The sequence below is a fragment of the Ruegeria sp. BHSB064 genome, assembly GCF_059613205.1.
In genome coordinates this window covers 1-43,166 of sequence record NZ_JBXWSB010000033.1, presented here as the reverse complement: position 1 = coordinate 43,166, position 43,166 = coordinate 1, and the positions used below count along the sequence as shown (strand labels likewise).

The 43,166-nt window shown below is 56.2% G+C and carries 32 protein-coding genes; 12 read left to right on the top strand and 20 right to left on the bottom strand.

All coding sequences use genetic code 11. The features are described from left to right. Positions 1-152: 152 nt before the first annotated feature. Together AC2FNU_RS10390 and AC2FNU_RS10385 are read right to left on the bottom strand one after the other, a co-directional pair. Positions 153-1,664: an HAL/PAL/TAL family ammonia-lyase gene (locus AC2FNU_RS10390; protein WP_496787974.1), complete on the bottom strand. Its 1,512-nt coding sequence runs from the start codon at positions 1,662-1,664 to the stop codon at positions 153-155. Beyond that, entirely contained in the window at positions 1,664-2,671 is a 1,008-nt protein-coding gene (locus AC2FNU_RS10385) for an ornithine cyclodeaminase family protein (RefSeq protein WP_496787973.1), read from the bottom strand. The genes AC2FNU_RS10390 and AC2FNU_RS10385 overlap by 1 nt, the downstream gene beginning before the upstream one ends. A gap of 106 nt (positions 2,672-2,777) precedes the next feature. On the opposite strand from AC2FNU_RS10385, the gene AC2FNU_RS10380 reads away from it, so the two are divergent. Then, the gene (locus tag AC2FNU_RS10380; protein ID WP_496787970.1) at positions 2,778-3,683 is read left to right on the top strand and encodes a LysR substrate-binding domain-containing protein; all 906 of its coding nucleotides are present in this window, start codon (positions 2,778-2,780) and stop codon (positions 3,681-3,683) included. Positions 3,684-3,766: 83 nt separating this feature from the next. Here the strand turns inward: AC2FNU_RS10380 and AC2FNU_RS10375 are convergent, their stop codons facing one another. After that, positions 3,767-4,720: a LysR family transcriptional regulator gene (locus AC2FNU_RS10375; RefSeq protein WP_496787968.1), complete on the bottom strand. Its 954-nt coding sequence runs from the start codon at positions 4,718-4,720 to the stop codon at positions 3,767-3,769. A gap of 103 nt (positions 4,721-4,823) precedes the next feature. Between AC2FNU_RS10375 and AC2FNU_RS10370 the strand changes: the two genes are divergently transcribed. From AC2FNU_RS10370 to AC2FNU_RS10355, 4 genes are all read left to right on the top strand, one after another. Further along, positions 4,824-6,050, top strand: a complete 1,227-nt coding sequence (locus AC2FNU_RS10370; RefSeq protein WP_496787967.1) for a M24 family metallopeptidase — start codon at positions 4,824-4,826, stop codon at positions 6,048-6,050. A gap of 31 nt (positions 6,051-6,081) precedes the next feature. Continuing rightward, a complete protein-coding gene (locus AC2FNU_RS10365) occupies positions 6,082-7,701 on the top strand; it encodes an ABC transporter substrate-binding protein (protein WP_496787961.1) in 1,620 nt (539 codons plus the stop codon). A gap of 65 nt (positions 7,702-7,766) precedes the next feature. Next, positions 7,767-8,948 carry a mandelate racemase/muconate lactonizing enzyme family protein gene (locus tag AC2FNU_RS10360; RefSeq protein WP_496787959.1) on the top strand — a complete coding sequence of 394 codons (1,182 nt, stop codon included), beginning with the start codon at positions 7,767-7,769 and terminating at the stop codon, positions 8,946-8,948. A gap of 23 nt (positions 8,949-8,971) precedes the next feature. Continuing rightward, positions 8,972-9,979 (top strand): Ldh family oxidoreductase, encoded by a 1,008-nt coding sequence (locus AC2FNU_RS10355; protein WP_496787957.1) that lies wholly within the window; start codon positions 8,972-8,974, stop codon positions 9,977-9,979. Positions 9,980-10,154: 175 nt separating this feature from the next. Here the strand turns inward: AC2FNU_RS10355 and AC2FNU_RS10350 are convergent, their stop codons facing one another. From AC2FNU_RS10350 to AC2FNU_RS10330, 5 genes are all read right to left on the bottom strand, one after another. Further along, positions 10,155-11,492, bottom strand: a complete 1,338-nt coding sequence (locus AC2FNU_RS10350) for an adenylate/guanylate cyclase domain-containing protein (protein ID WP_496787955.1) — start codon at positions 11,490-11,492, stop codon at positions 10,155-10,157. A 407-nt stretch (positions 11,493-11,899) separates the two neighbouring features. Continuing rightward, complete coding sequence (locus tag AC2FNU_RS10345) at positions 11,900-12,748, bottom strand: ABC transporter six-transmembrane domain-containing protein (RefSeq protein ID WP_496787952.1); 849 nt, start codon at positions 12,746-12,748, stop codon at positions 11,900-11,902. A gap of 6 nt (positions 12,749-12,754) precedes the next feature. Beyond that, entirely contained in the window at positions 12,755-13,174 is a 420-nt protein-coding gene (locus AC2FNU_RS10340; RefSeq protein ID WP_496787951.1) for a DUF2141 domain-containing protein, read from the bottom strand. Beyond that, a complete protein-coding gene (locus AC2FNU_RS10335) occupies positions 13,171-16,293 on the bottom strand; it encodes an efflux RND transporter permease subunit (protein WP_496787949.1) in 3,123 nt (1,040 codons plus the stop codon). Before AC2FNU_RS10335 ends, AC2FNU_RS10340 begins: the two co-directional genes overlap by 4 nt. 3 nt (positions 16,294-16,296) lie before the next feature. Further along, entirely contained in the window at positions 16,297-17,496 is a 1,200-nt protein-coding gene (locus AC2FNU_RS10330) for an efflux RND transporter periplasmic adaptor subunit (protein WP_496787947.1), read from the bottom strand. Positions 17,497-17,545: 49 nt separating this feature from the next. Here AC2FNU_RS10330 and AC2FNU_RS10325 point away from each other — a divergent pair, with 49 nt between their 5' ends. Together AC2FNU_RS10325 and AC2FNU_RS10320 are read left to right on the top strand one after the other, a co-directional pair. After that, positions 17,546-18,163, top strand: coding sequence for a TetR/AcrR family transcriptional regulator (locus tag AC2FNU_RS10325; RefSeq protein ID WP_496787945.1), 618 nt, complete (start codon positions 17,546-17,548; stop codon positions 18,161-18,163). A 318-nt stretch (positions 18,164-18,481) separates the two neighbouring features. After that, positions 18,482-18,763: an HlyU family transcriptional regulator gene (locus AC2FNU_RS10320; RefSeq protein ID WP_496787943.1), complete on the top strand. Its 282-nt coding sequence runs from the start codon at positions 18,482-18,484 to the stop codon at positions 18,761-18,763. A 102-nt stretch (positions 18,764-18,865) separates the two neighbouring features. Here AC2FNU_RS10320 and AC2FNU_RS10315 read toward each other — a convergent pair whose 3' ends face one another. The 9 genes from AC2FNU_RS10315 to AC2FNU_RS10275 all read right to left on the bottom strand — a co-directional run bounded on the left by AC2FNU_RS10315 (position 18,866) and on the right by AC2FNU_RS10275 (position 31,865). Continuing rightward, complete coding sequence (locus tag AC2FNU_RS10315) at positions 18,866-21,526, bottom strand: molybdopterin-dependent oxidoreductase (protein ID WP_496787941.1); 2,661 nt, start codon at positions 21,524-21,526, stop codon at positions 18,866-18,868. Further along, positions 21,526-21,858: a nitrite reductase small subunit NirD gene (gene nirD / locus AC2FNU_RS10310; protein WP_496787939.1), complete on the bottom strand. Its 333-nt coding sequence runs from the start codon at positions 21,856-21,858 to the stop codon at positions 21,526-21,528. The genes AC2FNU_RS10315 and nirD overlap by 1 nt, the downstream gene beginning before the upstream one ends. Further along, positions 21,855-24,290 (bottom strand): nitrite reductase large subunit NirB, encoded by a 2,436-nt coding sequence (gene nirB / locus AC2FNU_RS10305; RefSeq protein ID WP_496787937.1) that lies wholly within the window; start codon positions 24,288-24,290, stop codon positions 21,855-21,857. Before nirB ends, nirD begins: the two co-directional genes overlap by 4 nt. Before the next feature lie 4 nt (positions 24,291-24,294). Beyond that, entirely contained in the window at positions 24,295-25,974 is a 1,680-nt protein-coding gene (locus AC2FNU_RS10300; RefSeq protein ID WP_496787935.1) for an ABC transporter ATP-binding protein, read from the bottom strand. A gap of 5 nt (positions 25,975-25,979) precedes the next feature. Further along, positions 25,980-27,062 carry an ABC transporter permease gene (locus tag AC2FNU_RS10295; RefSeq protein ID WP_480800516.1) on the bottom strand — a complete coding sequence of 361 codons (1,083 nt, stop codon included), beginning with the start codon at positions 27,060-27,062 and terminating at the stop codon, positions 25,980-25,982. A 72-nt stretch (positions 27,063-27,134) separates the two neighbouring features. Further along, positions 27,135-28,499: a CmpA/NrtA family ABC transporter substrate-binding protein gene (locus AC2FNU_RS10290; protein ID WP_496787933.1), complete on the bottom strand. Its 1,365-nt coding sequence runs from the start codon at positions 28,497-28,499 to the stop codon at positions 27,135-27,137. A 270-nt stretch (positions 28,500-28,769) separates the two neighbouring features. Next, positions 28,770-29,939 carry an ABC transporter substrate-binding protein gene (locus AC2FNU_RS10285; protein ID WP_496787930.1) on the bottom strand — a complete coding sequence of 390 codons (1,170 nt, stop codon included), beginning with the start codon at positions 29,937-29,939 and terminating at the stop codon, positions 28,770-28,772. Continuing rightward, positions 29,936-30,520, bottom strand: a complete 585-nt coding sequence (locus tag AC2FNU_RS10280) for an ANTAR domain-containing response regulator (RefSeq protein ID WP_496787928.1) — start codon at positions 30,518-30,520, stop codon at positions 29,936-29,938. Before AC2FNU_RS10280 ends, AC2FNU_RS10285 begins: the two co-directional genes overlap by 4 nt. A gap of 244 nt (positions 30,521-30,764) precedes the next feature. Further along, positions 30,765-31,865 carry a class I SAM-dependent methyltransferase gene (locus AC2FNU_RS10275; protein ID WP_496787926.1) on the bottom strand — a complete coding sequence of 367 codons (1,101 nt, stop codon included), beginning with the start codon at positions 31,863-31,865 and terminating at the stop codon, positions 30,765-30,767. Positions 31,866-32,064: 199 nt separating this feature from the next. On the opposite strand from AC2FNU_RS10275, the gene AC2FNU_RS10270 reads away from it, so the two are divergent. Beyond that, positions 32,065-32,787, top strand: coding sequence for a response regulator (locus tag AC2FNU_RS10270; RefSeq protein WP_496787925.1), 723 nt, complete (start codon positions 32,065-32,067; stop codon positions 32,785-32,787). Here AC2FNU_RS10270 and AC2FNU_RS10265 read toward each other — a convergent pair. Next, positions 32,784-34,178, bottom strand: coding sequence for a sensor histidine kinase (locus tag AC2FNU_RS10265; RefSeq protein ID WP_496787923.1), 1,395 nt, complete (start codon positions 34,176-34,178; stop codon positions 32,784-32,786). The two genes, AC2FNU_RS10270 and AC2FNU_RS10265, sit on opposite strands and share 4 nt — an antisense overlap. 263 nt (positions 34,179-34,441) lie before the next feature. Between AC2FNU_RS10265 and AC2FNU_RS10260 the strand changes: the two genes are divergently transcribed. From AC2FNU_RS10260 to AC2FNU_RS10245, 4 genes are all read left to right on the top strand, one after another. Further along, positions 34,442-36,244: a type I secretion system permease/ATPase gene (locus AC2FNU_RS10260; RefSeq protein WP_496787922.1), complete on the top strand. Its 1,803-nt coding sequence runs from the start codon at positions 34,442-34,444 to the stop codon at positions 36,242-36,244. A 38-nt stretch (positions 36,245-36,282) separates the two neighbouring features. Next, on the top strand, positions 36,283-37,614 hold the full coding sequence (locus AC2FNU_RS10255; protein ID WP_496787920.1) for an HlyD family type I secretion periplasmic adaptor subunit: 1,332 nt from the start codon (positions 36,283-36,285) through the stop codon (positions 37,612-37,614). A gap of 325 nt (positions 37,615-37,939) precedes the next feature. Further along, on the top strand, positions 37,940-38,551 hold the full coding sequence (locus AC2FNU_RS10250) for a hypothetical protein (protein ID WP_496787919.1): 612 nt from the start codon (positions 37,940-37,942) through the stop codon (positions 38,549-38,551). A 311-nt stretch (positions 38,552-38,862) separates the two neighbouring features. Further along, positions 38,863-41,634 carry a calcium-binding protein gene (locus AC2FNU_RS10245; RefSeq protein WP_496787917.1) on the top strand — a complete coding sequence of 924 codons (2,772 nt, stop codon included), beginning with the start codon at positions 38,863-38,865 and terminating at the stop codon, positions 41,632-41,634. 278 nt (positions 41,635-41,912) lie between these two features. Here the strand turns inward: AC2FNU_RS10245 and AC2FNU_RS10240 are convergent, their stop codons facing one another. Together AC2FNU_RS10240 and AC2FNU_RS10235 are read right to left on the bottom strand one after the other, a co-directional pair. After that, on the bottom strand, positions 41,913-42,665 hold the full coding sequence (locus tag AC2FNU_RS10240; RefSeq protein ID WP_496787915.1) for an amino acid ABC transporter ATP-binding protein: 753 nt from the start codon (positions 42,663-42,665) through the stop codon (positions 41,913-41,915). Positions 42,666-42,674: 9 nt separating this feature from the next. Further along, positions 42,675-43,166, bottom strand: a 492-nt coding sequence (locus AC2FNU_RS10235) for an ABC transporter permease subunit (RefSeq protein WP_496787913.1), incomplete at its 5' end; no start/stop codon positions are given.

Sequence of the window (43,166 nt, the reverse complement as noted above, 5' to 3'; positions counted from 1 at the left end):
GTATGAGCGGTCACGAAAATCCTGCGCAAATGGAACAGGTGTCAGGATTTTGACACGGGCAAACATGTATCCATCGGCAAACGAACAGCGATTGAAGAAACAACACCCCAGACCATCGCTTATTTGCGTGCACACGGCTGACGATGGGGCGTCTAAGACCCTAAAATCGCTGGGTTTTCACCTAAAGCGATTTTCCTGGAAATTTCAGCTATGTCTGCACTGAGTGAACGATCTTCGATCAGTGGTGCGGCTATGTCGCCGAGCTCTGTCAGAACCGCCTGCAGCTTAGGGGGCATGCTCTGCTGACATTCACGCAGCGTAATAGCCTGTGCAGCAACCAGAAGTTCAATTGCCGTCAAATGGCGACTGCAATCCACAACAGTTTCCAATCCGCGAATGGCGATCGGAGTGTTAGGCAAACAGTCCTCTACCCCATTGGCATTGATGCTGGGCCAGATCGGTGCAGGTTGCGCGGCTTGTACCAACTGTGCGACCCATGCTTCGGCTGTTTTCATGACGGGCGCGAAGCCATTCGAGGCACTACCCTCTTGGGCAAGAAAGGTGGGAAGATCGCTGAAAACCGGGTTCAGAAACTTCGAAAACCGCGCCAACTGTGCCATCGCAGTCGGAACAAACGCGCGACTAATCCCTTCGAGTACGTGACACAATTCAGCCGTGAAATAGTTCCCGCCTGACAGGATTTCCCCCTGATCGAACAGAGCCACTGGATTGTCACTGACACCGTTCAGTTCCACAGCAATTACAGATTCCGCCATCGACAGAGCCCCCGCCAATGCGCCATGAATCTGTGCAATATTGCGAAAGGAAAGAGGGTCCTGCAGACGGCGCGCGTTGCCGGGGTCAAACAGCGAACTGCCCTGCATACGCTGATGCAATCCCCGTGCAGCAATGTCCTGACCTGGCAGCGGTTTCCTGGCCAGGATCCTTGGATCCAAAGGGGAAAGATTGGCACGGAAACCTTCCAGTGAAAGGGCCGCAGCGGTTTGTAGCGCCTCAAATGCGCGACCGGCGGCATGGAACGCCAGCGCGGCAGACCCGGCCACAAAACTGCTGTGATTGGCCAAAGCCAACCCATCCCTGGGACCAAGCGCAAGCGGAGCAATGCCATGTGCACCCATCAGCTGAGCGCTGTCTCCGACCCGTCCGAGTTTATCCTGCATCTGACCTTCTCCGACCAGCGCGAGGCCAAGCGTGGCATTCTGAACCAGATCCGCCGCTCCGATTGAACCGATCTGACCCACCACCGGAGTCAATCTGGCATTCAGACACGCAATGATGTGTTCCGCCACCTGAGGTTGCGCACCGCTCATCCCTGTCATCAGTGTATTGGCGCGCACTATCATCGCAGCCCGGACCACTTCGGGCGTCTCCGCCCGCCCCATCGCCTGTGCCCGACCGCGCAACGTTTGAAGCGAGAACGCCTGCAAAGTCTCGGCATCCAGCGCCTCGGTCGCCCGCGCACCCAAGCCGGTTGTGATACCATAGACCGGCGTCCCATCGGCAATCACCCGGTCGACGGTTTCGCGAGACTGCGCCATCCGCGCCATACCTTTGGGGCAGAGCGTTACCCGGTTTTCGCCAGATACAGCCGCTACCAGTTCGCCTAGGCTGAGATCATCGCCTTTCAGAGTAACTTCTTGCATCAGCTTTCCCGATAAAGCAGCTGTTGCACATTGCCCTTAGCGCGGGCCTTTTCCAAAATCGCAGCCCCCAGCGCGATGTCGCCTGTGGACATGCCGCGATGCCAAAACAGGATCGTTTCATCATCGTGTTCACGGCCCGGTTTATGTCCGGCAGCGATTTCTCCGATTTCAGCATAAAAGCTCTTTTCATCTATCAATCCGGCGTTGATGTGCGGTCGCAACGCACCCAAATGCCCGGCGCGCATCTGCCCCAGATCGTCCATGACAAACTTGTCGATCCCATCGACAAAATCCAGCGGCAGGGTGCTCATGGTACCATAGGGAATGACCAACGCCCCCTTTTTCACCCACGACCGGTCAAACAACGGGGTCGGTTCAGTCAGACGCGTCGCTTCGATCAGGATGTCGGCCCCGTTTAGGCAGCTTTCCCAATCTTCTGTCACCACGATGTCCTTACCCAGATCACGGCGCAGTTTTTCACCAAACGCATTGCGGCTTTCAGGTCGGCGGGAATGTAACCGAATTTCATCGAAATCGAATAAATGGTCCAGCAGACGGACGTTCCAATACGACGTTCCACGAGCACCGAGATGCCCTAAAATCTTAGGCTTTCTCGGCCCCAGCCACTTGGCACCCAATGCGGTCAATGCACCGGTGCGCATATCGGTGATTCCAGCAGCATCGATCACCGCCTTGGGTGCTCCGGTCCGGGGACAGAACAGGTTGAGCAGAGCAAGCTCGCTGGGCAAACCTTGTTTGTAGTTATCGACAAAATCTCCGACCACCTTGACACCTGCGTAATTCAGTGGCGCGACGTAGCCTCGTAACACGTTGAAATGGCCATTAAAGCTTGGGTCCGGGGTCAAGTGCATTCGCGGTTCAATGACCGTTTCGCCGTTACCAGCGGCGACAAGCCCTTGTTCGATCGCGTTCAGTATCTCGTCATTGGTCAGTGCCAACGCGTCGATTTCCGGTTTGCCCAAATATTCAATTTCCATCCGTGCCATCACACGCTCCTTGCTTGTTGTCGCCAGCATAAAGCCTGAATCTACGTCTCCTGATTCCAAAAATTGTGACTTCTGCTCAAGTTTTTCTTATGGTAACTCACCAGCGATGCGACTGCCCCCTCTCAACGCAATAAAAGCTTTCGAAGCAACTGCGCGCTGTGGTGGATTCACCGCGGCGGCCGCTGAGCTTGGCGTGTCCTCTGCCGCTGTCAGTCTGCAAGTCGCAAAGGCTGAGACATTTCTTGGCAAGAAGCTGTTTTTACGAGGCAACAACTCTCTCACGCTGACAGACGCCGGACAGATGCTCTATCCGCAGGTGGCGCAGGCATTAACGCAGTTGTCTGAGGTAACGGGGCGGTTTCTCGAACAGGACATGCGGTCGCGGATCGTGATCAGCACAATCCAGTCTTTGGCCGATCGATGGGTTGCGCCCGCTGTGGTTCAACTGCGCAAAGACCATCCAGAGATCAGCGTCTCGATCCAAATAGACCCCGATCCTTTCGATCCCAGGCGTCACGCGGTGGATCTGAGACTGTCTTTCCACAGTGTTCAGGGTGACGGGCTGATCAGCCGGATGATCTTGCAGGACTATGTGGCCCCGGTCTGCGCACCTGGACTGTTTAAAGAGTTGGCGCAGGTTGATGATCCGCAACTGATCCATGTGGACTGGGGGGAGGCGTATTCCTCTTATCCGACTTGGACCGCGTGGTTTCGGCATATTGGCAGCACACGCTTGCCAGACAGCTCCAAAGGGCTGCGTGCAGCAGGCACAGGGCTTGGAATACAACTGGCGATCCAGGGCGCTGGCGTCCTTCTGGCACCCTTGCATCTGGCCCGGCAGGATTTGACCGAAGGCCGTCTGGTTCGGCTGGGACAAGATAAAATGAGGTTGCCCTATGGCTACCACGCGATACAGCCCCAACCCGGCAGCCAGTCTGCAAAACAAGTGCACATCAAAACGCTATTGCAGCATCTGGGGCGCGTATCCCTTTTGTCTTCCAATGCTTACTGAACCTGGCTGCCTGTCTTTTCGCTGAGTATTTTGCCCGTCAAATTGCCACGAAACACAACTCCCGGTGTCATGCATCGAAGCGCTCATGGTTTTGTAGTGTTTTCAAGTTGGGAGGAATACTTTTGAAGCGTTTTGGCCGTGTTCTTTTTCAACCAGTGCTCGAATGTCTTCAAGACGGAGTCGGCAGCGGTCATCCCGGTCGTAGAACGTACCCAATACTTCTTTCCCGAATAAACCGCAGTCCCGTTTATGAAGCGCAACGATCCTGTGCTCAGGAAGCGGTCGGCATTGATGAGGCTGACCAATGCGATGCCTTCGCTTGCCTGAACGGCATCAATTGCGACATGTTCAGCGGTGACATGCAAGCCTGACGCGTTGGCAATCGGCGATCCAAATAACGTTTGTCCCCACTCGGTCCAAGAGAACTCTCCTCTGCGGCTGCCCTGCTCGTGGCTGATATGAACGAGCGGGAACGCGGCCAAGGCTTTCGGTAGATTCTGATGAGTTACGTCTAACAACGGATGGCCGGGTGAGCATACAATCGCACAGATGTCCGGGAACAATTCTTGCCAGCCGTCTCCTTCTGGTCGAGTGTCGGCATGAACGATGATCAGGCTGGTGCTGGGACGTGTTTGTCGTACGGGTGTGTGGCTGGGTTCGATCGTGATTTTGCACTCTGGAAATCCCGATTGGAAGTCGGGTAAGTTTGGGATCACCCATGACACCGCAAAAGAATAAGACGCGACGATCTCAAGCGGCGGGGAAATGGCGCTGTCCTCGATAACCCGATTGGCATTGCGGATCCGGTCGAACGCATCGCCCAGCTGTTGCAGTACAACATGCCCCTGTGGAGTTGGGTGAAACCTCCCCGCCTCGCGATAGAGCAGCTTGGTTCCGGCCCTGGCCTCCAGTTCTTTCAATCGGTGGCTGATAGCTGCAGGAGTGACACATAATTCATGTGCCGCTCTGGTCAAAGAACCGCGACGCGCAACGGCTTCGAAAGCACGTAAACCGGTGAGAGAGGGAGCGTTGACCAAGAAAACCTCTTTTTACTTTTCGTAAAAACTAGCGTTGGATTCATCATTTTGTAAAGCCGAGCGATGCTGGCACTCTTCGGATACTCAGCATGGAAATTCATGTATGTCCGACACACGTACTCAGACGACCAAGGAGCTGATGGATAACAGGCACGCCCTGTATCTGGCGCGGTTGGAGCATACTCGTGCAGGGATGCGGCAGCACGATGTCCCGGTGATGTTGGTTGTCGATCCCAATCAGATTTTCTACATCACCGGCGCGAAGAACATGCAGCTTTTTTCTGCGCGAACCCCAGCGCGTTACCTGCTTGTTTTTCTGGAGGGACCTGTAATCCTCTATGAGTTTGTAGGATGTGAACATCTGGCCGAAGGCTTGCCGACAATCGATGAAATCCGGGTTGCCGAAGGTCTGGATTTCGTAAGCTCGGGTGGTGACGTTCGGATGGCGGCCCGACGATTTGCTGCCGAGATTTTCCGGACCTTGCACGCCACAGATCCTGCAATTGACCGGATAGCGGTGGATAGGTTCCCGTTTCAGGCCGTGGACGCGCTGCGTGCACAAGGGCTGCAGGTTGAGGATGCCGGCGAAGCATTATCATTGACCCGGATGATCAAGCTGCCAGTCGAATTACCCTACATTCGTCATGCCATGTGCGAAGTTGAGATCGGTGTCGAACGACTGGAAACCTGTGCCGAACCAGACAAAAGTGAAAATGAAACCTGGGCCGAGTTTCACTATGCCTTGATGGCCAAGCATGGCCAGTACATTGCGACACGCCTGTTTCAAAGCGGACCGAACACGTTTCCATATTTTCAGGAATCAGGCGGTCGTTTGCTGGAGAAAGGCGATCTTCTATGCCTCGACACTGACGCCATTGCGTTTGAAAACTACGCCGTCGACTTCTCGCGCACATTTCTGTGCGGAGACCAACGGGCGACCGCGGATCAAAAATTGCTTTATGGCCGGGCACGCGAGCAGCTGGAATGGAATGCCAGCCTGCTTGCGCCCGGTGTCGAATACCGGGAGCTTGCAGAGAAGGCCTGGAAGATTCCACCCGAACATCAGGCCAGCCGGTATTACTGTATCGGTCACGGGCTGGGTATGGCGGGGGAATTTCCGAATATCCCACATCTGGACAGTGCCGGAGGCGACTACCCTCTCGCGGGAGCGCTCGAACCGGGAATGATAATCTGTTTGGAAAGCTATGTCGGATGGGACCGTTCGAACGAAGGGGTCAAACTGGAGGATCAGTTCTTGATCCTCGAAAACGGTGTTGAACGGATGTCGAATTACCCTTTCGACGACCGTCTCAGCGGCAAGATGATTTGAATAAACCAAGCGAAACAGTTGGGAGGGCAACATGTCGAATAAGGTAGATTCAAGGATTGAAAAGTGGGCCGAAGATGCCCGGCGAGGACGTCTTGATCGTCGTGAATTCATGGCATTGGCCAGCATTTTCGGGGTCAGTGCTCCGGTTGCCGGTGGGTTGCTGGGCATCGCGACCCCGCAACCGGCCAGCGCGCAAGAAGTCAAACGCGGTGGTGTTTTGCGTGTCGGTCAGCAGGTTTTGGATATCAACGATCCGCGCAGCTATGACTGGCCGCAAAAGTCAAATGTTGCACGCCAGTTCTGTGAGCCTCTGGTGCGTTGGGAGGCGGATGGCAGTTTCTCACCTTCGCTTCTTACCAGCTGGGAAGTAAGCGATGATGCGATGACATACACACTCTCCGTCCGCCAGGACGCGGTGTGGAACAACGGGGATCCGTTTACCGCCGACGATGTTATTTTCAATATTCGCCGAATGGCCGATGGCACCGTAGAAGGAAACTCCATGGCCGCGCGATTGACCGCCCTGCGACGCGACGGAGAGGATCAGGCCGCAGATGAAGCCGTTGAAAAAGTAGACGATTTCACCGTTCGCCTGAATCTGTTCAAACCAGATATTTCGCTGATCCCATCATTTGGGGACTATCCCGCACTTTGCGTCCATCCGTCGTTCACGGGGCAGTTGCAAGATGCACCGATTGGGACAGGTGGGTTCGAGCTGGTTTCATTTACGGTCGGTGAAAAAGCGGTCGTGAAACGACGCGAAGACGGTAAATGGTGGGGTGGTGAGGTCTATCTGGACGAGATTGAATTCATTGATCTCGGAAATGAAGACACAGCCTTTGCGGCAGCGTTTGATGCTGGCGAAATCGATATGAACGACGAGACTCAGAGCAATTCCGAAGAGCTGTTCAACAGGCTTGGGCTGAACCGCGCAGTGGCGCTTACTGCGACAACGGCTGTGGCGCGCATGAACGTGAACCAAGCGCCGTTTGACGATCAAGCCGTTCGCAATGCTGTGCAATTGGCCGTCGACAATGCAGTATGTCTGGAGCTGGCCATTGCGGGTCTTGGTAGTGATGCGGACAATCATCATGTGGCCCCGGTTCACCCGGAATATGCAGATGTTCCGCGCCCGCCGCACGATCCAGCCAAAGCCAAAGAGATGCTGGATGCCGCGGGTGCAACCGCTGAGATCGAGTTGATCTCGATTGACGAAGGTGAGCTGCGAGATCTTGCCGACACTGTTGCCGCTCAGATGCGGGATGCAGGCTTTGAAGTTGCGCGCAAGACACTGCCCGGCGCGACGTTCTGGAATGATTGGAACAAGTATCCGTTTTCGACAACCTCATGGGGTGGTCGGCCCTTGGGTGTTCAGGTCTATGCGCTGGCCTACAAATCCGGTGAGGCCTGGAATGAAAGCGGGCATTCCAATCCTGAGTTCGATGCGAAACTGACCGAGGCTTTGGGAATCTTCGACCCGGATCAGCGCCGCCCATTGATGGCTGAGATGGAAAAGATGTTGCAGGACAGCGGAGTCATCGTTCAACCATACTGGCGTGAACTGGCGATGCATCACACGGATGCGGTTCGGGACTACAAGCGTCATCCGTTGCGCGAAATGCATCTCGAAAAGGTTTGGCTGAACAACTGACCTCAACGTCCCCGCCGCGCTGATTTCAACGCGGCGGGGCTTAAACCTCAATAATGTGTTGAACGATGAAGATAAAATCGCTGCGCGCGACACCTATACTGGTGCCGTTAGAGGCCCCTTATATCTGGTCTTACGGAGCCTTGGACGCATTCACAAAATGCGTTGTCGAAGTTGAAACAACCGATGGTGTGATTGGTATTGGCGAGGCTCCGTCACATATCGCGGCCCCGCTTATCAACGGTTGGGCCGAGCTGTTGGTGGGACGCGATCCGCTGGATATCGTTGCTCTGGAACGTCTTGTCCTGCCGTCCCAACCTTTCAACCATTCCGTCACCGATTTTGCGACGCGCGGTGCCTGGGGTGGCGTTGAAATCGCCTTGTGGGACTTACGAGGGAAGTTGTGGGGGCAACCGGTTGCCAATCTTCTGGGCGGTATTCAACGGCGGCAAATTCCGTTCACGGACTACTTTTCCTATCGCTTACCCAATGGCGACGTGAGCGGAGAGGGAAGCATCGCGGAAGTCGTTGAGTACTGCCTTTCCCTGCGTGAACAATTCGGTACGACTTGGTTCGAAGGTAAAGTCTCGGATCCCGACCTGCGAGCCAATATCGAGCTGTTGCAAACCTTGCGGGACGCTCTTGGTCCAGATGCGATGCTACGGATCGACAGCAATCAAGCATTCAGCCTGCCTTCAGCGCTGTACCTTGCGCCCGCATTTGCGGAAATCGGGTTGCGGAACTGGGAAGACCCCACCCCAGAATGGCGCCAAATGCGCAAATTGCGACAGCACTGCACCATACCGTTTTCCGGTCACAATCTGGATCTGGGAAAAGCCGTCGCCTATGGGGTGCCGGATGCACTGGTCTCGGACGTTGCAGGAATGGGCGGTTTTTCCGCGACGATGCGGTTCGTCTCAGCCTGTGAAGGTGCGGGAATAGATTTTTGGTGCTATTCCGGTGACAGTGGGCTGGGCACAGCCGCGTACCTGCATGCCTGCGCTGCCCATCCGCATATCCGCGAGCCCAACCAATCGCTTTTGCGCCAACAGCCTAATGACGTGATCGTTGAAGGGCCTTTCAGCCCAAAAAACAACCATTTGCCCCTGCCTGAAGGGCCGGGTCTGGGTGTCACATTGGATCGGGACAGGCTGACCTACTGTGCTAACCTGTTACGTGAAAAAGGGCTGCCAAACAAATTTCACGACCCGAATGCCCCCGGCACAATGCGGCGGCTCCCGCTCATCTGAACAAACAAACTCAGAGACGACACATGACAAAAACGATTTCCTTGGAACAGGTTGAAAGCATTGCTTTCGCCGCTTTGCAAAACGCCGGGGCCAGTGCCGCACAGGCGGCCCCGGTGGCCCGGTCGATACGCGCGGCCGAGGCCGAAGGTACACGCGGTATCGGCTTGGGGTATTTGCCCTATTACTGTAACCACTTGCGCGTCGGAAAGATCCTGGGTGAGGCCACGCCAATCGTAACGCATACGCTGCCCGGCGCCATCGCAGTAGACGCAGCGGACGGATTTGCACATTCGGCCTTTGAGGCCGCCGAAGATCGACTGGTGGAAACGACCCAGACCCAGGGCATTGCGGTTCTTGGGATATCCAACGCTTATGCGTGTGGTGTGCTTGGTTACTTCACGGACCGTCTGGCCCGTCGAGGGCTGATCAGCCTGATGACGGCAAATGCGTCTTCGACCATGGCCCCATGGGGCGGCAAATCACCTTTTTTTGGCACCAATCCCTGGGCCTTCGGAGCGCCGCGAGACGGTGATCCACTGGTTATAGACAGCTCATCATCGGCCACAGCTTTTGTAAACCTCGCCAAAGCGGCCGCCACAGGAGAACCCATTCCTTCACACTGGGCTTTAGACGCTGAGGGGAATCCGACAACCGACCCGGATGCCGCCATGGCCGGGTCGATTGCGCCGGCGGGTGGACATAAGGGTGGAGTATTGGCGCTTATGGTCGAGGTCCTGTCCGCCGGATTGACCGGTGCGCATTGGTCGTTTCAGGCCTCCTCGCTAGGCAACGATGAAGGCGGGCCGCCTCGTCTGGGCCAAACCATCATTGCGATCCGCCCCGACGGCCTCGGCGCAGCTGGTTTCTCAGAGGCACTGGACGTGATGCTTGCAGCAATGATTCAGGATGAAGGTGTCCGGATTCCGGGAGAAAGGCGACACAACAATCGCACACAGGCTACGACCGATGGTGTCCCGTTGTCTGAAGCCGAAGTAGCGACATTGATGCAATTGTCAGAGTTGGAGATCTGAGTCGCAAAGTTCAGAGTATGCTTTCCGTTCACCCTTTAACTGCCAACCAGACTAGCACACCTGGCACATCCGGGCAGCGATGCTGCGCTTTATCCTAAGTCCGGAATAAGCCCTAAGACAGACAAACCACTAACGTGGCAAACCCAAGCTGCGCGAGACCGGTGTTTCGAGTGGTTCAGTGCGCCGGGCTGACCTCGTGCAAGCGCCATTTATTTGGGACGCCTTTCAACTCGTGTTCACCACAGTCCTGAAATTGGAACGGTGCGCCAAGCATCAATTGCCGAGTGAGATCCGAGGCCAGAACCTGTCCTTCTTTGGCTTGGCCCATCACACGCGCAGCCACGACGACACCCAGCCCACTGATGTCGTCTCCGCGAATTTCGATCTCACCAGTATGAGCGCCGAAGCGCGCGTTCAGGTCGATTGAAGACAAAGCTTCTCGCACAGAACCGGCGCAGGCCAGCGCGTTGGTCGGAGAGGTGAACGTAGCCAACATCCCGTCGCCGGTGAATTTCACAAGACGACCGCCATGTCGGGAGATCTGGTTCGCACAGATGTCGTCGTGTTGGTTCATCAGAACGCGCCAACGGTCGTCTCCGATCCGAGCTTGTTGCGACGTGGATTCGACCAGATCTGAGAATAGAACGGTGACGAGTGCGCGCTTGGGCTGCTTTGACTGTGGAGCCGCGCCAGTAACGAATTCGACAATTGCATTGGCATAGCTTTCGACATCACCTTCCCAGGGCACATGTTCGTGTCCGGATAAGATTTTGTATTCCGTGGAGGGCATCATGCGAAGAAAGTCTTCGGCACACTCAGAGCCGTTAGGTTCTTCGTTTTCTCGATGAATGACCAAGGTTGGGTGGGAAATAGAGGGTAACAATTCCCGGATATCGATCCAGGCAGCCAGTTCGAACAGATTGGCGACCGTAATAGGGGTCGCGCTCATCCTCTGAAAATGTGCCCACGCTTCCTGCGCCTCAACATCGTCCTGACTTGGGCCAAATTCAGAGAACGGATGAGGTTTATTGGGTTTTCCCCAATTCTCGCGAAATTGGGACAAGGCGACTTCAAGGCTTTCAGGTGTCAGGTAGCCGCGCGTCAGACGGCCTTGAGCGTAACCGCCACAAAGGGCCAGATGTTCAACGCGTTCGGGGTGCATCGCGGCATAGACGCAGGCAAGCGAAGCACCCTCGGAGAAAGCAATAATTGTGGCTGATTCCATCTTGGCGGCGTCCATCACCGCCTCGATATCCACCACACGTTCTTCAAGGGTTGGTGTCCCCTGAATGCGGTCAGACATTCCGTTACCGCGCTTGTCGAAAGTTGCCAGTCTGCCCGCCGAGCTAAGAGTTGTCATCCACTGCATATAGCCCGGATTTTCCAGCGACGCTTCGAGATGAGAGATCATGCCGGGAACCAGCACCAGATTGCGCGGTCCAGCGCCCCAAACCTGATAGGCGATGGAGAGGCCGTCGCTTTCGGTGAAAAGGGTTTCCACGCTGGCAGTCATGCACGCCCCATTGTTTTCCGGCCATCCGCCGCCTGCGATTTCAAAATTGATCGCAAAGAGGTTGGCGCCTGTCCATATTGAAGCTCGAATGGCCTATCGGTCAACGTTCTCATTGAATGGCTGCATCTGCGACGACAGCGCATGGATCGATGTTGGAAATTCTCTGCAACTGCGCACGCACCTATTGGGGCAGGGGATACTTGCACAGGTTTTTTGTCGGTTTCGTCCCGCACAGCGCAAGTTCAGTCGGTCTGTGATTTTGCATTATTAGCGAACGGGAGATTCGACGGCCGAGTTCGCGGCATCGGTTGAAGAAAACAATGACCGGTAAAGACCTTGCCCGGTGGTGGTTTTCATTGGATTGCTCAAGTGTGCAGTTTGACTCAATAACTGGTTCCGAATTCTGATCAACTGCTCTGCAATCGGGTCGTGATTTCGGACAGTCTTGACCAGTATTGCAAAGTCACCGGCAGTGTGAGCGCTGCTTCGGCAAATTCCCACGAATAGCTGACAATTGAAAAAATAGTTCCGGGAGTCGCATCCAGGTTTTGTGTCGCGAACCATAGGTTGAACAAGATCAAACCAATTAGCAGAACGAAGATCATGCCATATACGATGGCTTCGGTGTCCGAGAGCTTTACTTCGAAGCGCCGCAGTTTCTTCAGGTGGACCAGAACCGGGCGGTCGCGGCGTTGTTCCAGAACGCTGACCTGGCGCTCCATTTGCTCGTTCAGCGATCGGTTCCATTGCCAAAACACCGAATGAAACAGTCCGTAAACGGATACCATTCCGACAAGAATACCGCAGGCCGACAGAGCCAGCGCTGGTGAGAAGTAAAACAGCACAGTTGCCGATACGACAAACTGCATAACACCTGAGATTGCCGAGGGCAGGATTTCTTCCAGAAAGTCGGCCAGTTCACGTCCCATTCCGATCCGGGCGTTGAGCGATGAGATTGGTAATCTGGAAAACCGCGCGGCCAGAGCCTTGCCCAGTTCAACGCGGATCGTTCCGTACACGCGCGTGTCGTACACGCGCCTGATCACGCTAATGAGTGTAAGGGCAATCATAAGCGCGCCTAAATGCCAAAAGGGCTGAAATGTGCCGTTCAGCAACCCATCAATGGCAAACCCGATGAAAAGCGGGATCAATACCGTGAACGCAGTTTCAGCCAGGATCAGAAACCAGGTAAGCCCGATGCGCCAGCGAAACACGCTTAGAAGCGTACCAATGTTCAGGTTACGGTCCTTCAGCATAGGGCGTCACTGATCATAGTGGATGCGAACGCGAACATGACCCGGCCAGACCGAGGCTGCTTTGAAATCAGGCTCGTCCTCAGGCGTTGGCGCTCCTGTAGACCCGACGCCTTCCAGGAACTGCGTTGCGGTCAAGTTCAGGTCTTCGTCCTTGTTTTCGTCGTGAAACAACAAGACCGCGTAGGGGCCTTCGTTTAGATTTGCAAACGCGTGGGTGACGCTGCCTTTGCGGGAAGGTATCTGGGCGTAGTCAATGGCGCCCCAAACGTCCAAACTGTCAAAGGCGCGCGCGTTGTCGAACACGAGGATGACGATGTTTCCTTTGGAGTTGCGGATGCCATCTACAGTCACGTTGAGACCGTCAGCGTGGAGGGGTGCCGCCAGCGCCAAAAGGGCGAGTGCGGGGACCAGAGGGCTGCGTTTCATGCCTTTGTCCTTTCTTCAGAGGGTTGCAGATTGGATGGCTTGAAAACCGCTAGGACATCTTCGGCAATGGCGATTAGCACCGGTACCAGCAGCAGCATAAGGGCAGTGCCGAAAAGCTCTCCGAAGGCCAAAGAGATTGCTGCGGGGATCAGATATTGCGCCTGTTCCGACGTTTCGGTCAGCAAGGGTGTCAGGCCGATCACTGTTGTTGCGGTGGTCAGAAAGATCGCCTTGAAACGTCCAATGCCTGCGCTTTTCAAGGCCATGTGCACAGAATGACCGTCTTTGCGGGCCTGATTGTAGCGGGTGATCATGACCAGACTGTCATTCACGATCACGCCGGTCAGCGCCAGCATGCCAAAGAACGAAAACAGCGACAGCGAGACGCCCATGATCAGGTGGCCGACGGCGGCTGCGACGAAGCCGAAGGGAACGATGGCCAGAATGACGAAGGGCTGCCAGTAGCTTTTCAGCGGAACGGCCATCAGCACATAGATCAGAACAGCAGACAGCAGCAGGGCGCGTTTCAAGCCGTCGCTTATGTCCGACATCTCTTCCAATTCACCAGCAGGCAGGACAGTCACGCTTGGGTATTTCGCGCGTAGTTCGGGAACCAGTTGTTCGAAAACGGCCTGTCCGACCTCTTCGGGGGCAACAAGATCACGGTCGATCGAGGCCGCCACTATGTTCATGCGTTTACCGTCACGGCGGTCGACCGTGCCGGAGGCGTAGGTGCTTTCAATTTCGGCCACCGTCTCCAGCGGCACCCAAGCTCCTGAGGCGCTGCGCAGCCGGGTTTGCATCAGATCGGCAAGGGTGTCGCGGTTTTCCCGCGCGTTCTGCACGACCACACGGATTTCCGACCCGTCGCGCCTGACCTTGGTTACTTCGGCCCCGCCGAACCCATAGCCGATCTGGCGCGCCAGTGTTTCGGTATTGAACCCAAGGTGCCGCGCATCCGGGCGTAGGCGCAGTTTCAGTTCGGGCTGTCCGCCCACAAGCCCATCCCGGACATTTGCCACACCCTTGATACCGGACAGAAAGTTCTTCATCTCGGCGCTTGCCCGGCGCAGCTGGTCTTTGTCCTTTGAGGCCAGCCGGATGCGGAACCCTCCGGCGAGTGTTTCTGATCCGGTGAACTCTAGTTCGGTCGCGCCTTCGACCGCGCCCACGCGATCACGCCATTCGCGCACCACGCTCAAGACAGGAACGTCGGGGCGTTCGGTGACCGGGATCATCTCGGCATAGATCTGCGCATCTCCTGCGTTGTTGATGATGGTGAATACAGTCTGAACGGGCGACGTACCTGTATCTTCAGCAAGTTCGGCGTTCAGATCGTTCAATTCGGTTTCGATCCGGTCCACGTTCGAACGGGTCAGCGCAAAGGGCGCGCGGGCGTCCATTTCCAGGTTCATCGTGATGATTTGGCCGGGCACCTCGGGGAAGAACACAGTTCTGACTTTGCCCTTGTACATCAGGCCAAGCCCCAGCGTTGCGGCGGCGATGAACAGGATCAATGCGGCGTAACGCTGTCGCACCGCCGCAACGAGCAGCGGGTGGTAGATGCGATCCCGAACCCAGTTCAGGCCATCCTGCGCAATATCCTGTACCCGAGCCCAGAGGTGCGTCAGCAGATACCGACGCTCTTTCCGCATCGAAACCCGCGCCAGATGGGCGGGTAGGATGAATTTGCTTTCGATCAGCGAGAAAATCAGCGTCAGGATCACGATACCTGCAAATCCGGCAAGTACTTTGCCCAGCGGGTTGTCGATCAAGAGCATTGGGAAGAAGGCCGCGATGGTAGTCAGAACCCCAAAAACTGTTGCAATCGCAACGCGGTGGACGCCGCGTTCGGTGTCTCTGATCGGATCTTTGCCATTGCGGCGTTCTTCAAAAACGCTCTCACCCACAACAACGGCGTCATCGACCAGGATGCCCAAGGCAATGATCAGTCCAAAAGTGGTGACGTCGTTCAGCGAGTAATCCACCCATTTCGACCCCGAAACGGCAATCGCTCCCATAACGGAAACCGGAATACCCATGGCGACCCAGAACGCCAGCCGGACGTTCAAAAAAACCGAGAGCATCAGGGTGACAAGGATCAAGCCCTGCACCCCGTTCGAGCGCAGCAGCGCCAGGCGCTCAGAGATGTAACCGGCACTGTCCCCCCAGACATCGATGTGGATTTGAGACGGCAGTTGTCGGCTGAAATTTTCCACCGTGCTGCGCACCACAGCGCTGATCTCAAGCAGGTTCTCTTTCTGTCCGACCAGAACTTCCATCCCCACGGTGGGCTTGCCGTTCAGCCGGAACAGGTATTCTCCGTCCTGAAACCCGTCCTCGATATTGGCGATGTCGCCCAAAGGCACATAGGACCCGTCGCCGCTTTCGATTATGGGCAGGGCTGCGTATTCCGGTGCGTACCTGGCCCGATCGTCCGCCCGCAGGAAAATCGTGCCGCCTTCAGTACGGAGACGACCTGCCTGAAACGCCAGCGAGTTAGCCTCGATGGCGCGCGTCACATCCGATACGGTCAGACCATAATGGCGCAGCATTGCCGGGTCGATTTCGATCCGCAGTTCTTTTGGGATCAGTCCCCAAATTTGCAGCCGGGACAGCTCCGGCTGTGCTAACAGTTCTTCCTTCAGGCGCTGGGCGAGGCTCTGCAATGTGGCCGGGTCGGTTTCACCATACAGATTCAGGTAGAGCGCCGGGAAATCAAACCCTGAGGCCTCGATCACCGGGCGTTGCGCGGTTTTGGGCAGATCAGTCAACCCATCGATACGGATGCGTACCCGGTCCAGGACAGCCTGAAGCTTCTCGCCGCCGGCGCGACGAACTGTGATCAGGCTGAGGTCATTCTGGGATTGCGAAGTGATGCTGCGCACGCCTTCCAGTCCCTCAAGTGCCTGCTCAACCTTCTGTGTTACCAATTCATCGACCTGTTCGGCTGTCGCGTCCGGAAATTCGATTGCGATTGTGACGCTTTCCGGCGGAATGCGTGGGAAACCTTCGATCCTGATGCTCAGCAGCGTCTGTACGCCGAGGAACAGGATCAGCGCTATCATCAGATTGGCAGCAACCGGATTACGGATGAACCATGAGGTCAGGGCGTGCATGGCTCAGCCCTCATCTGATTGCGGCGTCACGCGCTGACCCGGCAAGAACGAGGCCAGCGGGTTTCTTGCGACGCGCCACGGGCCGGTCCCTTCAGGGGCCGGGATCGTGATCGTGCCTTCGCCGCGGAACAGAATGTCAGCGCGGATCCGGCGCAGGTGATCGTCATCCCCGACCATCCAGATGTGCCCAGCGCGCGTCAGGGTGCTTTCCGGCAGCGTCACCGTGTTGGCAATTCGGCGACCGGGAATTCTAACCTCTATCAGATCGCCCGCGAGTATGCGCTCATCAGGTGAGAGGACATCCAAGAAAACGCGCACTTGCCGCGTGTTCTGATCCAGAAACCCTCCGCCACGCCGGACCTGAGCTTTGCCCACGGCATTTCCTGAGCGTTCGATCAGATCAGCAGTGATGCCGGACACCGGATGTTCCAGCAGCGCCCAATCCGCCTGGCTGATCTCTACCACAAGCTCAAACTGCCGGTTATCCGAAAGGTGTATAAGGGCATCACCGGGGCTTACTGTCTGACCAAGGCTGGCGAAACGCTGGGTGACAAATCCGGAAAACGGGGCAACAACTAGGGCTTCCGCCAGCTGGTTACGGGCAACGGCTAGTCGGGCCTGCGCCGCCGCGACGGTCTTTTCCGCGATAATCAGCTGGGGCAGTTTCACGGCCAGGTCGTTAGGGGGATCTGTCTCGTCTCTTGCAAATTGCCGCCGCGCCACGGTCACGTTGTTTTGCGCCCGCAACAGAGTCAGTTTCGCCTGCGCAAGCTCCATTTCAGCTGCCGCGACAGCACTTTGGTAAGGTGTGCTTTCAATGGAAAACAAAGGCGCACCGCGTTCCACCTGTGCCCCTGCCAAAGCCGCGCCATGCACGGCGGTGATACGTCCGGATATGGCAGATCGCAGCTGAGCATCCCAGCGTGGCCGAACTTCGGCAAAGGCCGTTACCTGCACGTGCATGGTTTCCGGAACAACTGTGACAACAGACGTAACAGGTGGGGGTGGGGGAACGTTTATAGCCTGAATGTCAATCGTGTCTTTGGTGTCGAACACCAGGATGATGATCGCAGCAAACAGGACCAGTGACAGCCCGATCCAAAGCCATCGACGGGTTGGTTTTTGAGCATCTTGCAAGGTGTTTTCAGCCATACTCTGTCTGTCTCCGCCTCCTCGAATCCATTGCGCCTTGCGCGGTGTCATGAGTTGTCATATAATATGAACGATCGTTCGTTCAATATGAAAAGTGAAAATGACAAAAGACGAAAAAAAGCGGGTTTCCAAGCGGGAAGAGTCGACAGCTAAGCGGCGGGGTCAGATTTTGGAGGCCGCAGTCATGTGCTTCCTTGAGCGGGGTTATCATCAGACCGGCGTTCGTGACATTGCGGCCCGTGCAGGGGTCAGCCTTGGAAACCTCTACAACCACTTTCGCGGCAAACACGACATACTTGTTGAAATTGCGATGCTCGAACGGAGCGATCTGGAGCAATTTCTTGGGATTCTGAGTTCGGATTCACCCGCGCCAACTGTTGTGAAGAAGTTTATCAAAGCGTATGCCAAGTACCTAGCCGCGCCCGAGAACGTTATTTTGACCTTGGAAATCTCGAGTGAAGCCATTCGTCAGCCAGATATTGCCCAGTTGTTTGTGGAAAACCGGGCCATGCTGACTAAGGCACTTGAAGCCGTTCTTCGGCAAGGAATACAGGATGGTGATTTGCGCGCTGTTCCGGATCCGTTTCAGGCGTCGCAATTGGTGATAGAGGTTCTGGAGGGTAGCGCGTATCGAAGCGTGTTGTCAGATGTGCCCATGAACAAGATCATTGGCGGCGTGGAAGATTTTGTTCTCACTGCGCTGCTGGCACATCAATAATTCAAGTGGTGTGTCTCGACACAGACTTCATGAATATCCACGAAAAGGCGAGCTGTACTGCTTCATGTGTTCAGGCAACCAAATTCTGATTTGGGCTGCGCTACGGATCGATCCAAAAGCTTTACTTCAGACGCTGTTGAAACTTTTGCGCCAGCGTTTGTCCGGGGTCCGGTTCTTTGCAGCGGATCAGGACCATCTGCCCATGCAATGAGCATGTGATCGGATCGAGGTTACGGTGATTTGATTGCACAACACGCTTCACGCCAAGGCTGAGCGGCGCTAATCTCGATCCGAGCAATATTGGAAAGGAGCTGCCCCATGTCCATCTTATCAAAACTCTTTGGTGGCGGCGAAAAGTCGGATCCGGAACCGGTCTCGTATAAAGGGTTCGAGATTTTCCCGGACCTGATTGCCGAAGGTGGAAAATTCCGTCTGTCGGCACGTATCGAAAAGACTACAGACGGAGATCGCAAGACATGTACCGTGATCCGGGCCGATGTCTTTGAAAGCCGAGATCAGGCCGAAAGCTTCAGCATCGCAAAGGCGAAGCAGGTAATTGACGAGCAAGGCGAACGTATTTTCGAGTCAGCAAACAGGTAGATTGAAGCCCTTTCTGCGATCGCCCAGTTCAGCGCATTGGAACTGCGCTTGTTATTTTAACCGCAGAAAGCACACCGAAATCCTGTCGCAAAACCAGTGAATTTATCCTGCTTTTTCGCGCGGGTTGTTCTCTGGTTGCATGTGACTCAGTTTTGAATGTTCAAAGACCAAATCAGCTAATTCTGGCCGACAGGAACCGCAGTTCGTTCCAGCCTGAAGTGCATCCCCGATGGCGTCTACACTGATCAAATGTTGATCGTGAATAGCGTTGATGATGGTCTTCAGCCCGACCCCGAAACACGAACAGACGACTGGTCCGCAATCTTCAGAAGCAACGGATGATCGGCCAGACAGAATTTGCTGGAGCGCAACCTGAGGCAAAGATGCCAAATAGTCTCGCATCAGGGTGACAGGTTGGCGGGAGATGAAGAGTGCCGCCAAAATGCGCTGCCCGTCTGACAGTGCGATCCTGTAAGAGCCGCGTTTGGGATCTTGTACAGAAGTCGCCATTGCATCCGGCAACCCAAACCAGTCGCGGGCGGTGCTTTCCCAATCTTCTATGGTCTGCTTCCCGGCCAACTCCATTCTGTAGCCGTTGGTTGTTTTAGCGGCTGCCCAATACTCTGCGTCAGGGGATGCGGCACTAACTGATACGGCGAAACCGTACCACGCGGCATGCATGCGCCGCAAAGATACGGCTGTTGATTTGCTTTCTGGCTGTCCTGAAATCGGATCAGTCACACTGGGTACGAGCGCACCCACACAAGCTGACGGAGCCGTTTCACCTGACCAGTGAATTGGCGCAAACACTTGGCCGGGCGCAACAGCCTCTGTACTGCGAAGCCTGAAGATTCCGCTTCCAACTGAACTGTCGAGTTCGACCAAATCCGCAGCATGAAGACCCAACCGATCAACATCCTTCGGGTTGACCTCTACATATGGCTCGGAAAGATGAGCTGACAGCCGGGGCGACAAACCGGACCGGGTCATAGTATGCCACTGATCCCGATTCCGACCTGTGTTCAATTGAAACGGATATTGTTGGGACGTGTCGGCTTGTGGCGGTCGATGGGAAACGGGCACAAAATGCGCCTTGCCATCAGGATGAAAAAACTGCCCATCGCCGAAAAAACGCCCATCTGAATTGCCGGATGTCGTTGGCCACCGGGTTGGGCTTAGCGCGTCATAGCCTGCGTCATCAACGTCCGATAACTCTGTAATGTCTAGGTCCTTGCCAAATGATACGGCAAGCGCAGTCATCTTCGCGTATTCCCGAAAAATCTGCGCCGGTGTCTGATAACTGAATGCCTCGGTCCACCCCATGCGGCGACCCACCTCGGCCAATATTTCCCAATCCGCGCGCGCGTGTCCCGGAGGTGACAGAACGGCCCTTTGTCTGCTGATCGTGCGGTCTGAATTGGTCACAGTACCACTTTTTTCACCCCAACCTGCTGCTGGCAGCAAGACGTCCGCGATACGCGCGGTGTCTGTTTTGGCAGTCACATCGCTAACAACTGTAAATGGACAATTTTCGATAGCCGCCTTCACTCGATCTGCATCCGGCATTGTGGCGGCCGGATTGGTGTGGATGATCCAAAGTGCTTTGATCTGGCCGCGTTCGACGGCCCGAAACAGGTCGACTGCCTTGAGTCCCTGTCTCTCTGGCAGGTTGGGTGCCTTCCAGAAGTCCCGGACGGCGGTTCTGTGGGCTTCATTTTCTATATCCAAATGGCAAGCCAGCATATTGGCCAAACCGCCGACCTCTCGACCACCCATCGCGTTTGGTTGGCCGGTGACCGAAAACGGCCCCATCCCCGCGCGCCCGATCCGCCCCGTGGCCAGATGGCAGTTTAGTATCGCGTTGACCTTGTCTGTTCCGCTGGAGGATTGGTTTACACCCTGACTGAAGATCGTAACGACCCGCTCGGTCCCAATCCACAGATCGCAAAATGCCTCAATCTCATCGGCGCTCAGGCTGGTTTCATCAGGATCATCAAGCTGTGCCAGTTCGAGAGCTTCGGAGAACCCAATGCTGCGATCCAGAAAATCCGCTGCAACATGTCCGGTTTGGTGAATTCTGCTCAGCAACCGGTTGAACAGCGCCACGTCGCTGCCGGGCTGCAACGCCAGATGCAGGTCCGCCTGATCGCAACTCGCTGTGCGGCGAGGATCAACAACCACGATCTTCGTGCCGCGTGCCTGACGCGCAGCTATGACGCGCTGATAGAGAACGGGGTGGCACCAGGCGAGGTTCGAGCCCACCAGGACAACCAGATCAGCCTGATCCAAATCCTCATAAGTTCCGGGCACAGTATCCGTACCGAAGGCACGTTTGTGCCCGGCCACGGTTGAAGCCATACAAAGCCTGGAGTTGGTGTCGATGTTCGCCGACCCAATGAAGCCTTTCATCAGTTTGTTGGCGACATAGTAATCTTCGGTCAGCAACTGTCCTGAAACATAAAACGCTACGCTGTCCGGCCCATACGTCTTGATAGCGGCAGAGAACTGATCTGCGACCAATTGCAGGGCTTCGCCCCAGGTGGTGTCCTGGCCAAAGGTGCGAGGTGCCAGCAACCGGTGTTCAAGCCCCACTGTTTCGCCCAAAGCCAGCCCTTTCGAGCACAAGCGACCATGGTTCGCCGGATGATCCGGGTCGCCCCGTACTGTCAGACCTCCAACCCCGTCAGGCCGCAGAAGCACACCACAGCCGACGCCACAATATGCGCAGGTCGAGCGAACCTCGGGCAGACCGCTTCCGTCCATCAGGCCGCGCTCCGCCGGGTGACAGCGCTGTCGTCAAGCAGAATGCGACCGCCTTCAAGGCGCACTGGATAGGTGGTGATCCGGCCGTCATCCGCGCCCTGCGCCTCACCCGTGTTCAGGTCAAAAACCCAATTGTGCAGCGGACAGGTAACCGACTGGCCATGCACGATGCCTTCTGAGAGCGGCCCGCCCTTGTGCGGGCAACTGTTGGTCGCGGCGTAGACTTCCGCCTCGGCAGTGCGGAAGACGGCGATGCAACCAATATGAGTTTTCACCAACCGCGCTCCGCGCATGGGGATGTCTTCGATATGCCCTATGTCGATCCAGCTCATTCCGCGGCCTCCAGTGTGAAATCTGCGATTGGGGCATAGGTCTGCGCCTTGTCCCGTACATGTTCAGCCCATGGATCTTTGCGGTAGATGCTTTGCGACAGTTCAAACCGGGCGACCAAAGCGGCGCGGTTCTCAAGGTCGTCCACGACCTGCGCCTTAACCCAGTCCATGCCGACCTTACCTAGCCATTTATACAGGCGATCCAGATACTTGCCGCCTTCGCGATAAGCTTGGGTGACGGCCATCACGACCTCGATGGCTTCGTTTTCGGTGGGAACCTGACAGAGCAACTCGGTCTCTTTGACATCCATACCTGCGGCACCGCCGATGCTGATCTGGTATCCAGAGTCCACGCAGACCACGCCAATGTCCTTGCAGGTCGCCTCGGCGCAGTTGCGAGGGCAGCCCGACACGGCCAGCTTCAGCTTATGAGGCGTCCAAGACCCCCACAGGATTTTCTCAAGCTTGATGCCCAAACCAGTACTGTCCTGCGTGCCGAACCGGCAGTGATCGGTTCCGACACAGGTTTTGACCGTGCGCAAACCCTTGGAATAGGCATGGCCAGAGACCAGCCCGGCCTTGTTCAGATCAGACCAGATTGCAGGCAAGTCTTCACCCTTCACGCCCAGCAGATCGATGCGCTGACCGCCGGTGACCTTGACGGTTGGCACGTTGTATTTGTCCGCCGCATCCGCGATGGCGCGCAGTTCTTCGGGGGTGGTGATCCCGCCCCACATGCGTGGCACGACGCTAAAGGTACCGTCCTTCTGGATATTGGCGTGTTTGCGTTCGTTCACAAACCGGCTTTGCGGGTCGTCCTGATACTCCAGCGGCCAATCGGCCAGCAGGTAAAAGTTGATCGCCGGGCGACAGACATGGCAGCCGTTGGGTGTTTTCCAACCGAGTTCCTGCCAGACTGCAGCTTGACTTTTCAGTTGCTGCCCCTTGATCAGGCGGCGTACATCCTCATGCGTCAGGTCGGTGCAACCGCAGACCGGTTGCGCGACTGGCATCTGGAAGTCGTCGCCCAGAGTGACTTGCAGAACTTGCTCGACCAGCCCCGTGCATGTCCCGCAGGATGCGCTGGCCTTGGTGCTTGCACGCACAGCGCCCAGATCACCGGCCCCTGCATTGATCGCCTCAACAATCTCACCTTTGCATACGCCGTTGCAGCCGCAAATCTCCGCCTCAGGCGGCAATGCTGCAACGGCTGAGAGAGGGTCCGCGGTGTCGCCCCCCTGATAGGCCGGGCCGAAGATCAGCGTCTCGCGCATGTCTTCGATGCTAGTGCCGTCCTTGATCAGACCGAAGAACCAGCTGCCATCGGCCGTATCGCCATACATGACGGCACCGACCAGACGATTCCCTTCGATCACAAGGCGCTTGTAAACCCCGCGCGAGGGGTCTCGGAAGACAATGTCCTCTCGTCCCGGTCCATCCGCGAAATCCCCCGCGCTGAACAGGTCACAACCGGTGACTTTCAACTTGGTCGAGAGGGTCTTTTGAACAAAAGCGGCCTCTTCCTCCAGCAACGATTGTGCTGCGACCTTCGCTTGGTCATACAGTGGGGCGACGAGGCCAAAGACTTCTCCGTGATGTTCGACACACTCGCCTACAGCATAAACATCCGGGTCTGAGGTTAGCATTTGGTCATCCACATGGATACCGCGCCCGGTGGCCAGACCAGCCTCTTGCGCCAGCGCCGTATTGGGGCGGATACCTACGGCCATCACCAGCAGGTCACAGGGCAATTCAGTGCCGTCATCCAGCAACAGCGCGTGCACCTTACCATCTTGTCCAAGGATTTCCCTGGAGTTCGCCTGCAGGCAAATCTTGATGCCTTTGTCTTCCAGTGACTTCTTCAGCAAATACCCGGCTGCGTCGTCCAGCTGACGCTCCATCAGGTGACCCATGATGTGGACCACGGTGACGTCCACTCCATGCGCGGCCATGCCCGCTGCTGCCTCTAGGCCCAACAAACCACCGCCGATGACGACAACCTTGTTGTCCGGGCCCATGCCCATCATCTGCTGGGTGTCTTCCAGATCGCGATAGGCAATTACGCCTTCCAGATCATGCCCCGGCAGAGGGATGATGAACGGGTTCGACCCGGTGGCGATCACCAGCTTGTCATAGGGAACGTGGCTGTTCGCACCCTCGACCACCTTCATCTCGCGGTCGATCTTTTCCACCTTTTCGCCAAAGCGGCAGGCCACGCCCCGCTCGGCGTACCAGGCGTCGTCATGTGTGACGATCTCTTCGTACGTCTTTTCACCCGACAGAACCGGGCTGAGCATGATGCGGTTGTAGTTCCCGCGCGGCTCGGCGTTGAACAGGGTGATGTCATACGCATCGGGCGCGTTGTCGGTCAGGTGTTCCAGCACCCGGCCCGAAGCCATGCCTGCGCCAATGACTACAAGTCTTTGCTTCATGTTTTCACTCCGCTGCAATTGCCTTGGGGGCGGGCGTCTTTGGCTTAGCGCCGTGTTCGTATTCTTCGAGGAAATCGAGGACCTCCTGCCGGTAGGCGTAGTAATCAGGGTGTTCCAGCAGCGCCTTGCGCGTGCGCGGACGCGGCAGGTCGACCTTGGTGATCTTGCCAATCGTCGCTTGCGGACCATTGGTCATCATCACCACCCGGTCGGCCAGCAAGATCGCCTCATCCACGTCATGGGTCACGCATATTGCCGTCACCTTGGTACGGGACCAGACCTCCATCAGCACTTCCTGCAATTCCCAGCGTGTCAGGCTGTCGAGCATCCCGAAGGGTTCATCCAGCAACAAAAGTTTGGGGGACAGAGCAAAGGCGCGGGCGATGCCGACGCGCTGTTTCATGCCGTTAGATAGGTCTGAGGCGGATTTGTCCATCGCGTCAGCCAGACCAACGCGTTCCAGATAGTATTCGACCACGTCTTGCCGCTCAGCAATGCTGGCCTTGGGATAGACCTTGTCGACTCCAATCGCGACGTTTTCCTTGGCGCTGAGCCATGGGAACAGATTAGGCGACTGGAACACGACGGCACGTTCAGGATCAGCGCCTTCAACGTGGCGGCCATCCAGCTTGATCGCGCCTTTCGAGATGTCGTTCAGCCCGGCGGCCATGGTCAGAACCGTAGACTTGCCACAACCCGAATGGCCGATCAGCGATATGAACTCGCCCTTGTCGATTTTCAGGTCAAAGTCCTCGACAACGGTCAGCGGACCTTTGGGTGTCGGATAGACCTTGTGCAGTTGCGAGAAGTCCAGGAAGCGGTCCTGGATCATCCCCTTTTGCGCCTCAGCCACCGCAGCCGGCACACCGTGAATTGGAGTCACATCGGGCAAGATGCGAGAGCCTTCGACCTTGGCCTCGATTCCCACATCCATAAGGTATTTGGTGACGTCAGCACGCAGGCGCTTGAAGGTTTCGTCGTTGTTCATGGCTCCGCGTTCGCGCGGGCGCGGGATCGACACGCGAAACTCTTGGCCCAGCGTGCCATCAGGGTTCAGGGCAATGATCCGGTCGGCCAGAATGATCGCCTCGTCCACATCATTGGTGATCAGCACGCAGGTCTTCTTGTCGGCTTCCCAGATGTGCTCGATCTCATCCGCCAGATTGGCGCGGGTGAGCGCGTCGAGCGCTGACAGCGGCTCATCCAGAAGCAGAACTTCGGGGTTCATCGACAAGGCGCGCGCCACGTTGACCCGCTGGCGCATCCCGCCGGACAGTTCCGCCGGGCGGCGCGTGGCCGCGTGGCTGAGGCCCACCATCTTGACATAATGCGCGACCTTCTCGGACTTCTCGGTCTTGCTGAGGCCGGGAAAGACTGTATCGACCGCCAGCCCCACGTTGCCGCTGACCGTTAGCCACGGCATCAGCGAATAATTCTGGAAGATCACGCCCCGTTCCGGGCCGGGGCCCTTAATTGGGGCACCCTTGAACGTGACCTCTCCGCTTGTCGGGCTATCAAGTCCGGCCATCAGGTTGATCAGGGTCGTCTTGCCGGTGCCCGAGAAGCCGAGGATCACCAGAAACTCGCCCTCTTGCACGTCCAGATCGATTCCTTTCAGCACATCGGTGCGCGCGGTGCCCTCGCCAAAGGATTTCGAGGCGTTCTTGAAGCTCAGAATGCTCATCGTGCTCACCGGTTGTTCGTGAAGGTGAAGAGGGATTGCAGTGCGTACATCACTCGATCCAGCAGGAAACCGATGATGCCGATGGTGAAGACCGCAACCATGATCTTGGCGAGCGAGCTGGACGAACCGTTCTGGAACTCATCCCAGACGAATTTGCCCAGACCGGGGTTCTGCGCCAGCATCTCAGCCGCGATCAAGACCATCCAGCCGACACCAAGCGACAGGCGCAAACCGGTGAAGATCAGCGGCAGCGCTGATGGCAGCACCAGCTTGGTGATCTTGGTATAAGTGTTCATTTTCAGAACTTTGGAGACGTTCACCAGATCCTTGTCGATGGACGCCACACCCAGTGCGGTGTTGATCAAAGTTGGCCACAGCGAACACAGCGTCACGGTGATGGCCGAGATCAGAAAGGATTTGGCGAACCAGCCGTCATTGGTGACGTAAACCGCCGAGACGATCATGGTCACGATCGGCAACCATGCCAGCGGCGAGACCGGTTTGAAGATCTGGATCAGAGGGTTCAACGCGGCATTTGCAGTCGGTGACAATCCAGCAGCAATCCCAAGCGGAACGGCCACAACGGTCGCAATCAGGAACCCGAAGAACACGGTTTTGATCGAGGTCCATATTTGCTGGTAGTAGGACGGCGCACCGGTATAGGCGACTTGCTTGACCTCATCCGCGCGGCCCGCATCGATCAGCTTCTGGTTCCGTTTCTCGACCATCGCCTCGAACTTGGCGCGTTTGGCAGCCTTCGCCTGCGCGTCCTCGTTGAGGTTGATCATTTCTTCCCAGACCTGAGCCGGTCCGGGGACTGCACCCAGAGAGGTTTGCACTTTTGGTGCCAGTGTCGCCCACAACAGCAGAAACGCGCAGATCGACAGCAGGGGGACGACCAGCAAGCGCCAGATCTCGGTCATCTGGGCGCGGGGGTTGTCTCCGGCGGCAGCCTTCAGAACAGGGGTGGCCCAGCTGAGGCCAAGCACCTGAAACCACTTGTCTGCGGCGTTGATGCGGGTGAACAGGCGGGCGCGGCGCGCCTCTCGGGCTGCGTCAGCGTTGAATTCGGGATCGACCGTTGTCATCTGGGGTGTCCTTGCGATGGCGGGGCACTGATTGGGCCACGCCCAGCAGATGCCGGGCGTGGATTTTCGGGATTAACCTTGCACGTCCGAGCCGACGATCTTCTGATCGCCCTTCAGACCAATAGACAGGCTTTCGAGATAGGCGTTGGGGGTACGGCCGTCATAGGCGATGCCGTCGATGATATCCTCGGCTGGGGTCGGTGCTTTGTAACCATCGCTCTCCCAGGGGAAGTCGGCCTCATTCGCCAAGCCTTCGTCAACCAGCAGGCGCGCGGCTTCCAGATAGATCTCGGGCTTGTAGACGGACTTTGCGACTTCATCATACCAGCCGTCTGGTTTCGCTTCGGGGATCTGACCCCAACGGCGCATCTGAGTCAGATACCAAACAGCGTCCGAATAAAACGGGTAGGTCGCGTTGTAGCGGAAGAACACGTTGAAATCGGGAACTTCGCGCTTGTCGCCTTTCTCGTATTCAAATGTGCCGGTCATCGAGTTGGCGATCACGTCGTAATCCGCGCCCACATATTCCGGGCGGCTCAGGATTTCGACAGCTTCCGGGCGGTTGGCGTTGTCGTTCTCATCCAGCCACATCGCGGCGCGGATCAAAGCCTTGGTCACGGCCAGCGTGGTGTTGGGATATTCTTCGGCGAACTCGGCAGTGATGCCAAAGACCTTTTCTGGGTTGTTCTTCCACAGTTCATAGTCGGTGATCACCGGTACGCCGATACCCTTGAACACAGCCTGCTGGTTCCACGGCTCACCCACGCAGTAGCCGTAGATCGTGCCGGCCTCCAACGTGGCGGGCATCTGCGGCGGAGGCGTCACCGACAGGAATACATCCGCGCCGATCTGACCGGTCACGTTTTCGGGGCTGTAGAAACCCGGATGCAGCCCGCCCGCGGCCAGCCAATAGCGCAGTTCGTAGTTATGAGTCGAAACAGGGAAAACCATGCCCATGTTGAAGGGCTTGCCTTCGGACTTGTATTTCTCGACCACCGGAGCCAGAGCCTCGGCGCTGATCGGGTGCTGCGGGCGACCATCCTCCATTTTTGGGATGTTCGGCTTCATCTCTTCCCAAACCTCGTTGGATACGGTGATGCCGTTTCCGTTCAGATCCATCGAAAACGGAGTGATAATATGGGCTTCGGTCCCGTACCCAATGGTCGCAGCCAAAGGCTGTCCGGCCAGCATATGTGCACCGTCCAACTGCCCGTCGATCACACCGTCCAACAGGACTTTCCAGTTGGCTTGCGCTTCCAGCGTCACAAACAGCCCTTCGTCCAGAAAGTATCCATTCTCATAGGCGACAGCCAGCGGCGCCATGTCGGTCAGTTTGATAAAGCCAAAGGTCAGTTCGTCTTTTTCCAGTTCCAACTCGGCCAGTGCCGGAGACACAAGCGCCGTCGTTGCGGCGAGGCCTAAAAGAAGCTTTTTCATCTCGATCCCTTTCGGTTCAGCCCAACCCTATGGGCAAACAAAAAAGCCGCCGACACAGTCCGCCGGGAGGAGGTGGCGGATGGTCGAGCGGCTTTGCTCTTGTAAGGTGCCCTGGATTGTGGGCGAATTCCGTCGGTAGGCGTCGTTGCCTTCCGATGTCCCGATTAAGTCAGTCGCGCAGCGGGACGTCATCAATTTTCGACGTTTTCACCTCGAAAATTCTGCATTGCAGCAAAAAGAAATGCTGCGCTGCAAAAATTTTGTGCAAACTTACCCGGCAGGCTCGAAAATGCGCCGGTCGAAAAAAACATTCCGAGACAGAATCAGGCTGCCATTGGCCGAGGCGACCACCGTCGACTCGGGCAGAGCTCCTTCAAGTTTCTCGGACGCGCCGGGGGTTTCGACGCCAAGACCCTGCAACTCGCGGCGATAGAGATCACTGCGAAAGACCTTGGCGGCTTGTCGTTCCGCAGTTCCGGCGTCCAGCCCGTTTCTTTGCGCCAATTGATGCGCGACCCATTTTGCCTGACTGCGCCAAGGAAAGGTGGCAGCACCGTCAAAGAACTCGACAAACCCATCGACATGGCGTTGTTCGCCGCGCGCCGAGATCGTGAATTCGCCCATTAGCGCACGGTCGATCAGTTCGGGCGAGACGTTGAGATAGGATTTGCGCGACAACATCTCGGAGGCAGTTGTTCGGCTGTCTGCGTTCGACAGCCAGCGTCCCGCGCGCCAAACGGCCCGCATGAGGCTGCCAAGCAGGTGTGGTTCGGTTTCAGCCCAGTCGTTTCTAACCGCCAACACCTTTTCAGGTGCGCAGGTCCAGATTGCCCTGCCGGGCAGCAGCAATGCGCCGACATTGTCATCTACAGCGAATGAACCCCAGGGTTCGCCCACGCAGAAGGCGTCGATCTCGCCTCCCGCAAGTGCCTGAGCCATGAGTGGTGGCGGAACGGTGCGGATTTCGACCTGTTTCGCAGCAAGCTCGGTTCCGGCAACCCAATAGCGCAGCAATTCAACATGCATTGAAAACGGAAAGGGCACGCCAAACACCAAAACGTCACCGGCAGCCTGTGCCAGTGCAGCCCCAGCCGCAGCAGCATCGGTAAAATCAAATCCATAGCCCTGGTCGGCCAGTCGCCTCGCCAATTGGGTTCCAACACCTATGACGTTGCCGTTCAGAGAAAGGACAGATACTGCGGATAGCGGTGTCGCGATGCCACCAAGACCCAAGGCCATCGCAACGGGGACAGGCGACAGCAGATGTGCCGCGTCCACATGTCCAAAAGCCAGCATGTCGCGCAGAGAGGACCATGACGGGGCCGGGCGCAGGTCCAGCGAAATACCTTCGGCATGGTCAAATCCCATCTCGCGCGCAACGATCAGCGGGGCCGCATCAACCAGGGGCATATAGGCGACGGGAAGGGTCACGGTTCTCATGACAACAACCCCGACGCAGTCACTAAAGCCTCGGCCACTTCTGCAACTCGGCGGTTCTGGTTCATCGCGGTTTTGCGTAGCAGGGCGTATGCCTCATCCTCGGAAACGCCTTTGGCTTTCATCAACAAACCTTTGGCACGGTCGATTACTTTGCGTTCTTCCAATGCGCGGCGGGTCTCGGCCAGTTCCGTACGCATCTGACGCAGCACCTGAAACCGGGCGATTGCGGTATCGATCACAGGTTTGATGCGCTCGGCTTGCAAACCGTCGACCACATAGGCCGACACACCAGCTTCAACGGCAGCTTTCGCCAACCCGCCCGCCGCGCCTGAGACAAACATGGCCACCGGCCGCTCCATCGGACCCGAGGCAACGGTGAGCTCCTCCAGCATGTCGCGCGAGGGATTATCGATGTCGATCAGAACGATGTCTGGGCTATGCGTTGCTATTTTACGTGCCAGCCCGGAAAAGTCGCCAATGACAGAGACGTCTACGTCTCCGAATTCTTTCAAGGCATCTACAATTTGGAATGCACGTTCTTGGTTCTGCTCAACCACAACGACAGTCAGGTGTTGTTTCATGAGGACCTAATTGGGCCCAAGTTTCATCGATCTCAATTTTAGCGTCATCGACCTTTGCATCAGGCAGCATGGTCGCTCAATTTATCAGCTCTTTATTGGATGAAGAGGAACGTTTGCACAGTTTTTCTGCGTGTCTGAAAGAAACTTTCAATCGGATCTTCCGCTATCAAAGCGATGAACGTCATTACTTCAGGTTTCGGCTGAATAACCCACTGAAGCTGGTCTTGCGACTGTCAGTGTTTTGTTACGTTCTCCGCAGAACAACAACCAGATGCCAAATCTCGCATGCATATTTGCGCGTCTCAGCTTCATACAGACGTGCGAGACGGTTGTAGAACTCGGTCATAAGCTGATCGAGCGTTTCAGTTTTGTCGCAGTTGGGACCGAACAATTGCGTTCTCAAAGTGGAGTCACCGAAGGCCCTAATGTAACCGACGTACTTCTTGGCATAGGTAATTGGGTCGCCAATATATTCCTTGAAAATATCGTCGGCTTTGACCGGGGCGGGATCCACACTGATCCGGCAGATTTCGAACGCATCCCTCAGGTCGGCGTGCGTCTCTAGCGCATGGCGCGCTTCTGCCGCTGTCATGAACCACAATGAGAACAAAAATGAATCGAGGCTTTTCGCACTAATCAGACCGTCGTCTGTCATTGTCTTTGCAACATCCTGAATCGCGCGATATATGCCACGGCCCGATGCGGCGACCCCGCTTTTTTCGGATGGATCGGGGACTGAACCAAGTGTTCCGACCACAAGGTATCCCCCCGTGCGCAATTCTTGCGCCCGCTGAAGCAGGAAACGCGTCCAGTCTTTTTGCGCGATCCGGTTGACGGTTTCCCGGGCATCGCCTTGCAAATCAGCAAACCAGATGGTTCCAGGCGAATGCAGGTGAAGGCCCTGGCTCAGCCAATGGCTTGCGAAAATACATGTGCCAATAGAAACCGACGCCGGGGATGCCGCGGGGTCATAAAAGGATCCGATTGCGGCTTCAGTGCGGATGTTCTTGGAGATCTGTGCATAACCTTCCGGGCTATCGACCAATTCAAATAAGGTGTTCCAATCATTGCCAACCTGATCGGAATGGCAAACGACGATTGGCAAGTTGCTGAACTTCTCTACACTCGCTTCTATGGCAGGCTTGACCATTTCTATGGAATTGACACCCGGCCCGCACCCATAATCCACGATTTTGAACTCGTTCCCGGGCTCGTCCATTTCGGAAACCAAATTTCGCACAAGTGGGTTCAACAGACGAACCAATTGCAGTTGCGCGGAAGAGTTTTCGTTGTAGTCGACCATGCCCTCGGTCGATTTTCCCGATTGAATTTGCTGATCAGGCATGTGCTGGCCCTCAATACGTCAACGGCTGCTAAATGTAGAAACAATACGGATCCGGAAGCGGCTTGTCAGGTCAAACTGTTACTGTCCTTCCTGATTCAACGTCTTCAGGCCTTGCACCACTTGGTGGCTGCGTCGTTGACACTGTGCAATGCCCGATGCTGTTATCACGGCGGAAAACATCTTCTGAGGAACATACAGAATGAATGATGCAGCGGACGGCTCTACCATTATCGATGGACGGATTCTCATCTGCGACGACGATGTAGAGTTTGCCGAGAACGTGTGTGTTTTCCTGCGACACAAAGGCTACCAGATTGAACACGTGCCAAATGTACCCGCGGCTCGGGAAAAGATAGACACCGAGAATTATGATCTTTTTCTGTTGGATCTTGTCATGCCCGGCACAAGCGGGAAAGTGCTCTGTCGCGAGATTGCCTCGCGTCTTGATGCCGGGATCATCATGATCAGTTCGGTTGACGACGATGCCGAACGCATTTCATTGCTGGAACTGGGCGCGGACGACTACATTATCAAACCTTTCAATGATCTTGAACTTTTGGCGCGTATTCGGGCGCTTATGAGACGTCGGCAAACGGGTCAAAAAAGCCAAAAACGTCTGAACCGGTTTGGTCCTTGGGAATTGGTGGAGAATGAACGCCACCTCAAACACGATGATGGGCGCGTGATCACCCTGACTTCGAGTGAAGCGCGCGTTATACGCTTTTTCGTCGAGAACTCGGATGTGCTTTGCACGCGGGAAGATCTTTTGGCGGTCGCGCGCACGCGGCAGCATGGTGGGGCAGGGGACCGCAGCGTCGACGCCTTGATCAAGCGGTTGCGGTCCAAGATTGAAAGCGACCCTGCCAACCCCGAACATATCCGCACCGTCTGGGGTCAGGGCTATATTTTCCGGCCGGGCTAATTTTGCTTATCAATCGGCAGGAACACGCTCGCCCTCAGACCTCCGCCTTGCCGGTTTTCCAACGATACAGTGCCACCCTGATCGACGACAATGGTTCGTACAATGGCCAAGCCAAGGCCGGTACCGGGTTCCGTAGCGCCCAGTCTTTGGAACGGTTCAAATGCAGTCTCTAACTGCTCGACCGGGATGCCCGGCCCTTCATCGTCGATATGAATTGCGGCCATGTCATCTACTCTGGTCAGAGTAACATTTGTACGACCGCCAAATTTAACGGCGTTCTCCAAGAGATTCCTCAGAACTCGGGTCAGCGCATTGTGACGCCCGTTCACTATGGCAGATTGCTCGATGCTGTAGGTCACGTCGCGACCGGCATCAACCTGCTCTTCCACCAGAGCTTCGATCAATGAGCGCAGATCCAATCGCGCAAGATCTCCATCGTGATGCGTTTGGCGATTGAGGTCGGTGACAGAGTTCACGATTTCGCTGAGGGTCTCCAACCGCTTGAAAAGCTGCTCTTTTGGGGCCGTTGGCTCCAGTTTTTCGATGGCGTCGTGCATCCGGGCAATCGGCCCTTTCAGGTCATGCCCAAGGCTGCGGAGCAAGGTGGTCTTGTATTCAAGCGCCAGAACAATCCGGGCCTCCATACGGTTGAACGCGATGATCGTATGGCGGATGTCTATGGCACCTGTCTCGATCAGCGGGCCGACCTCTTCACCCCGGCCAATCAACTCGGCATTGACGGCCATGGCGCTCAGCGGGCGCATGACTTTCTGGATGAGAAACGCAAGAATACAGAGCAGGGTAAGTGCGACGAGACTGTCGATGGACCCAACAACGACCAAGGGTGCGATGCTCTTGTTTTGCATCAGCAAATAGCAGTTCAGCCAATCCTCGTCATCTTCAAGCCGGACCGAGAAAACGCTTACCAGAAACGCGTCAATGCTTTTTGCGTCGAGGGGTTCGCCCGCGTGGCTCTTGAACAGTTGCAACAGCGCGCTTTGGTCTTTTCTGGCGTCAATGACCGTCTCCGCCACGGACAGTTCCGCGACAGCGATCCCTCGGTGTTCCAGCCGCGCCGCCAGCCAGTCTGCCATGTTCGGGCGTTGGCGGCCATTTGCCAGAGCGGATGCTGCATCCTGCGTACCTACTCTGACGCTCCATTCCGCGGGAAAGAAACCAAGCGCTGCTTCGGCGCGGTCGTCAGGCGGCACGCGGGCCAGGGTTGAAACGACCTGAGCAAGAAAGGCATCGCCCCGATTTCGGATCTCTTCAGCACGTGAATTGCGGATCTGGACAACGTCAGTGACAACCGAGAACACGCCGACAATCGCCCAGCTGATGAGCACGATGCTCATAACCTGTGTTCGAAGTGTCAGATCATTCCAGCGCATCGCGTGTTGGCTCCTTGTGCCATCCCCTTAGGTTGGACGCTAGTTCAATTTCTGCCGCTTTCCCAAGCGGAAATTGCATCTGTGGTGCAGCCGTTGATGCGAAGGGTTTTGGCACTGGTCCAGAACATCGCTGAGCGTGCGGTTCATCCATTCTGTTCCGGTAAGGGCAGAAAAGCCAATTGAATCAAAGTGTGACAAAACCTTGGGCCTGTCGTGTGCGGCCTCCAAGTATCACTCACAGACAAATTTTTTGGAGACCCGTTATGAAATCGCATTCGTCCGTTCACCCGCAACTCGCCGGCGCGCGTCGCGCACTTCGCGGCAACCTGATCGCCACTGGTGTGTTCAGCGGTGCCGTGAACCTGCTGATGCTGACCGGTCCGATTTTCATGCTGCAGATCTATGACCGCGTCATGTCAAGCCAGAGCGTGAATACCCTTGTGGCCCTCAGTACGCTTGTCGCCGGTCTGTACCTTTTCATGGCCTTGATTGACGGTGCGCGCACCCGCGTTCTTGTCGCCATGGGTCATCGTTTCGAACAAAGGCTCTCAAAAACGGCGTTCGACTGTTCGCTGGCAGAACCTTCGCTTCGTCGCACATCCGGCAACCCGGCTGCGGCCATTCAGGATGTCGAAAAAATCCGTGGCTTCCTGTCCGGTCAAGGTGCCGGGGCGCTGTTTGATTTGCCTTGGATCCCGGTCTATCTGGGTCTGGTTTTTGCCATGCACATCTGGCTTGGTCTGGTTGGTGTCATTGGGGCAATCGCCTTGCTGGTGATCGCTGTTGTGACTGACATCAAGGTGCGCGCAGCCGCCTGTGTTCAGGCGCAACATGCTGGCAAACGCAGCCGTTTGGCAGAAGCAAGCCGTCGCAATTCCGAGATGGTGCGCGCCATGGGTATGCAGGCCAATCTTGGCAAATCGTGGCAGGACATCAATGACCTTCACCTGGGCGCAAGCGCAAAGGCGGCCAATACGGTTGGTGTTTCAGGCAGCTTTACCAAGGTCTTCCGTCTGGCCCTTCAGTCCGGTGTGCTTGCGGTTGCGGCCTATCTGGCCATCCACGGGCAAATCTCGGCAGGTTCGATTGTTGCGGCCTCTGTCATCATGTCTCGTGGCCTGCAGCCGATTGAAACGCTTGTCGGCAGCTGGCGCAGTCTGGTGGCCGCGCGTCAAGCCTGGGCACAGTTGAAGGACACTTTGTCCAGCGAAGAAGACGAGGCCAGAATTTCTCTGCCCAAGGCCGAGAAGTCTCTGACCGTGACCGGCCTGATCGCCGCGCCGCCTATGGTGACATCGGCTGTTCTCAAAGGCGTCGGTTTCGATATGAAGGCCGGAGAAGCACTTGCTGTGATCGGTTCGACCGGCAGTGGCAAGTCGACATTGGCCCGCACGCTGGTTGGTGCATGGTCGGCTGCGAAGGGCAGTATCAGCCTAGATGGTGTGCCGATTGATCAGTACCTGCCCGAAGAGCTCGGCCCGCAGATCGGCTTTCTGCCGCAAGATATTGAGCTGTTTGACGGAACAATCGCCCAGAACATCGCGCGCTTCGATCCTGAGGCGCAAGATGAGATGGTTATCGCCGCTGCCAAAGCCGCCGGAGTGCACGAGCTGATTGCAAGCTTCAAAGACGGCTATGCAACAGCGGTAGGGGAGCGTGGTGCCGCCCTGTCTGGTGGTCAGCGTCAGCGTATTGCACTGGCCCGCGCACTTTATGGCAATCCGTTTCTGGTGGTTCTGGATGAACCCAATTCAAACCTGGATGCGCAGGGCGAAGCTGCCCTGAACCACGCGATCCAGGCCGCCAAAGCGCGCGGTGCGATTGTGATCGTCATCGCCCACCGGGCCAGTGTGCTCGGGTCTGTCGACAAAGTCCTGATTATGGACGACGGCCGCGCCAGTGATTTCGGCCCCAGCGCCGAAGTGATGGAGCGTCTGCGTCAACGCAATCAGGCGGCTGCCGCACAGGCCCGTCCTGCCGCGCAGCACCCGGCTCAGGTGGCACAAAGCCAGCCTCAGAAGACGCAAGAGACCACTGACGAAACCCCTGTCGCTGCTGCGGGCTGATCCAGCCCTGCGCAGCAGCCAATCAAATGGAGGAAGTTATGAATACCAATTCAAAACCCAACACCCAGTCTGACGCTTTTGTTGACCGGTCGTGGAAATCCATCGGCTTTGGCCTTGCCGCAATTGCGGCACTGGCGCTCGGCTTTGGCGGCTGGGCCGCAACCGCCCGCATGTCCGGTGCCGTTGTAACGAGCGGGAATGTCGTAGTCTCTTCTGACCTGCGGGCTGTTCAACACCCCGATGGCGGTATCGTCGGCGAAATCCATGTCAGCAACGGGGATCGGGTCGCCGCCGGGGACGTTGTTCTGACACTCGACGACAAGCTCTTGTCGGGCAGTCAGGTGCTGGTCGATGACCGTCTGATCGCCGTTGAAGCCCAGTTGTCGCGTCTGATTTCCGAACGCGATGGTTTGAACGAGATCGAACTGTCTGAAGAACTCGCCGCGCGTAAGGATATCCCCAAAGTGCAGCGCGCTCTGGCGACCCAGCGTGCTGTTATGGAAGCCCGCCGTCTGTCCAGGGAAGGTGAAGTTGCAGCATTCGAAGAACGGATCACGCAGACGGAACAGGAAATCGCGGGTCTTGAGGCACAGTATGAGGCTTCCTTAGAAGAGATCGACCTGATTGACAGCGAACTGGAGGGGCTGACCCAACTCTTTGAGAAGGGGCTGACACCCGCGAACCGGATTACATCGCTGAAACGCCAGCGCAGTGGATTGCTGGGCAACAGCGGTGGGTTGACCTCAAGGATTGCGGTTGCGCGTGGGCGTATCAGCGAAACCAGGATCAACATCCTGCAGTTGGAAAAAACTTTCCGCGAGCAGGTCATGAACGAGATTTCTGCGCTGGAAGTTGAGCTTGATGGTCTGAAGGAGCGCCGGGCCGCCGCAGAACTGCAACTGGCGCGCGTTGAAATCCGGGCACCGGCAGATGGCATCATCCACGAACTGGGCGTGCATACTGAAGGAGGCGTTGTTTCGCCGGGCGAGACTCTGATGCAGATCGTGCCTGAAAACGACGGTCTCGTGGTCACGGCGAGTGTCATGCCGCAGGATATCAACAATGTCTCGGTTGGTCAGGCAGCGACGGTCGTGATCTCAGCATTCGACCAACACATCGCCCCGAGGTTTGATGGCAATGTCCAGTTTGTCTCGGCCGATCTGAAAACGGATCCAATGACTGGGATGCCATTCTACGAGGCGCGTGTGGCATTGGATGAAAACGCGGTTGATACTCTGGCTGACCTTCAGCTGAGTTTGCTGCCCGGCATGCCAGCAGAAGTGTATATCGAGACCGGCGAGCGGACATTGTTCCAGTACCTTGTCGATCCGCTCAGCAAGCAGATCCGGACCACTTTCCGCGAGGTTTGATCTGCGGCTCGAAAAAACAGAATGCTGGCACGTTTCAAGACGTGGCAGGACAACGTAACCAGCGTCAGAAATGGCGCTGGTTTTTTCAATTTTCGTATCTCTGAAGACCCTCAATTGCGCCGGACAATTTGGTGGGGGTTACAGAGGTTTCAGAGCAGAAAAATCACAGCCTCCGGGAAGATTTTTGTCATACTTTGTAACAATTTACGCCGTGAATTCGCATTGAATGAAGCGGTTGGGACAACCACCTTGTTTGTATACCCGAGGAGGACGTTTCCAACTGATTTTTGGGTGCCAAGTAGCAACTTTAATGAGGAGAATACCAATGACTATCAAGACACATACCAACTTCGAAATTGCGGCCGATGACGTCATCGCTGTGACCCCGATCATGCCTGATCCCCGTTGCGGCACCGAGGTGCCTCAGGATGGTCAGGATCTGACCGCGGTAACGCCGCTGCCAGCCGATCCGCTGGTTGCCGATCCCATCGAAGACCTGGTCGCAGTGGCCCCTCTGCCGTATGGCGCAGTGCCTGCCGGTGAAGGCGACGACCTGGTTGCAGTAGCTCCGCTGCCTTTTGGCGCAGTGCCTGCCGGTGAGGGCGAAGACCTGACCGCTGTGACCCCGATCATGCCTGATCCCCGCTGCGGTACTGAGGTGCCTCAGGACGGTGAAGACCTGGTTGCAGTCGCACCGCTGCCCTATGGCGCGGTTCCTGCCGGTGAAGGTGAAGACCTGATCGCAGTGGCCCCTCTGCCCTATGGTGCAGTTCCTGCTGGTGAGGGTGAAGACCTGACCGCTGTGACCCCGATCATGCCCGATCCTCGTTGCGGTACCGAGGTTCCGCAGGATGAAATGGAACTGTCGGCAACGACACCTCCGCCGCTGTGCGAAATCGTTCCGACTGACAGCTTCTTCGTCGATCTGGTCGTTTGAATGGAGCGAAAAAGTAGCGATCCTCTATCGCTGCAAAACCAAACTCCGAGCGCTTTTGTTTCGATTGAAACAGGCGCTCGGTCAACCAAAAGGAAAGCCAAGTATTTTACCGGCTGGAGCCTGAAACGGCACCAGCCGGATAGCGCGTTTTAAGTCGTAGCGGTTTCATTTTTGTCATACTTTGTAACAGGTTACGGGTCATTTCCGCGTTGAGATTACACCCGCGAACGACCACATCTTCCTTATGATCTGCGATGAGAATTGGCCCGATCTTCGTGTGCCAAACATCCAGAATAGTGAGGAGAAAGAAGATGAAATATTCAAACAAATCCAACCACCATCCCTTTGCGATGGGTTCTGTCAACTCAGATGAAGTTATCGAAGAGCAGAACGAAGAGCTTCTCTCGGTGAAGACGAGCGGTGAACCGCTGGAGTCTTCCGGGCAGGTTTCGCTTGCTGGCCCCGAGGCATCAGCCTTGCCCAAGGTCGTGGCGGACTCGTCCGATGACGTTCTGCCGCCGCGCATGGTCAATGGAATTGATACCGAGATTGGGATGACACCCGATCAGATGCACTTTGACAGCTACGATCATGAGTATTGGTCCTTGAATTGGCAAGAATATCCCCACAACTGGAGCCGGATCGACGTGACCGAAAAGGTCATCGCCGGCGGCGTCAAATGGTTGGGGGAGAACGAGACCCACTTCACCAATGACATCTGGCATCACTTTGACCACAAGAAAGGCGGCACAAAAGACATCGTCTATCGGGTCGAAGCAGGCGTCATCGGGAATGACAAAGGCAATGTCATCTATGGCGCAGACATGCATCGCGGAACTTCATACCAGCACGACGATAAGATCTTCGGCATGGGTGGAGATGACATGATCTTCGGCCGCGCTGGCAATGACACACTCAGCGGTGGGTCAGGTAACGACTATATCGATGGTGGTGCTGATGACGACGTAATCTATGGTGGCACCGGCAACGATATTCTGTTGGGCGGGACCGGCGTAGATGTGCTTTATGGCGGTGCCGACAATGACTGGCTTTATTCCGGTAACAGGGATGGCCAGGTTGGTCATGACCAGTTGTGGGGCGGCTCTGGCTTCGACACATTCGTGCTTGGCGATGCCAATACGCCCACAAACGATGGCAAAGACTTTACAGACTACATGGCCGATGGATTGTGGTCAGGCATGGGTGCGGCCGCCAGTGCCATATTGCCTGGGCCGATGGGCGGCTTGGTGAGTATGTTCTTCGGATTGGGAGACGCGCTTTCAAATATGGGCGGCACTGCCGGTGGCGAGTTCCAAGATGGCAATGCCACGCATGTGCGTGATTTCGATCCGACACAGGATACGATCATCGTTCCATTGACCGAGCACAACTTCGACGACATCACGTTCCAGTATACAGGTCTGCCAAGGGAGCAGGCGTTCCGGATCTATGATGAATCGACAGACACACCCAATCTGATCGCTGTCATCTACTGGGACCAACTCAAAGGCTCCTTCCCCTCAAGTTTGAATTGGGATGATCTATCCATCCGTCAGGCTTGGGCGAAGCAGGTCGTCGAAAGCGCGCTTTTCATCGACAAAGACGGTGTCGACATGAAATCAGGCCAGTCCTTTGATTTGCCGAACGGATCGCTTGACGCATTGGGCAGCAGCAAGTTCCTGATGCTGGGTGCCTATGGCGGTACCGAGATCTATGGGAAAGCCAATGCTGACTACCTCTTTGGTACGGATTACGGCGATATCATTATGGGATATAACCGGTTCGGCCAAGACGGAGAGGAAAGTAAAGCCGGCGATGACAGCTTTTGGGGCTTTGGCGGCGACGACCTTTTCATCGCCGGGTCCGGCTTTAACCACATCTATGGCGGCGACGACAATGATACCATCGCCTATCTGGATGCCAGCAATGGCGTCACCGTGGACATGCGCAAAGAAGACGGCAATAGCTACTTTGAGGTGAACGGCGTCGAATATGACGGTAAAACAAGCGATAAGTGGCGTGACTATGTCTACGATGTGGAAAATGTCATTGGCAGCCAGTTCAATGACCATCTGATCGGCGATAGCGGCGACAACATCCTGAACGGTTTGGACGGAAACGACATCCTGGATGGCGGCGAAGGCAACGACACACTGGTTTCGGGTGAAGGCAACGACACTTTGACCGGTGGCCTCGGGAAAGACACTTTCGTTCTGAACGGTGGTCAGAATACGATCACCGATTTCGACGCCAACGAAGGCGACCGGATCGAGATCGACCTCGACGCTTACGGGATGACCGGCTGGTTCGATCTGGACCACCGCATCGAAAACGGTCAGATCGTGCTGTTCAGCAAAGCGACCGGTGAGGACATCGTGCGCTATGACGATGACGGAAACGGGTTTGACCCGTCCTATATCGATCTGCGCAGCCTTCAGGGCAATGAAATTGTCTACGAACCTGCCTATGCTTCGAACACGAAGGCGTGGTTCGAGAAGTATGGCAACCGGATCGATGTCGTAGTTGATGACACTGTTCCAAACGTCGATGGGACCGATAGCTGGGACTATATGGTTGCCGACAGCGGCAGCGGTCTGGTGACCCTGAATGGCGGCGGCGGTGACGACTACATCGTTGGTGGTGCACATAATCAGGCGGCCAAGCTGTTTGGCGATGATGGCAACGACATCCTCCTGATCCGCAAAGGCGCGATGGTCGCTACCGCTGATGGCGGTGCGGGTGATGACGTCATCATCCTGAACGCCGACCAGACGTTGAAATCAGGAATGGTGCAACTGACCGGAGGTGAAGGCAGCGATACTTTTGTCTTTACTGGTCCTAGCTACGCGGGTGTTACTCCGGGCATTCTGGACTTTGACGCAGATGACTCGATCGTTTTCGATCTGGCCGGATTGGGTTTGACCTCGCTTGACCAGCTGCACTTTGACTACTCCAACGGCAACTGCACAATCAGCGCCAATGGTGAGACGGTTGTGAATGTTCGTAATGTACACAGCGAATATGACATCATGCAGCAGATCAGTGAGCTGACGTCACAGCAATCTGACGATTGGGGTCTTTGATCCGTATCTTCGAAAAATCGCCCCAGCCGGCTTTACCGGCTGGGGTTTTTTGGTTCTTTGGTGTCCGAAGCGCTGACGGGCGGTCGATGTGAACAGAGAGTTGCGTGACATCCTGATCCAACCATGGCTGAGTGCCAATTCAGCCCGGCGCTTTTTTGGAACAATTAAACTCGCAAATCGTCGAGCCCGCGTTTTGATCAAGGATGAGTTGCGAAGCTCATTCAAACCGATCCGCAATCAACCGCGCGTGCGGTGGTCGGCAATGCCCTCCCTTCAACTCAAAGAATTTGGCTCAGAAATTCCTTTGTGCGCGGGTCCGTCGCTTGATCAAAAAACGTATCCGGAGGGCCATGTTCAACTATCACTCCACGGTCGGTGAAATAAATATGATCCGCGACTTCGCGGGCAAACCCCATCTCGTGAGTAACTAGAATGCAAGTCATGCCTTCGGATGCCAGATCCTTGATCGTGACCAGCACTTCTTTCACAGTCTCTGGATCAAGGGCGGCGGTTACTTCATCAAACAACATCACCTCTGGGCGCATTGCCAACGCACGAGCAATTGCAACCCGCTGCTGTTGACCGCCAGACAGTTCGCCGGGATAGGCGTTTTCCTTGCCTTCCAACCGCACCTTCTTCAGCAACGCGCGGGCGCGTTCCTCGACCGTGGCGCGGTCTTCTTTCAATACCTTCAGCGGTGCCATCATGATGTTTTCCAGCGCCGTCTTGTGGGGGAACAGGTTGTATTGCTGAAAAACGATCCCGACCTCGCGCCGCAATTTCAAAGTGTCGAGCTTTGCGTCATTCACTTCTATCCCGTCCACCAGTATCGAGCCGGCATCGATCTCGTTCAGGCGGTTGATGCAGCGGATCAAAGTCGACTTGCCAGACCCCGACGGGCCAATAATGCAGACCACCTCGCCCTTGCGTATGCTCATTGAGATACCCTTGATCACCTCAAGCTCGCCAAAGGATTTGCGAACATCCTTCATCACAACCAGCGGGTCACCCAATGTATGTGCAGCGTTCATGCGGACCTCTTACAGTTTGACGGAAACGCGGCGTTCCAACCATATCGTAAACCGCGCAATGGGGTAGCAGTACAAAAAGAACATCACCAAGGCGAAGCCATAGAAGGGCACCAACAGCTCGGGCTGGTTGTTCTCGGCGCTCATCGCCTGGCGGGACAGGGTGATGATCTCTTCGACGCCAAGAAGCGAACAGAGCGGCGTCGCCATCGTCAGGATCGCGTACCAGTTCATCCAGGGCGGGATCATCCGTTTGAAACATTGTGGCAACACGATTTCGTATAGGGTTTGACGACGCGTAAAGCCCAAGGACTCCGCGGCCTCCCACTGCCCTGAAGGAACAGAGACAACCGCGCCGCGTACGATCTCGGAGATATTGGCCATGATAGGCAGCGACAGTCCAAACACCGCTTTCATCCAGGCGGGGATGCGAATGGTCTGACCAAAAACCTCGATTTGAAACGGAACGGCAAGCAGCACGATAAACAGCAGTACCAACCAGGG

What these genes read in the sequence shown, in the direction of transcription:
- AC2FNU_RS10285 (WP_496787930.1), bottom strand. Translation starts at nt 29,939, where the DNA reads ATGAGAACCGTGACCCTTCCCGTCGCCTATATGCCCCTGGTTGATGCG.
- AC2FNU_RS10365 (WP_496787961.1), top strand. Translation starts at nt 6,082, where the DNA reads ATGTCGAATAAGGTAGATTCAAGGATTGAAAAGTGGGCCGAAGATGCC.
- AC2FNU_RS10385 (WP_496787973.1), bottom strand. Translation starts at nt 2,671, where the DNA reads ATGGCACGGATGGAAATTGAATATTTGGGCAAACCGGAAATCGACGCG.
- AC2FNU_RS10280 (WP_496787928.1), bottom strand. Translation starts at nt 30,520, where the DNA reads ATGAAACAACACCTGACTGTCGTTGTGGTTGAGCAGAACCAAGAACGT.
- AC2FNU_RS10290 (WP_496787933.1), bottom strand. Translation starts at nt 28,499, where the DNA reads ATGAAAAAGCTTCTTTTAGGCCTCGCCGCAACGACGGCGCTTGTGTCT.
- nirB (WP_496787937.1), bottom strand. Translation starts at nt 24,290, where the DNA reads ATGAAGCAAAGACTTGTAGTCATTGGCGCAGGCATGGCTTCGGGCCGG.
- AC2FNU_RS10325 (WP_496787945.1), top strand. Translation starts at nt 17,546, where the DNA reads ATGACAAAAGACGAAAAAAAGCGGGTTTCCAAGCGGGAAGAGTCGACA.
- AC2FNU_RS10250 (WP_496787919.1), top strand. Translation starts at nt 37,940, where the DNA reads ATGACTATCAAGACACATACCAACTTCGAAATTGCGGCCGATGACGTC.
- AC2FNU_RS10335 (WP_496787949.1), bottom strand. Translation starts at nt 16,293, where the DNA reads ATGCACGCCCTGACCTCATGGTTCATCCGTAATCCGGTTGCTGCCAAT.
- AC2FNU_RS10315 (WP_496787941.1), bottom strand. Translation starts at nt 21,526, where the DNA reads ATGGACGGAAGCGGTCTGCCCGAGGTTCGCTCGACCTGCGCATATTGT.
- AC2FNU_RS10355 (WP_496787957.1), top strand. Translation starts at nt 8,972, where the DNA reads ATGACAAAAACGATTTCCTTGGAACAGGTTGAAAGCATTGCTTTCGCC.
- AC2FNU_RS10360 (WP_496787959.1), top strand. Translation starts at nt 7,767, where the DNA reads ATGAAGATAAAATCGCTGCGCGCGACACCTATACTGGTGCCGTTAGAG.
- AC2FNU_RS10340 (WP_496787951.1), bottom strand. Translation starts at nt 13,174, where the DNA reads ATGAAACGCAGCCCTCTGGTCCCCGCACTCGCCCTTTTGGCGCTGGCG.
- AC2FNU_RS10270 (WP_496787925.1), top strand. Translation starts at nt 32,065, where the DNA reads ATGAATGATGCAGCGGACGGCTCTACCATTATCGATGGACGGATTCTC.
- AC2FNU_RS10390 (WP_496787974.1), bottom strand. Translation starts at nt 1,664, where the DNA reads ATGCAAGAAGTTACTCTGAAAGGCGATGATCTCAGCCTAGGCGAACTG.
- AC2FNU_RS10370 (WP_496787967.1), top strand. Translation starts at nt 4,824, where the DNA reads ATGTCCGACACACGTACTCAGACGACCAAGGAGCTGATGGATAACAGG.
- AC2FNU_RS10255 (WP_496787920.1), top strand. Translation starts at nt 36,283, where the DNA reads ATGAATACCAATTCAAAACCCAACACCCAGTCTGACGCTTTTGTTGAC.
- AC2FNU_RS10275 (WP_496787926.1), bottom strand. Translation starts at nt 31,865, where the DNA reads ATGCCTGATCAGCAAATTCAATCGGGAAAATCGACCGAGGGCATGGTC.
- nirD (WP_496787939.1), bottom strand. Translation starts at nt 21,858, where the DNA reads ATGAGCTGGATCGACATAGGGCATATCGAAGACATCCCCATGCGCGGA.
- AC2FNU_RS10320 (WP_496787943.1), top strand. Translation starts at nt 18,482, where the DNA reads ATGTCCATCTTATCAAAACTCTTTGGTGGCGGCGAAAAGTCGGATCCG.
- AC2FNU_RS10380 (WP_496787970.1), top strand. Translation starts at nt 2,778, where the DNA reads ATGCGACTGCCCCCTCTCAACGCAATAAAAGCTTTCGAAGCAACTGCG.
- AC2FNU_RS10350 (WP_496787955.1), bottom strand. Translation starts at nt 11,492, where the DNA reads ATGACTGCCAGCGTGGAAACCCTTTTCACCGAAAGCGACGGCCTCTCC.
- AC2FNU_RS10240 (WP_496787915.1), bottom strand. Translation starts at nt 42,665, where the DNA reads ATGAACGCTGCACATACATTGGGTGACCCGCTGGTTGTGATGAAGGAT.
- AC2FNU_RS10300 (WP_496787935.1), bottom strand. Translation starts at nt 25,974, where the DNA reads ATGAGCATTCTGAGCTTCAAGAACGCCTCGAAATCCTTTGGCGAGGGC.
- AC2FNU_RS10330 (WP_496787947.1), bottom strand. Translation starts at nt 17,496, where the DNA reads ATGACACCGCGCAAGGCGCAATGGATTCGAGGAGGCGGAGACAGACAG.
- AC2FNU_RS10245 (WP_496787917.1), top strand. Translation starts at nt 38,863, where the DNA reads ATGAAATATTCAAACAAATCCAACCACCATCCCTTTGCGATGGGTTCT.
- AC2FNU_RS10295 (WP_480800516.1), bottom strand. Translation starts at nt 27,062, where the DNA reads ATGACAACGGTCGATCCCGAATTCAACGCTGACGCAGCCCGAGAGGCG.
- AC2FNU_RS10265 (WP_496787923.1), bottom strand. Translation starts at nt 34,178, where the DNA reads ATGCGCTGGAATGATCTGACACTTCGAACACAGGTTATGAGCATCGTG.
- AC2FNU_RS10260 (WP_496787922.1), top strand. Translation starts at nt 34,442, where the DNA reads ATGAAATCGCATTCGTCCGTTCACCCGCAACTCGCCGGCGCGCGTCGC.
- AC2FNU_RS10345 (WP_496787952.1), bottom strand. Translation starts at nt 12,748, where the DNA reads ATGCTGAAGGACCGTAACCTGAACATTGGTACGCTTCTAAGCGTGTTT.